At 70.4% G+C, this 55876-nt stretch carries 54 protein-coding genes (2 of these 54 only partly in view); 30 read left to right on the top strand and 24 right to left on the bottom strand.

Annotated features, from left to right (window positions below):
- Nucleotides 1–514 carry the 3' portion of an ABC transporter ATP-binding protein gene (locus AB1285_RS12165; protein WP_370428398.1) on the top strand. Its footprint begins 269 nt before the window's first position, so the window shows 514 of its 783 coding nt (coding positions 270–783); its start codon lies beyond the left edge, outside the window; the stop codon is at nucleotides 512–514.
- Complete coding sequence (locus AB1285_RS12160; RefSeq protein ID WP_292794557.1) at nucleotides 511–1245, top strand: ABC transporter permease; 735 nt, start codon at nucleotides 511–513, stop codon at nucleotides 1243–1245. The genes AB1285_RS12165 and AB1285_RS12160 overlap by 4 nt, the downstream gene beginning before the upstream one ends.
- Before the next feature lie 19 nt (nucleotides 1246–1264).
- Here AB1285_RS12160 and hrpB read toward each other — a convergent pair whose 3' ends face one another.
- From hrpB to AB1285_RS12125, 7 genes are all read right to left on the bottom strand, one after another.
- Entirely contained in the window at nucleotides 1265–3820 is a 2556-nt protein-coding gene (hrpB, locus tag AB1285_RS12155) for an ATP-dependent helicase HrpB (RefSeq protein WP_292794560.1), read from the bottom strand.
- 198 nt (nucleotides 3821–4018) lie between these two features.
- Nucleotides 4019–5620: an SPFH domain-containing protein gene (locus AB1285_RS12150; RefSeq protein ID WP_370428367.1), complete on the bottom strand. Its 1602-nt coding sequence runs from the start codon at nucleotides 5618–5620 to the stop codon at nucleotides 4019–4021.
- 171 nt (nucleotides 5621–5791) lie between these two features.
- Nucleotides 5792–6220, bottom strand: coding sequence for a MarR family winged helix-turn-helix transcriptional regulator (locus AB1285_RS12145; RefSeq protein ID WP_025104537.1), 429 nt, complete (start codon nucleotides 6218–6220; stop codon nucleotides 5792–5794).
- Nucleotides 6221–6427: 207 nt separating this feature from the next.
- Nucleotides 6428–7228 carry an ABC transporter permease subunit gene (locus AB1285_RS12140; protein WP_259953498.1) on the bottom strand — a complete coding sequence of 267 codons (801 nt, stop codon included), beginning with the start codon at nucleotides 7226–7228 and terminating at the stop codon, nucleotides 6428–6430.
- Entirely contained in the window at nucleotides 7221–8159 is a 939-nt protein-coding gene (locus tag AB1285_RS12135) for an ABC transporter ATP-binding protein (RefSeq protein ID WP_370428366.1), read from the bottom strand. The genes AB1285_RS12140 and AB1285_RS12135 overlap by 8 nt, the downstream gene beginning before the upstream one ends.
- 48 nt (nucleotides 8160–8207) lie before the next feature.
- Nucleotides 8208–8897: a TetR family transcriptional regulator gene (locus tag AB1285_RS12130; protein ID WP_370428365.1), complete on the bottom strand. Its 690-nt coding sequence runs from the start codon at nucleotides 8895–8897 to the stop codon at nucleotides 8208–8210.
- A 100-nt stretch (nucleotides 8898–8997) separates the two neighbouring features.
- Complete coding sequence (locus AB1285_RS12125) at nucleotides 8998–10464, bottom strand: alanine/glycine:cation symporter family protein (protein ID WP_370428364.1); 1467 nt, start codon at nucleotides 10462–10464, stop codon at nucleotides 8998–9000.
- A 203-nt stretch (nucleotides 10465–10667) separates the two neighbouring features.
- On the opposite strand from AB1285_RS12125, the gene AB1285_RS12120 reads away from it, so the two are divergent.
- Nucleotides 10668–11714 carry an NAD(P)-dependent alcohol dehydrogenase gene (locus tag AB1285_RS12120; protein WP_370428363.1) on the top strand — a complete coding sequence of 349 codons (1047 nt, stop codon included), beginning with the start codon at nucleotides 10668–10670 and terminating at the stop codon, nucleotides 11712–11714.
- Between the two features lie 61 nt (nucleotides 11715–11775).
- Here the strand turns inward: AB1285_RS12120 and AB1285_RS12115 are convergent, their stop codons facing one another.
- Nucleotides 11776–12369, bottom strand: a complete 594-nt coding sequence (locus AB1285_RS12115) for a TetR/AcrR family transcriptional regulator (RefSeq protein ID WP_370428362.1) — start codon at nucleotides 12367–12369, stop codon at nucleotides 11776–11778.
- Between the two features lie 99 nt (nucleotides 12370–12468).
- Between AB1285_RS12115 and AB1285_RS12110 the strand changes: the two genes are divergently transcribed.
- From AB1285_RS12110 to AB1285_RS12100, 3 genes are all read left to right on the top strand, one after another.
- Entirely contained in the window at nucleotides 12469–12858 is a 390-nt protein-coding gene (locus AB1285_RS12110) for a DUF1304 domain-containing protein (RefSeq protein WP_370428361.1), read from the top strand.
- A gap of 40 nt (nucleotides 12859–12898) precedes the next feature.
- On the top strand, nucleotides 12899–13921 hold the full coding sequence (locus tag AB1285_RS12105; protein WP_187663271.1) for an NADP-dependent oxidoreductase: 1023 nt from the start codon (nucleotides 12899–12901) through the stop codon (nucleotides 13919–13921).
- 120 nt (nucleotides 13922–14041) lie between these two features.
- The gene (locus tag AB1285_RS12100) at nucleotides 14042–14689 is read left to right on the top strand and encodes a GntR family transcriptional regulator (RefSeq protein ID WP_187663272.1); all 648 of its coding nucleotides are present in this window, start codon (nucleotides 14042–14044) and stop codon (nucleotides 14687–14689) included.
- A 59-nt stretch (nucleotides 14690–14748) separates the two neighbouring features.
- On the opposite strand, the gene aspS is transcribed toward AB1285_RS12100, so the two are convergent.
- A complete protein-coding gene (gene aspS / locus AB1285_RS12095; RefSeq protein WP_370428360.1) occupies nucleotides 14749–16050 on the bottom strand; it encodes an aspartate--tRNA(Asn) ligase in 1302 nt (433 codons plus the stop codon).
- 357 nt (nucleotides 16051–16407) lie between these two features.
- Here aspS and AB1285_RS12090 point away from each other — a divergent pair, with 357 nt between their 5' ends.
- Both AB1285_RS12090 and AB1285_RS12085 read left to right on the top strand, forming a co-directional pair.
- Nucleotides 16408–17427, top strand: coding sequence for a TerC family protein (locus AB1285_RS12090; RefSeq protein ID WP_187663274.1), 1020 nt, complete (start codon nucleotides 16408–16410; stop codon nucleotides 17425–17427).
- 94 nt (nucleotides 17428–17521) lie between these two features.
- On the top strand, nucleotides 17522–18814 hold the full coding sequence (locus tag AB1285_RS12085; protein ID WP_268777266.1) for a hemolysin family protein: 1293 nt from the start codon (nucleotides 17522–17524) through the stop codon (nucleotides 18812–18814).
- Nucleotides 18815–18838: 24 nt separating this feature from the next.
- On the opposite strand, the gene AB1285_RS12080 is transcribed toward AB1285_RS12085, so the two are convergent.
- Together AB1285_RS12080 and AB1285_RS12075 are read right to left on the bottom strand one after the other, a co-directional pair.
- Nucleotides 18839–19741 (bottom strand): arginase family protein, encoded by a 903-nt coding sequence (locus AB1285_RS12080; RefSeq protein WP_370428359.1) that lies wholly within the window; start codon nucleotides 19739–19741, stop codon nucleotides 18839–18841.
- A gap of 37 nt (nucleotides 19742–19778) precedes the next feature.
- Entirely contained in the window at nucleotides 19779–20318 is a 540-nt protein-coding gene (locus tag AB1285_RS12075) for a small multidrug efflux protein (protein ID WP_187663277.1), read from the bottom strand.
- Between the two features lie 156 nt (nucleotides 20319–20474).
- On the opposite strand from AB1285_RS12075, the gene AB1285_RS12070 reads away from it, so the two are divergent.
- From AB1285_RS12070 to AB1285_RS12030, 9 genes are all read left to right on the top strand, one after another.
- Complete coding sequence (locus AB1285_RS12070; RefSeq protein WP_268777263.1) at nucleotides 20475–21668, top strand: sensor histidine kinase; 1194 nt, start codon at nucleotides 20475–20477, stop codon at nucleotides 21666–21668.
- The gene (locus AB1285_RS12065; RefSeq protein WP_187663279.1) at nucleotides 21665–22267 is read left to right on the top strand and encodes a response regulator transcription factor; all 603 of its coding nucleotides are present in this window, start codon (nucleotides 21665–21667) and stop codon (nucleotides 22265–22267) included. Before AB1285_RS12070 ends, AB1285_RS12065 begins: the two co-directional genes overlap by 4 nt.
- Before the next feature lie 75 nt (nucleotides 22268–22342).
- Complete coding sequence (gene thrC, locus AB1285_RS12060; protein ID WP_187663280.1) at nucleotides 22343–23746, top strand: threonine synthase; 1404 nt, start codon at nucleotides 22343–22345, stop codon at nucleotides 23744–23746.
- Nucleotides 23747–23954: 208 nt separating this feature from the next.
- Nucleotides 23955–25295, top strand: a complete 1341-nt coding sequence (locus tag AB1285_RS12055) for a purine-cytosine permease family protein (RefSeq protein ID WP_370428358.1) — start codon at nucleotides 23955–23957, stop codon at nucleotides 25293–25295.
- Nucleotides 25296–25338: 43 nt separating this feature from the next.
- Complete coding sequence (locus AB1285_RS12050) at nucleotides 25339–26886, top strand: hydantoinase/oxoprolinase family protein (protein ID WP_268777259.1); 1548 nt, start codon at nucleotides 25339–25341, stop codon at nucleotides 26884–26886.
- A 1-nt stretch (nucleotide 26887) separates the two neighbouring features.
- On the top strand, nucleotides 26888–27988 hold the full coding sequence (locus tag AB1285_RS12045; RefSeq protein WP_370428357.1) for a DUF917 domain-containing protein: 1101 nt from the start codon (nucleotides 26888–26890) through the stop codon (nucleotides 27986–27988).
- Nucleotides 27985–29088: a DUF917 domain-containing protein gene (locus AB1285_RS12040; RefSeq protein ID WP_370428356.1), complete on the top strand. Its 1104-nt coding sequence runs from the start codon at nucleotides 27985–27987 to the stop codon at nucleotides 29086–29088. Before AB1285_RS12045 ends, AB1285_RS12040 begins: the two co-directional genes overlap by 4 nt.
- Nucleotides 29089–29098: 10 nt before the next feature.
- Nucleotides 29099–30127, top strand: a complete 1029-nt coding sequence (locus tag AB1285_RS12035; RefSeq protein WP_280567535.1) for a DUF917 family protein — start codon at nucleotides 29099–29101, stop codon at nucleotides 30125–30127.
- Nucleotides 30124–31638 carry a PucR family transcriptional regulator gene (locus AB1285_RS12030; RefSeq protein ID WP_370428355.1) on the top strand — a complete coding sequence of 505 codons (1515 nt, stop codon included), beginning with the start codon at nucleotides 30124–30126 and terminating at the stop codon, nucleotides 31636–31638. The genes AB1285_RS12035 and AB1285_RS12030 overlap by 4 nt, the downstream gene beginning before the upstream one ends.
- Nucleotides 31639–31647: 9 nt before the next feature.
- Here the strand turns inward: AB1285_RS12030 and AB1285_RS12025 are convergent, their stop codons facing one another.
- The 6 genes from AB1285_RS12025 to AB1285_RS12000 form a co-directional block, all read right to left on the bottom strand.
- Nucleotides 31648–32058, bottom strand: coding sequence for a VOC family protein (locus AB1285_RS12025; RefSeq protein ID WP_268777254.1), 411 nt, complete (start codon nucleotides 32056–32058; stop codon nucleotides 31648–31650).
- Between the two features lie 48 nt (nucleotides 32059–32106).
- Nucleotides 32107–32865, bottom strand: coding sequence for an SDR family oxidoreductase (locus AB1285_RS12020; RefSeq protein WP_370428354.1), 759 nt, complete (start codon nucleotides 32863–32865; stop codon nucleotides 32107–32109).
- Between the two features lie 10 nt (nucleotides 32866–32875).
- Nucleotides 32876–33151: a hypothetical protein gene (locus AB1285_RS12015; RefSeq protein ID WP_370428353.1), complete on the bottom strand. Its 276-nt coding sequence runs from the start codon at nucleotides 33149–33151 to the stop codon at nucleotides 32876–32878.
- Nucleotides 33152–33295: 144 nt separating this feature from the next.
- Nucleotides 33296–34465: an RtcB family protein gene (locus tag AB1285_RS12010; protein WP_187663290.1), complete on the bottom strand. Its 1170-nt coding sequence runs from the start codon at nucleotides 34463–34465 to the stop codon at nucleotides 33296–33298.
- A gap of 276 nt (nucleotides 34466–34741) precedes the next feature.
- Nucleotides 34742–35143, bottom strand: a complete 402-nt coding sequence (locus tag AB1285_RS12005) for a VOC family protein (RefSeq protein WP_259953464.1) — start codon at nucleotides 35141–35143, stop codon at nucleotides 34742–34744.
- A gap of 31 nt (nucleotides 35144–35174) precedes the next feature.
- Complete coding sequence (locus AB1285_RS12000) at nucleotides 35175–35942, bottom strand: siderophore-interacting protein (RefSeq protein WP_259953463.1); 768 nt, start codon at nucleotides 35940–35942, stop codon at nucleotides 35175–35177.
- Nucleotides 35943–36042: 100 nt separating this feature from the next.
- On the opposite strand from AB1285_RS12000, the gene AB1285_RS11995 reads away from it, so the two are divergent.
- From AB1285_RS11995 to AB1285_RS11980, 4 genes are read left to right on the top strand one after another with little or no spacing between them, the layout of a single operon-like run.
- Nucleotides 36043–37038 (top strand): siderophore ABC transporter substrate-binding protein, encoded by a 996-nt coding sequence (locus tag AB1285_RS11995; RefSeq protein ID WP_259953461.1) that lies wholly within the window; start codon nucleotides 36043–36045, stop codon nucleotides 37036–37038.
- 49 nt (nucleotides 37039–37087) lie between these two features.
- A complete protein-coding gene (locus AB1285_RS11990) occupies nucleotides 37088–38074 on the top strand; it encodes an ABC transporter permease (RefSeq protein WP_259953459.1) in 987 nt (328 codons plus the stop codon).
- 7 nt (nucleotides 38075–38081) lie between these two features.
- Complete coding sequence (locus AB1285_RS11985; protein WP_187664095.1) at nucleotides 38082–39110, top strand: iron chelate uptake ABC transporter family permease subunit; 1029 nt, start codon at nucleotides 38082–38084, stop codon at nucleotides 39108–39110.
- Nucleotides 39107–39862 carry an ABC transporter ATP-binding protein gene (locus AB1285_RS11980; RefSeq protein WP_187663295.1) on the top strand — a complete coding sequence of 252 codons (756 nt, stop codon included), beginning with the start codon at nucleotides 39107–39109 and terminating at the stop codon, nucleotides 39860–39862. Before AB1285_RS11985 ends, AB1285_RS11980 begins: the two co-directional genes overlap by 4 nt.
- Here AB1285_RS11980 and AB1285_RS11975 read toward each other — a convergent pair.
- The 4 genes from AB1285_RS11975 to AB1285_RS11960 are packed head-to-tail and all read right to left on the bottom strand — an operon-like array spanning nucleotide 39856 to nucleotide 42145.
- The gene (locus AB1285_RS11975) at nucleotides 39856–40176 is read right to left on the bottom strand and encodes a hypothetical protein (RefSeq protein WP_370428352.1); all 321 of its coding nucleotides are present in this window, start codon (nucleotides 40174–40176) and stop codon (nucleotides 39856–39858) included. The two genes, AB1285_RS11980 and AB1285_RS11975, sit on opposite strands and share 7 nt — an antisense overlap.
- A gap of 4 nt (nucleotides 40177–40180) precedes the next feature.
- Nucleotides 40181–40378, bottom strand: coding sequence for a hypothetical protein (locus AB1285_RS11970; RefSeq protein ID WP_025104487.1), 198 nt, complete (start codon nucleotides 40376–40378; stop codon nucleotides 40181–40183).
- Between the two features lie 38 nt (nucleotides 40379–40416).
- Entirely contained in the window at nucleotides 40417–41376 is a 960-nt protein-coding gene (locus AB1285_RS11965; protein WP_370428351.1) for a DNA-3-methyladenine glycosylase family protein, read from the bottom strand.
- Between the two features lie 55 nt (nucleotides 41377–41431).
- Nucleotides 41432–42145 carry a winged helix-turn-helix domain-containing protein gene (locus AB1285_RS11960; protein ID WP_370428350.1) on the bottom strand — a complete coding sequence of 238 codons (714 nt, stop codon included), beginning with the start codon at nucleotides 42143–42145 and terminating at the stop codon, nucleotides 41432–41434.
- Nucleotides 42146–42475: 330 nt separating this feature from the next.
- Here AB1285_RS11960 and AB1285_RS11955 point away from each other — a divergent pair, with 330 nt between their 5' ends.
- From AB1285_RS11955 to AB1285_RS11940, 4 genes are all read left to right on the top strand, one after another.
- A complete protein-coding gene (locus tag AB1285_RS11955) occupies nucleotides 42476–42784 on the top strand; it encodes a GNAT family N-acetyltransferase (RefSeq protein ID WP_187663299.1) in 309 nt (102 codons plus the stop codon).
- A 52-nt stretch (nucleotides 42785–42836) separates the two neighbouring features.
- Nucleotides 42837–43319 (top strand): DIP1984 family protein, encoded by a 483-nt coding sequence (locus AB1285_RS11950; protein ID WP_187663300.1) that lies wholly within the window; start codon nucleotides 42837–42839, stop codon nucleotides 43317–43319.
- A gap of 254 nt (nucleotides 43320–43573) precedes the next feature.
- Nucleotides 43574–44743: an exonuclease SbcCD subunit D gene (locus AB1285_RS11945; RefSeq protein ID WP_259953451.1), complete on the top strand. Its 1170-nt coding sequence runs from the start codon at nucleotides 43574–43576 to the stop codon at nucleotides 44741–44743.
- Nucleotides 44743–47736, top strand: coding sequence for an AAA family ATPase (locus AB1285_RS11940; protein ID WP_370428349.1), 2994 nt, complete (start codon nucleotides 44743–44745; stop codon nucleotides 47734–47736). Before AB1285_RS11945 ends, AB1285_RS11940 begins: the two co-directional genes overlap by 1 nt.
- Nucleotides 47737–47738: 2 nt before the next feature.
- Here AB1285_RS11940 and AB1285_RS11935 read toward each other — a convergent pair whose 3' ends face one another.
- Nucleotides 47739–48296, bottom strand: coding sequence for a nucleoside phosphorylase (locus tag AB1285_RS11935; RefSeq protein ID WP_187663303.1), 558 nt, complete (start codon nucleotides 48294–48296; stop codon nucleotides 47739–47741).
- A 109-nt stretch (nucleotides 48297–48405) separates the two neighbouring features.
- On the opposite strand from AB1285_RS11935, the gene nadE reads away from it, so the two are divergent.
- From nadE to AB1285_RS11920, 3 genes are all read left to right on the top strand, one after another.
- A complete protein-coding gene (nadE, locus tag AB1285_RS11930; RefSeq protein WP_062635667.1) occupies nucleotides 48406–49224 on the top strand; it encodes an ammonia-dependent NAD(+) synthetase in 819 nt (272 codons plus the stop codon).
- 87 nt (nucleotides 49225–49311) lie between these two features.
- Nucleotides 49312–52794 (top strand): TM0106 family RecB-like putative nuclease, encoded by a 3483-nt coding sequence (locus tag AB1285_RS11925; protein ID WP_370428348.1) that lies wholly within the window; start codon nucleotides 49312–49314, stop codon nucleotides 52792–52794.
- Entirely contained in the window at nucleotides 52791–53594 is an 804-nt protein-coding gene (locus AB1285_RS11920; protein ID WP_370428347.1) for a GNAT family N-acetyltransferase, read from the top strand. Before AB1285_RS11925 ends, AB1285_RS11920 begins: the two co-directional genes overlap by 4 nt.
- A 22-nt stretch (nucleotides 53595–53616) precedes the next feature.
- Here the strand turns inward: AB1285_RS11920 and upp are convergent, their stop codons facing one another.
- Nucleotides 53617–54249: a uracil phosphoribosyltransferase gene (gene upp, locus AB1285_RS11915; protein ID WP_025104476.1), complete on the bottom strand. Its 633-nt coding sequence runs from the start codon at nucleotides 54247–54249 to the stop codon at nucleotides 53617–53619.
- A gap of 81 nt (nucleotides 54250–54330) precedes the next feature.
- On the opposite strand from upp, the gene AB1285_RS11910 reads away from it, so the two are divergent.
- A complete protein-coding gene (locus AB1285_RS11910; protein ID WP_259953440.1) occupies nucleotides 54331–54786 on the top strand; it encodes a nucleoside deaminase in 456 nt (151 codons plus the stop codon).
- Nucleotides 54787–54790: 4 nt separating this feature from the next.
- Here AB1285_RS11910 and AB1285_RS11905 read toward each other — a convergent pair whose 3' ends face one another.
- Entirely contained in the window at nucleotides 54791–55762 is a 972-nt protein-coding gene (locus AB1285_RS11905; protein ID WP_187663308.1) for a cation diffusion facilitator family transporter, read from the bottom strand.
- A 59-nt stretch (nucleotides 55763–55821) separates the two neighbouring features.
- Between AB1285_RS11905 and proC the strand changes: the two genes are divergently transcribed.
- A protein-coding gene (gene proC, locus AB1285_RS11900) for a pyrroline-5-carboxylate reductase (RefSeq protein ID WP_370428346.1) crosses the window boundary here: on the top strand, nucleotides 55822–55876 show its 5' portion. 785 nt of this gene lie beyond the right edge of the window; only the first 55 of its 840 coding nucleotides appear in the window; it begins with the start codon at nucleotides 55822–55824; its stop codon lies beyond the right edge, outside the window.

The raw sequence follows: 55876 nt of genomic DNA, 5'->3' as shown, positions 1-55876 counted from the left end.
CCTCAGCGTGCGGCAGAACCTCTCGTACTTCGCGTCGCTCCTGAAGGCGCCGAAGGGTGATGTCGACCGGGTCATCCAGGAGGTCGGCCTCGGCGCACAGGCCACGCAGCTCGTCGATGCGCTGAGCGGCGGCCAGGGGACGCGGGTGTCGCTCGCGGTGGCTTTGATCGGCTCGCCGGAACTGATCGTGCTGGACGAGCCGACCGTCGGACTCGACCCCGTGTTGCGGGCGGAGCTCTGGACCCTGTTCCGCCGGCTGGCCGACCGGGGCGTCACGCTCATCGTGTCCAGTCACGTGATGGACGAGGCGGTGCGCTGCGACCGGCTGCTGCTGATGCGGGAGGGGAGGATCATCGCCGACACCACGCCGTCGTCCCTGCTCGCCGACACCGGCACGACCGACGCCGAGGCCGCGTTCCTGGCGCTGATCGAACGTGACAGGGCCGCCGGCGCCGCGACCACCCGGCGGGCGCGGCGAGAAGCGCACGAGCGCCAGGAGGAGGACGCGACATGAACGGCCGCCGGCTGTTCGCGACCGCCGGCCGTGTGCTCACGCAGCTCCGACACGACCCGCGGTCCATCGCCCTGATGCTCATCGCCCCGAGCCTGCTCGTCGGTCTCTTCGCCTGGCTGTTCAGCGAGCAGGACGGTGTGTTCGATCAGTTCGGGGGTGCCATCCTGGCGCTGTTCCCGTTCATCGTGATGTTCCTCATCACGTCGATCACCACCTTGCGCGAACGCCGTTCCGGCACGCTCGAACGGCTGATGACCACGCCGCTCGAGAAGGCCGACTTCATCCTCGGGTACGCGCTCGCCTTCGGGCTGATGGCCGTGCTGCAGGCGGTGATCACGGTGTCGTTCGCGGTCGGGGTGTGCGGGCTCGACGTCGACGGACCGCTGTGGCAGCTGGGCCTCGTCGCGGTGGTCGACGCACTGCTCGGCACAGCCCTCGGCCTGCTGGCGAGCGCGTTCGCCCAGACCGAGTTCCAGGCCGTGCAGTTCATGCCGTTGCTGGTGTTCCCGCAGATCATCCTCGGCGGGTTGTTCATGCCGCGCGACCAGATGCCCGACGTGCTGTACGCCATCTCCGACTGGCTGCCGCTCAGCTACGCGATCGACACGATCAACGCCGTCACGGCGGGGGACGAAGAGTGGGACGTGTTCGGTCCGCTGCTCATCGTCGTGGCCTTCGCGGTCGGCGCTCTGGTGCTCGCCGCCCTCACACTGCGGCGGCGTACACGCTGAGCCGGAGTCCTGGCCTGGGTCAGCGCGCGGCGCGGTTCTTGGTGTGCTTCGTCGGCACGGCGGCCCAGGGGTCCTCGGGCCAGGGGTGCCGGGGGTAGCGGCCGCGCATCTCGGCGCGCACCTGGGCATAGGGGCCGGACCAGAACGAGGCGAGGTCGTCGGTGACGGCGAGCGGGCGGCCTGCGGGCGACAGCAGATGGAAGAGGACGGGAACACGACCGTCGACCAGCCGGGGAGTCGCCGCCCACCCGAAGCACTCCTGCAGCTTCACCGCGACGACGGGGCGTGCGGTCGGATCCCCGTCGGGTTCCGGGTAGGTGATGCGGACGCGGGAGCCGCTGGGGACCTCGAGCCGCTCCGGTACGAGGGCCTCGAGGTGCACGGCCTCGGGCCAGGGCAGCAGACGGCGCAGCGCCGAGGACAGATCCAGCCGACTCGCGGGGGTGCCGGATGCGAGAGCCTCGAGCTCCGGCGCCATCCAGGCATCGAGGGCGTCGATCAACCCCGCGTCCGACACATCGGGCCATGGCTCTCCGAGCTCACGTCGGAGCAGCGCGAGTCTGCGGCGGAGGGCCTCCGCCCCGTCGGACCAGGTGAACATACCGAGGCGCTCGCGTCGGACCGCCCGGGCCACGGCATCCCGCCCTGTCGATGCCGCCGCTCGCACCGGCACCGAGGAACGCAGGATCGCACCGATCCGGCGCTCGCGGCGGGCCTGCACACGACCTCCGACGAACTCGGCCTCCACGCGGTCGCTCATCAGGGGGCCCGCCGCGCGCTCCGCCTGCTCCTCGGTGAGGGTCGCCGCCGTGCGGATGACCGCACCGGAACCGGCGGCCGCCCGGGACGAAGCGCGGGCGACATCGGCCACGGCGAGCCATTCCGAGGACGCGAGGGAACCGCTCACTCCGGCCCGCGTGCCGGAGGCCAGCAGGAACGTGGCTCCCGATCCCGTGTGCTCGACGCGGTGGGCGACACGTTCGGGGAAGGCCAGCGCGATCACGAGACCGACGCCGTCGAGACCCGCGCGGGTGTCCGGCGTCGGATCGGCGAGGCGTTCCAGACGACGCGCGTCCTCGCGCCAGCGACGGGCCTCCGCAGTCCCGCCGCCCCGCAACGCGACAAGAGCGTGGGCGACGTCGGCATCCGGGACGCGCTGATCACCGCCCAGAAGCGCGACGACCTCGGCGGCGAGCCGGCTCCCCACCACGGGGCTGCCGTCCCGCAGCGCCCTGGCCAGCCGGGGGTCGGTCGGGATGCGGGCCAGCACGCGGCCCTCGGCCGTGGCGCGCCCGTCGTCGTCGATCGCTCCGAGACCGCGAAGCACCGCGACGGCGTCGGCGAGACTGTCGGCTCGCAGCGGTTCGATCAACCGCAGGCCTGCTCCGCCCGGGGCACCCCAGCACGCGAGGAGGAGGGCGGCGCCGGTGAGGTCGGCCGTCGCGATCTCCGGGGACGGACGCGCGGGAGCCGCCGCGTAGGCGCGCTCGTCCACACACCGGACGACGATGCCGGGGCCCTGACGCGTCGCGCGTCCGGCACGCTGCACGCACGAGGAACGGGAGGCGGCGGTGGTGACCAGACCCGTCATGCCGCGGGCGGCGTCGCGCTGCGGCTGCCGGAACAGACAGCTGTCCACGACCATCCGCACACCCGGCACCGTGATCGACGACTCGGCGAGCGAGGTGGCGACGATGATGCGGGGCACGCCCCCCGGTGCACGACCGCGGATCACGGCATCCTGTTCCGCCGGCGGGGTCTGGCCGTGCAGCTCCCGCACGTCGAAGGCGCCGTTCAGAGTGCGGACGCGTCGGGCGATCTCCGACACCTCGCGAGCGCCCGGGGCGAACACGAGCACGTCGGCTTCGGGGTCTTCGCGGACCAGCTCGGTGGCGGCGGAGGCGGAGACACTCGCGATGTGGTCGAGGAAGCCGCGGGTGACTCCCCGTTCGTCGAGGCGGGGCGTGGGACTCGGAGCCCAGCGCTCGGTGAGGGGGAAGGCTGCGACGTCATGGTCGACGATCGGCGCGGGGGACTCGGCGGTGCCGATGACGGCGGCGAGCCGGGCAGCGTCGAGGGTGGCGGACATCGCGACGACGACGAGGTCATCCCGCAGCTCCCGCACCTCCGAGAGCAGGCCGACGAGGAGGTCGGTCTCGAGGGCACGCTCGTGCACCTCATCGATGATGACCGCACTCACGCCGTCGAGTCCCGGGTCGTCCAGCAACCGTCGCAGGAGCACGCCGGCGGTGACGAACTCGACCCTCGTATCCGGCCCGGCTGTGCGCTCGCCGCGGACGGTGAAGCCCACCCGGGATCCGAGCGGGGAGCCATCGAGGTGTGCGAGTCGGCGGGCGGCGGCACGCGCGGCGACCCGGCGGGGTTGGGTGACGATCACGCGGTCGGTGGTTCGTGAGGCGACGAGCGGCGGTACGAGGGTGGTCTTGCCCGTGCCCGGCGGCGCGGTCACCACCACGGAGCCGCTCGTGTCGAGGGCAGCGGAGAGCTCCTCGAGGGCGCCCGCGAACGACAGGCCTGCACCGATGGCGGCGAGGTCGAAGGCAGCGCGGGTCACCCGTCCAGTCTGCCCGGTTGATCGACGCCCGGAGCCGTTCGCAACTCAGGAGATCCGGGGGGATTCGGAGCAGCGGGACGGATCGCCGCGTCCGTGCCTGCCGATCTCCTGAGTTGTGAACCGGCGGAAGCGGTGCTCCGACGACAGACAGCGGATGCCGCGACCGAGTCGGTCGCGGCATCCGCTGTCCTGTGCTGCTTACTCCGCGTCGCGAGCCGGAGGAGCGGGGGGCGGCGGGGTGGTCGGTGCGGGCGTGCGCGGCGCCGGGGTCGGTGCGGACGCTTCGGCGACTCCGGCTCCGAAGCCGCGACCGACGGCCTGCCCCTGGATGATTCCGGCCAGGTCGAGGCCTGTGGCGGAGTGCACGCTGTCGAACACCGAGCGCATGGCCTTCGCGCTGTCGGCGCCGACGACGTTCGACGCGCCGTCCTCGGCGGATCCGCCGACGATCGAGACGCTGCCGATGGCGGCGTAGCCCTTCGCGAACTCCGACATGATCGACGGCAGCACTTCCAGCACGCGCTGCGAGAGGAAGGCATCCTGGTTGGAGGCGATGGCCTTGGCCTCGGCCTCGACAGCGGCTGCACGGGCCTCACCCTCGGCGCGGATCGCCTCGGCCTCGGCGTTGGCGCGGAGGCGACGGGCCTCGGCTTCGGCCTCCGCCTGGGCGCGCAGAGCATCCGCGTCACCGGTCGCCTTCGCGATCGCGGCGGCAGCCTCACCGTCGGCGCGCGCCTTGTCGGCCTGCGCCTGCTGCTCGGCGATGCGGGTGCGCGCCTCGGCCTGCTTGACCTGCTCGATCGCCGCCGCCTCGGCCGCCCGCTCACGCGTGTAGAGCTCGGCCTGCGCGCGGGTCTCCGCCTCGTACCGCTGGGCGTCCGCGACGCGCTTGACGTCGGCGTCGAGCTGCGCCTGCTTGTTCTCGGCCTGCTGCTGCAGCACGGCCTGCTCGGCCTGGGCGCGGGCGAGCTGCTCGGCCTGCTCCGCCTCGGCGCGGGCCCGGCCGATGCCGGCGTTGGCGTTGGCGGTGTTGGTGTCGAGAGCGGTCTGCTCGACGAGGTTCGCCTCCTGGTTGGCGATGTTCTTCTGGTTGATCGCGCGGTCGGCGTTGGTCTGCGAGATCTCCGCGGCCTGACGCTTCGCCTGGATCTCCGGCGCACCGAGGGACTGGATGTAGCCGACCTTGTCGGTGATGCCCTTGATCTGGAAGGAGTCGAGGATGAGGCCCTGTTCGGCGAGCTCCTGGGAGACGTCGGCGGCGATCTGGTCGGAGAACTTCTTGCGCTCCCGCATGAGCTCCACGACGGAGAGCGTCGCGACGATGCCGCGCAGGGCGCCCTCCAGCTGCTCGGTGGTGAACTGCTCGATGGCCTTGTCCTGGGAGGCGAAGCGCTCGGCGGCCCGGCGCACCAGCAGCGGGTCGGAGCCGATCTTGACGATGGCGACGCCGTCGACGTTGAGCGTCACGTTGTCGAGCGACTGGGCCTCGGCGTTGAGCGACACCTGCCGTGAGCGGAGGGAGATGATCTCGTGGCGCTGGGTGATCGGGTTGACGAGCGACTTCCCGTTCACGATGACCGTGACGGGCGATTCCGACATCTCCGAGCTGCTCGTGCCGTCGGCGCCGATCACGGCACGCTGCACCTTCTGCTTGCGTCCGGAGATGACGAGCGCTTCGTCGGCGCGAGCCACCTTGATCCAGCTGCGGGCGAACAGCAGCAGGATCAGCAGGACGACGATCGCGGCGACGACCGCGATCCCGACGATGGTGAGGATGCCGATGATTCCGGCGATCTCCATGGATGACCTCCCTGGTTCCCCCCGAGGGGGCGGTCCGATATGCCCACGGTCGATGTGGGCGTGCGCAACCCACCCTGCCAGAAAAGAGACGCCCGCCACCGCGTCGGGTGCCATCATGCCGGTATCGGTGGACGTTCCTCCCGCCGCCCTGCCTGCGGAGGAGGGGAGCGGTCAGCGGGTGCGGAGTTTCTCCGCGAGGTCGCGCAGCAGGCGCAGCTCCTCGTCGTCGAGGCGTGACATCCGGTCGGCGATCGACCGGCCGTGCACGGTCGCGAGCGCTCGGAAGGCCCGGGCGCCCTCGTCCGTCGCGCGGATCAGGGCGCCGCGGCCGTCGTCCGGGTCGGCGCACTTCGCGACCAGTCCCCGCGTCACCATCCGGTCGACGAGGCGGGAGACGCTCGGCTGGCTGATGAGCATGTTGGCGGTGATGTCGCGCAGGCGGGCGGTCATCTCCGGCGAGCGCGTGACGGTGAGCAGCACGTCGTACTCGGCCTGCGTGATGTCGCCGGTGTCGAAGTCGGCTGCCATCTCGGTGAACAGTTCGTGCTGCGCGCGGAACAGGCTTTCCCAGGCCTCCAGCGCGAGCTTCCGATCGGTCATCCTCACAGAGTACCGGGCGCAGTAAAGGGCCGGTCGGAGAGGCTCCCGACCGGCCCTTGTCCCTTGCACCAAGAGTGTCCTGCAATCACATGCGGTGGATGCCACAGCAAACATTCACCGTGCGATCACTGTATAACGGCGAGGTAACGAATGCAACGGTTTGATCACAAATGGCAGGCCCCCCGCGACGATGGTCCGCGCATCGCCTCAGCCGATCACATCGCGGCGTCGCAGCGCCCAGGCGCTTCCGGCGACGAATGCGACGTTCACCGCCCAGAGCGCCACGGTGCCGCGGGGATCGAACCCCTCCGCGAGCGGAGCCTGGTGGAACGCCCAGGAGTACGGTGAGATCGCCCGGAGCCACTCGGCGTTCTCCACCTGGTTCGCGATCGCGTTGAAGGCGTACCCGGCGACGGCGATTCCCGCGCCCCCTGCGACAGCCCAGGAAGTGCGACCGAAGAGAGCGCCCAGCAGGAGCGCGGCACTCCCCGAGAGCATCGTGAGGCCGACGAAGACGACGGTGGTGTCGATGATGCGGATCGGATCGATGTCGAGCTGTGCCGAGTCGTTGAGCAGGGCGACGACAGCGCCCGCGAACACGCCCAGCCACGCGAGCCGGGCGAGGATGGCGAAGGCGGACGCGATCGCGTATCCGACCCGTCCCACACCGTGAGCCAGGTCGAGTTCGAGGCGCCCTGACGCCTCCGCGCCGGCGATGGCGCCCGCTCCCCAGGACGTGCCTGCGATGGTCAGGAGGAGGAAGCCGATGAGGCCGTAGAAGGTTCCCTGGGCGTAGCCCGCCCCGGTGCCGATCTGGTCGTAGCCGAGTGCTCCGACGAGCTCCGGGGGCAGGCTGTCGATGATCTGCTGCATCTGCCCGTTGCCGCCGATGCTCGGGAACAGGGGCAGGTACAGGAACAGCACCGCCGCGACGCCGATGGTCCAGCCCACCGTTCCGCGCCAGGTTTCGCGGAGAGCGCGCCGGAAGATGGGAAGCGCGTCACGCATCGCCCTCACCCGCCTCGAGACTCGAGGAGTCACCGTAGAGCCGCAGGACCGATTCCTCCAGGTCTGGTTCCTCGATCGCGAGGTCGAGGACGTGGTGCTGCGCCAGCACCTTCACCAGCGGGTCGATGGCACCTTCGACGGTGGCATTCACCTGCACGATGTCCGTCTCGCCGCGGACGTCGAGCTCGGAGATCTGCGGCAGTGCACCGAGTTGCTCCCGGATCAGGGTCGCTGCCGTCGTATCGAGACCGACGCGTACGCGCCGGATCGCGCCGAGTCTGAGTGAGGCCACATCACCCTCCGCCACGACCCTCCCTCGACTGAGGACGGCGACGATGTCGGCCGTCTGCTGGATCTCGCTCAGCACATGGGAGCTCAGCAGCACGGTCTGGCCGCGATCTCTGGCTTCGGTGACGAGGTGGAGGAACTCTCTCTGGACGAGCGGGTCGAGACCGCTGGTCGGCTCGTCCAGCACGAGCAACGGCGGTTCGTGCATGAAGGCTTGGACGATCCCGAGCTTCTGCTTGTTGCCCTTCGAGAGGGCGCGCACCGGCCGGCTCAGGTCGAGGTCGAGTCGGCCCGCGAGGCGGTCGATCGTGCCGGGGTTCACCGGGCCGGACACCTCGGTGTAGAAGTCGAGCATGCGGCGTCCCGTCGTGCGGTCGTCGAGTCGGAGCTCGCCGGGGATGAAGCCGATGCGTCGTCGGAGGGCCGGGCCGCCGCGGCGCGGGTCTTCGCCCAGGACCCGGATAGCGCCCGACGTGGGGCGGATGATGTCGAGGATCATGCGCAGCGTGGTGGTCTTTCCTGCGCCGTTAGGGCCGATGAGCCCGAACACGGTGCCGGGATCGACGCGGAGATCGATGGAGTCGACCGCTGTGTGCCGACCGTACTGTTTGCGAAGGTGAGTGAGTTCGATGGCAGGGGTCATGGCCCTGCTCCTTTCGGAGGGTGAAGGGGACCAGGTTCGGAGATCTCGTCAGCGGGGAGGATCCGGGTCCTGATTCGGGTCGTTCTCGCCCTTGTCCGAGGAGGGCCCGCTGCTTCTGGCGAGCGCTTCCTTCGCGGCGACGAGCAGATGGTCGTCGGCGTAGAGCCCGTGTGTGTAGAGCTCCAGCACGGGAACGGTCGACCGTTCCAGCAGCGATGTCGTCAGCGTGCTCTCTCCGAAGGCGCGCGCGAGGTGCCGCCGCAGGATGACGGGACCGAGGCCGTAGAGGGTCATATACACGGCAGTGGCTTCCAGGTCGGACTGCTCGCGCATCGTGCCCGCGGCGATCTGTTCGCGCAGCATGTCTCTGGTGCTGGCGAGGAACATGTCGAAGAGATGGTCGGACGCGGCGGAGTCGTCGAGAAGCATCCGGGCGAGGTAGTCCAGTGCGACATTGCGACCCTCTAACGAGTCCAATGCCTCCCGCATCAGGCGCGCGGCGTCGGCACCCGTCATGCCGTCTCGCTCGGCGAGGAAAGTGCTCACGACGTGCGCGTCGCACACGTCGCGCAGTCCTTCCTTGCTTCCGAAGTGGTGCAGGATCAGCGCCGGGCTCACGCCCGCATCCTGCGCGATCTGCCGCAGACTCGTGCCGTCGAATCCGCGCTCGCTGAACCGGACGATCGCGGCGTCGCGAATGCGCGCCCTGGTGGTGAGGTCGTCGGCTCCTGAACGCATAGTCAGCATGCTAAACGAGCGTTCAGTCCGGGGCAAGAGTCAGGTCATCTCCGTTCCGTCGGTCTCGCAGACCGAGCGTCTGAGGCGGCGATGGATGTGGTCATCGCCGACGCGACGCGGGGAGATCGATCGGCCCCGTGACCGACAACTCGTCCTCCCAGACCTCGATCCCGCTGACCTCGGGAAGACGTGCCCTCGTGAAGACCGGGTCCAGCCCTTCTCGTCGTTGCTGGGTGTAGTCCTTCAACAGCTTGAAGGCGATTCCGGACAGCAGCGCGATCGCGACGAGGTTGACGAGGGCCATGAATCCCATCGCGCCGTCGGCGAAGTTCCACACGACATCGGCGGAGACGAGGGCCCCAGCGAACACTGCGGCGATCGCGAAGAGACGATAGCCGAGCAGGACTCCGGTGCAGGAGGTGATGAACTCCACGTTGGTCTGCCCGTAGTAGTAGTTGCCGAGGATCGAGCTGAACGCGAGCAGGAAGATGATGACGATCAGGAGGATGTTCGACCAGGTGCCCAGCGCGCTGACGACCGCGCCCTGCGTCAGCCCGATGCCGCGTTCGGCGCCGGCCAGGTCTGGAACCGAGACCAGGATGATGAACGCGGTGATCGAGCAGACGAGGAAGGTGTCGAAGTACACGCCCAGCGTCTGCACGAGACCTTGTTTGACCGGGTGTGTCACCGCCGCGCTCGCTCCTGCGTTGGGGGCCGACCCCAGCCCGGCTTCGTTGGAGAACATCCCCCTCTTGACGCCGGTGAGGATGATGTAGCCGAGCGCTGCGCCGACGACCTCGTTCGGGCCGAAGGCTTCGAGGAAGATCGTGGCGAAGACTCCGGGAAGGCGCTCGATGTGCATCGCGACGATCACCACGCCGAGAAGCAGATACAGCAGTGCCATGATCGGGACCAGCGTCTGGGTGACGGAGGCGATGCGGCGCACGCCCCCGAAGATGACGAGCCCCATGAGCAGTGCGAGTGCGCCGCCGGTGACCCACGGCAGCCAGGCAGCAGACTCTCCGCCGAGGCTGCCCGCGATCGTCGCCTGGATGGTGTTCGCCTGCAACGAGCTGAAAGCGATGGGGAAGCAGATGATGAGGATGACGGCGAAAAGCACGCCCATCCATCGCGCTCCGAGCCCGCGTTGCATGTAGTAGGCGGGGCCGCCGATGAACCCGTCCCTATCGCGCCTCTTGTACAGCTGTGCCAGCGAGGACTCGATGAACGCGGACGCTCCACCGATGAATGCCATCAGCCACATCCAGAAGACCGCGCCGGGACCGCCGATCGCGATCGCGGTTCCCACTCCCGCGATGTTGCCGACGCCCACTCGTGAAGCGGCGGAGATGGTGAATGCCTGAAAGGAGGAGACCGATTGAGGCTCGCCGCTCTCCGTGCGGGGCGTTCGATCCTTCAGAGTGCGGAACATCTCCGGAATCAAACGGAACTGCACGACGCCCGAGCGAATCGTGAAGTAGAGCCCGAGGAGGACGACGATCGGAAGGACGATCCATGTCCACAGGTTGTCGCCCCAGGTCAGCAGCCACTCGTTAACAGCATCCATCCGCACAGTATGGCGACGTCGACGCCGGCTCACCAGGCTGAGAAAAATCCAGGAGCTGAGAAGCTGCCGGGGCCGCCGGTGTCTTCCCGCCCTGCGGAAGACGAGGAAGGCCCCGATCGGGCGGATACTGGAAGGGACGGTTTCGAGAGCCCCCGCCTCCGCACCGCGCGGCAGACCTCTCGAACGCCAGGAAGAAGATGCTCATGAAAGCTCTCCGCTACGTCGAGATCGGCAAGCCCCCGGTGGTGGTCGACATCCCGATTCCGAAGCCCGGCCCCGGCCAGGTCCTGCTCAAGATCACCGCGGGTGGTGTCTGTCACTCCGACGACTACGTCATGGGCCTCCCCGAGAAGGACTACCACGAGCAGGGTTACCCGCTGCCGCTGACGCTCGGGCACGAAGGCGCTGGCATCGTGCACGAGATCGGCGAGGGCGTCGACTCGACGCTCAAGGTCGGGGATGCCGTGGCCGTCTACGGTCCGTGGGGCTGTGGTCGCTGCCACAACTGCTCGATGGGCAAGGAGAACTACTGCACGAACGCCGCCGCCGAGGGCATCCGTCCTCCGGGGCTGGGCAGCCAGGGCTCGATGGCCGAGTACATGATCGTCGACGACGCGCGCCACCTCGTGCCGCTCGCTGACCTCGACCCCGTGCAGAACGTCTCGCTGACCGACGCGGGCCTCACCCCGTACCACGCGATCAAGAACTCGCTTCCGAAGCTCGGCGCCGGCACGTTCGCCGTCGTGATCGGCACCGGCGGTCTCGGCCACGTCGGCATCCAGATCCTCAAGGCCATCTCGGGGGCCACGGTCATCGCCCTCGACGTGAACGACGAGAAGCTGAAGCTCGCCACCGAGGTGGGCGCCGATCACGTGCTGATCAGCGATGCATCGGCCGCCGAGAAGATCCGCGAGCTCACCGGCGGTCTCGGCGCGAACGCGGTGTTCGACTTCGTGGGCGCGAACCCGACGATCGCCCTGGCCCAGAGCGTGGCCGCGCTCGAAGCCGACATCACCATCGTGGGCATCGGCGGGGGCAGCATGACGCTCGGGTTCGGCTCGATCGCCTACGACGCCGCCGTGCGCATTCCCTACTGGGGCTCACGCGCCGAACTGATCGAGGTGCTGGACCTCGCCCGCGCCGGGAAGATCCACGTCCAGACCGAGAGCTACACGCTCGACGACGGCCCGAAGGCGTACGAGGACCTCGCGTCGAACAGCATCCGCGGACGCGCCGTCATCGTCCCCTGACGCCGGCCTCGAACGCCTGGGAGGGATCGCCCTCCCAGGCGTTCTCCGTTTCCGTGCGGCCTCAGGCGCGGCGTCGCCGGTCGGCGAGGAGTGCGAGCGCCGCATCGATCGCACTCGCCGCGGCGTCGGGGGCGACGCGGACGAGGGCGAATGCGGAGACCACCAGTCCCGTACAGGCGTCCGCCAGGGTCGCGACTTCCGTTCCCGCGAGCTCGGGGAGGGCGGCCTGGACGCCGCGCGCGAACGCCTCTCGGAGCTCCGCGCGATAGGACGCCACGACCCGGGCGACCGCGTCGTCGGTGCCGATGGGGGCGGCGGCGGTGTTGACCAGCAGGCAGCCGCTCGTCGCCGGGAGGCTGCCGGCTGTCAGCAGTGCCGTACGCAGTCCGCCGAGGTAGGTCTCCAGAGCCTCCGGCGCCACGGTCTCACCCGTCAACGGGGCGAGGCGCGGGCGGATCACCTCGTCCAGATAGCTCTCGACGGCGGCGTCGAAGAGTCCGCGCTTGGAACCGAAGGCGTGATAGATGCTGGAACGACTGAGGCCGGTCGCGCGCTCGAGCTCCGGCAAGGGAGCGCTCTCGAAGCCGCGCTCCCAGAACACGCTGCGCGCCGCGCGGACCGCCTCGGCGGTGTCGAAGGTCTGTGCGCGCCCCATTCGCCGTGCTCCTGCCCCTTTTGTGAATCGCTCGATCCAGTATATATTGGAACGACCGATACAGAATGCGCGGCCTCGCCGCGTCGAAGGGGGACTGTCATGGTCATCGCCGGACTCGTGCTCGCAGGCATCGCGGCACTCGTGCACGTCTACATCTTCTGGCTCGAGTCGTTCGCCTGGATGAGCGCGCGCGCTCGCCGCACGTTCGGCACGGGCACGGCGGAGGAGGCCGCGCGACAGAAGGAGCTCGCGTTCAACCAGGGCTTCTACAACCTGTTCCTCGCGGTCGCCGTCCTCCTCGGCATCGTCCTCTTCGCCACGGGAGCGACCGCCGTCGGCGCGACTCTCGTCTTCACCGGCGCCGGATCGATGGTCGCCGCGAGCCTCGTGCTGCTGCTGTCGAGCCCCGACAAGGCGTCCGCCGCCCTGAAGCAGGGCGTCATCCCGGCGCTCGGCGTCATCGCGCTCGCCATCGGCCTCCTCGTCTGAGTCCGGCCGCAGCACCCCCAGATCCTCACGAAGGAGAGAAATGTCCCACGCCATCAGCACCCAGATCCAGCTCGCCCGCCGCCCCGAGGGGTGGCCGACCCACGACGACTTCCGCACCGTCGAGGTGGAGCTGAGCGATCCGGCGCCGGGGGAGGTGCGCGTGGCGAACGAGTTCGTCTCCGTCGACCCCTATATGCGCGGGCGGATGAACGACGTCCGCAGCTACGTCGCCCCCTACGCCCTCGACGAAGTCATCGCCGGTGGCGCCATCGGCCGGGTCGTCGCCTCTGCGGCGGACGACCTCCCCGTCGGCACCGTTGTGCTGCACCAGCACGGCTGGAGCGATGTCGTGCAGGCGGACGCGTCGACCTTCCGGGCCGTGCCCGAGGTGCCCGGCATGCCGCTGTCGCTGCGCCTGCACATCCTCGGCATGACCGGCCTCACCGCGTACGTCGGGCTCACCGCGATCGCCGGACTCGCCCCGGGCGACACCGTCTTCGTCTCCGGCGCCGCCGGTGCCGTCGGCACGGCTGTCGGTCAGATCGCCAAGCTCCTCGGCGCCGGCCGTGTCATCGGCTCGGCGGGATCGGCCGAGAAGGTCGCCCTGCTGACCGAGAAGTACGGCTACGACGCGGCGTTCAACTACAAGGACGGCCCGGTGCGCAAGCAGCTCGCCGGGCTCGCGCCCGAGGGCGTAGACGTGTTCTTCGACAACGTCGGCGGCGACCACCTCGAAGCCGCGCTCGACGTGATGAACGACGGCGGTCGGATCGCGCTGTGCGGCGCCATCACGAGCTACAACACCACCGAGCCGGTGCCCGGCCCCGACAACATGGCGAACATCATCACGCGCGGTCTCCGTCTCCAGGGCTTCACTCTGGCGAACTACCTGCACCTGTCGCCGGAGTTCAGCGAGAAGATGACCCGCTGGTTCGCAGAAGGGCGGATCGCGTACGACGAGACCATCGTCGACGGCATCGAGAACACGGTCGACGCGTTCCTCGACATGATGCGCGGAGCCAACACGGGGAAGATGCTCGTGCGGGTCGCACCCTCCGCCTGACGTCCGAAGCGGGCCGCCCGCGCATTTGAGATATATTGCTTGAGACGTAGAACTTCACTCTCCATGACCCCCACTGGAGGCAGTGTGACACTCTCTGGCGGCCCCCTCGAACGCCGGTCGATGAGCGACGAGGCTTTCGTGCGCCTGCAGGATGCGATCATCAGCGGCGAACTCCAGCCCGGCGAGCGCTTGCGCGATTACGAGCTCGCCGAACGCCTCGGCACCTCGAAGACGCCGATCCGTCACGCCCTCGACCGCCTGGCCGACAACGGCCTCGTCGAGATGCAGCGGAACCGGTACACCCGCGTGGCCCCGATCGATCTGGAGCGCGTGCGGAACGCGGTCGACCTGTTCGGCGACATCTGGATCGGCTCGGTCCGTCACGTCATGCCGGTCATCCAGGACGACGATGTGGCCTACCTCGTCGAGCTGGCCGACGACATGGCGGCGTCGGTGCAGGAGCGGGACATCATCGCGTTCGGGGCGGCGCTCCGCAGCGCGGCGACGGGCTTCGCCCGGATCGAGGGCAACGCCACGCGCGCCAACTCCATCGAGCGCCTCGGGCCGCAGATCCGTCGTTTCACCCAGCATGCGAAGGACGCCGTGGACTGGTCCGCCGTCGAGGAGTTCGTCGGCGCGATCCGCGAGGCGACGTCCGAACGGGACGCAGTCAAGACCCGGGCCGTGCTGGTGAGCTTCTTCGACGAGACGCTCCCCGCGATCATCGATCGGGCCGAGCAATCGGGGCTGGCCGAGATCACGGAGTGATCCGCCGCTGACGAACGAGGGCGACCGCACACCGCGGTCGCCCTCGTCGCGTCCCGGGGCTACGGCGTGAGGCGATGGACGTCGCGCGGGAACAGCGTCACCTCACGCACGTTGGTCGCCTCGACCAGTCGGCCGACCCAGCGCTCCAGTCCGATCGCGAAGCCGCCGTGCGGAGGCATCCCGTGCGCGAACGCCTCGAGGTAGCCGGCGTACGCCGAGGGCGACTCGCCCCGAGCTTCGATCGCCGCGATGACCTCGCTGTGCCGATGCAGCCGCTGTCCGCCGGTCACGAGCTCCAGACCGCGGAACAGGAGGTCGAAGCTGTTGCTCCCCTCCGTGTCGTCGGGCTGCGGATGCGTGTAGAACGGGCGCTTGCGCATCGGGTATCCCTCGACGGCCAGCACGTCGCTGCCGAACTCCTCCTTCGCCCACGCCCCGAGCGTCCGCTCGTGTGCGGGGGAGAGGTCGGGCTCGTCGGCCGGAGCACCGACCCGGCGCAGCGCATCCCGGAAGTGCACGACGGGGATGTCCTCGGGGATGACGGGGAGCGTCACGTCGAGCAGCGCGAGTTCCTCCGCGGCGTCGGTGCGGATGCCGTCGAGCATGCCGCGCAGCACGTGGCCGAGGAGGCGCAGGACGTCGCGGTGGTCGCGGATGAACCCGAACTCGACGTCCAGCGACACGTACTCCGAGAGGTGCCGCACGGTGTCGTGCGGCTCGGCGCGGAAGACGGGACCCACCTCATAGACGCGCTCGAACACCCCCACCAGCTGCTGCTTGTAGAACTGCGGACTCTGCGCGAGATATCCGGTCCTGCCGAAGTAGTCGACCGGGAACACGTTCGCTCCCGACTCCGTCACGGTGTCGACGACCTTCGGGGTCTGCACCTCGGTGAAGTCCGCGGCGTCGAGCACCCGGCGGAACGCGCGCACGCTCGCCGCGGCGATCTGCCAGGTCGCGCGGCGTGCCGGATGGCGCCAGGTCACCGCGGCGTGGTCGAGCAGCGTCGGCAGACTCGTTTCGAGTGTCGGACGCCACAGTTCCACGACCGGCGGTGCGGCCGGCTCCGACAGGCTCTCGATCTGCGGGTCGACGATCTCGACGCCGCCCGGGGCCTGCGGGTTCGCGGCGACGGTCCCCGTCACGCGGACGACCGTCTCCTCCGGAGGGAGCCCGCCGGCCGGAGCCTGCGCGGGGCGGACGACGACCTGTGCGAGTCCGGAACGGTCGCGGATGATCAGGAACGCGACGGTGGCGAGCTCCCTCCGGCGGTGGACATGGCCGAGCAGCGTGACGCGGTGGTCGGGGGCGGCCTCGGCGAGCTCCGCGGCGAGCGTGCGGGCGGGGTCGGGTGATCTCATTTCTCCTCCAGGTTGTGGGAGCCCTGGAGGTGTGGGCGGGGGCCAGATCGCGGTGCCACCACACCTTCGCCGGTGAGAAGCCGGCCTCTCGTCGGTACGCCGGACGCGCGGGGACCGCCTGCCCGGAGGCCGGAGGTCGTCACGCTCCGGCGGTCGCCGCGTCCAGTCTAGGGGCGCTCTCGGCAGATCCACAGAATCCCGCGGGCACCGTCTCGTACCCTGGATTATCCAAGGGGAGTACTCCGACACGGTCGGGTCGTCATTACGGATGCGTCTGCATCCCGGCCCACCGGTCCCGCTCGGCGGGATGGGGAAGACTTTGGCGCTGTTCCGTCACGCCCGAGTCTGGAGTACCCGTTGGAAATCACCCCCTTGATCTGGGTCATCACGATCGCGGTCACCATCGCGTTCTTCGTGTACGAGTTCTTCGCGCACGTCCGCAAGCCGCACGAGCCGAGCATCGGCGAGTCCGCACGCTGGTCGATCTTCTACATCAGCCTCGCGCTGCTCTTCGGCGTGGGCATCGGCATGGTGTCCGGCTGGACGTACGGCGGCGAGTACTTCGCCGGCTACCTCACCGAGAAGGCGCTGTCGATCGACAACCTCTTCGTGTTCCTCATCGTGATGACGGGCTTCGCAGTGCCGAAGATCTATCAGCAGAAGGTGCTGATGATCGGCATCGTGATCGCGCTGATCCTCCGCGGCATCTTCATCGCGGTCGGCGCGACCCTCATCGAGAACTTCTCCTGGATCTTCTACGTCTTCGGCGCGCTGCTGCTCTTCCTCGCGTACCGCCAGGCCTTCAGCAGCCACGAGAGCAACCCTGCGAACGGTCGCTTCATGACCTTCGTCCGCCGCCACCTCCCCGTCAGCGAGGAGTACAACGGCGACAAGCTCACGGTCGTCCAGAAGGGCAAGCGCTACGTCACGCCGATGCTGCTGACGATCATCGCGATCGGTTTCATCGACCTCGTCTTCGCCGTCGACTCGATCCCCGCCATCTACGGCCTCACCGATGAGGCGTACATCGTGTTCACCGCGAACGCGTTCGCTCTGATGGGTCTGCGTCAGCTGTACTTCCTCATCGGCGGCCTGCTCGAGCGCCTGGTCTACCTGGCTCAGGGTCTCGCCGTCATCCTCGCGTTCATCGGTGTGAAGCTCGTGCTGCACGCCCTGCACGTCAACGAGGTGCCGTTCATCAACGGCGGCGAGCCGATGCTGTGGGCGCCCGAGATCCCGATCTGGTTCTCGCTGCTGTTCATCGCCGCCACGATCGCGGTCGCCACCGTCGCGAGCCTGATGAAGACGCGCCGGCACCACAACACCCTCTCTTCCCCGACCGATTCCACCCCCACCATCGACAAGGAGCACTCTTGAGCGCGCAGCGCTGTTCTGACTCTTCGGACTCTGACAGTACGAGCACCCGGTTCATCCCGGGTGCTCACCCCGCCACCGAGGAGGTCGCCCGCTGATGGGCGATCTGCTCTGGAACATCGCCCTCGTCCTGCTCTTCGTGCTGATCGGTGGTGTCTTCGCTGCGACGGAGATGGCGCTGGTCACGCTCCGTGAGAGCCAGCTCAACGCGATCGCCGCTCGTGGCCGTCGCGGGGCGAAGGTCGCCGCTTTGGCCCGCAACCCCAACACCTTCCTCTCGGCGGTGCAGATCGGCGTGACCGTGGCGGGCTTCGCGTCCGCCGCCTATGGGGCGACCTCGATCGCGCCGTCCGTCGCGCCGCTGCTGGAGGGCTGGGGCGTCGCACCTCCGCTCGCGATGACCCTCGCCACGATCGTGCTGACGCTGATCATCGCGTACCTGTCGCTCGTGCTCGGCGAGCTCGTGCCGAAGCGGCTCGCGATCCAGCGCAACGCGCAGTTCGCGTATGCGGTGGCGCCGGCGCTGAACGGCTTCGCGACCGTCATGCGTCCGGTGATCTGGCTGCTGTCGGTCTCGACGAACGCCCTCGTCCGCGTGCTCGGCGGCGACCCGCACAAGACGAGCGACGAGCTCACCGATGAGGAGGTGCGCGATATCGTGGCGACCCACCAGGGCCTCCCCGACGACGAGCGCCGCATCCTCGACGACGTGCTCTCGCTGCGTGGGCGCCAGGTCAGCGAGGTCATGCGCCCGCGACCGGAGGTCGTGGCGCTGGACGAGGCTGCCACGGTCGGGGCGGCGGTGGAGCAGGTGCGCGAGCTGCCCTACTCCCGGTACCCGGTGTCGCAGACGTCGATCGACGACATCACCGGCTTCGTGCACGTACGTGACCTCTTCGAGGCTGCGGCGGACGACCCGGAGCGCCCGCTGCAGGGGCTCGTCCGCGACATCCCCTACATCCCGTCCACGGCGGGCGTGCTGCCGACTCTGACCCGCATGCGGGCGGAGGGACACCACATCGCGGTCGTCGTGGACGAGTACGGTGGCACCGACGGTCTGGTCACGCTGGAGGACCTCGTGGAGGAGGTCGTCGGTGAGATCTTCGACGAGTACGACGCCGAGGTGTTCCTCTCCGCCGACGACGGGCTGGACGGACGCCTCAACCTGCAGGACTTCGAGGAGGCGACGGGGCTCGCGATGCCCCGTGGCTCCTCCGACACCATCGCCGGATTCGTCACGGAGCAGCTCGGACGGCTCGCCGTGGTCGGCGACACCGTCGAGGTCCCGGGTGCGACGATCCAGGTGGTCGAGATCGATCGCCGCCGCATCGCGCGGGTGCGGGTCTCGATGCAGACCGATCCGGCAGCGGGACGAGGCGCCGAGGACTGATGCGCGACCGGGTGGCGGGGTGCGTCAGTCGCGCGCCCCGCTGCCCAGCTCGCGCAGTCCGTCGTGGAGGACCTCGGTGAGGAGCCGCGCGTAGCGGCCATCCGGATCGAGGTCGGGATCGAACACGGTGATGCTCGCTCCGATCGCCCGCGGGGCGAGGGCGCGCAGGAGAGCGGTGAGCTCCGCCGCGTCGAGACCGCCGGGGTCAGGGCTGTCGACAGCAGGCATCACCGACGGGTCCAGCACATCGACGTCGAGTTGCAGCCAGTAGCGGCCGCCCGCGGACGCCGCGGTCTCGGCGGCGACCGCATCCGCTCCTCGCGCCAGCACATCGGCCGCAGGTGTGACGCCTGCGAGGAGACTGCGGACCTCCTCCTGCTCCTCGTCATCATCACGGTGCCCGATGTGGGCCGTGCCAGCGGGGGAGAAGTACGGCGCGAGCCCCTCGATGTCGGCGATGGCCGGCCAGTGCGCGCCGACGGCGGCCGCCAGCGCTTCGCCCGCCACGCTCGCGCACTCGTCGCTGTTGCCCGGGTGGCGGAAGTCGGTGTGTCCGTCGATGTGCACCAGGCCGGCCCCGCCGCGGCGCTTCACCGCGATCCCGGCGGCGACGAGGATGCCGCAGTCGCCGCCGATCACGAGCGGGGCGCGGCCCTCATCGAGGGCCTCGCCGATACGTGACGCCAGGCGGAGGGAGTGGCCGACGAAAGCGGCCTCGTTGCGCACCCGGTCGGCGGGCCGGGTCGCGTCGTCGTCCACGTAGCGCCCGGCCAGCACGATGCCGCCGTCAGTCGCTCCCCGGTCGGTGAAGCGCCGGAACAGCCCCGCTTCGCGGAACGCTTCCGGCGCCTTCGCGGAGCCGGGCACGCTGCCGGGCTCCGGTGGGCGCAGGCCGAGATTGCTGGGGGCCGACAGCAGTGTGATCATGCGCTCATCCTGCACCGGGCGTCCGACATCTCGACGCTCAGCGGATGGCGTAGACGGCGCTGCCGACGATCACCGCGATGACGGTCGTCCAGCCGATGATCGCGACGGCCTGCCACACGAGGATGCGCCCCTTGCCGATGCCGGACGCGGCCAACATGGTGGCGGTGAAGTGGGTCGGCAGCAGCAGCGGTCCCAGCAGGCTCACCCCGGGGACGCCGTAGCGCTCGAAAGCGCGCTGGAACTTCTCGCGGCGGGCGGACCCGCGTCCGGTCTCCGCCGGGACGCCGTCGGCCTCCAGGCTCGTGCCGCCCACCGTCACCGGCTGCTTCGCCCGCGAGCGGTCCACGATGGCCCGGCGGGCGCCCGCGCTGGCGAGCACCAGGATCGCGACGCAGAGGAAGTTGCCGACCATCGCGGCGATGGCGGCGACCACGGGCGGGATGCCTCCGAGGATTCCGATGCTCGCGGCGCCCTCGCCCTCGACGAAGGGGACCGCCCCGGCGAGGGCGACGATGAGCGGCTGGACGAGGTCGGGGACCTGGGCGACGAGGTTCTGGAAGGTCTCGATGAGGTTCATGGGGGAAGCTCCGGGTGTCGGTGCGGACGGTCTCTCCGTCGCGATGACCCCAGTCCAGTCGAAGCGGCCCCGGCGCGGCAGTGCCGCCGCGTCACCGCTCTCCATGCGGTTCGCACCGGATCCCGTGACATGTGTCACGCCTCTATCGTGGGGAGCGTGAGCAGTCCTTCCCCCGCCCTCTCCGATCCCGGCCCCGGTGCCCGCCAGCTCGCGCGGGGAATCACCGCCACCTGGTGGTACACGGTGGGCGGGGTGATCTTCATCGAGCTCATGCTGGTGGCCGCCTGGCTCGGCATCGCCGTGGCGCTGGATCGCTCGGGCGTCGCGCTGCTCGTCGTGGGAGTCGGGGGCGTGCTCTGGGCGGCGTCGACCGTCCTGTTGCTGGTCGACTACCGCCATCGCGTCGAATCCGGCCCCGGGGTGGGCTGGGTTCGCCTGGCCGTGCCGACCCTCGTCGCCCTGATCTACGGCGGCGCGGCGGGGGCTCTCGTCGGCAGTTGGCAGCTCGCCGCGATGCCGGTGGTGCAGGTCTTCGTGCTGGTGAGCTGGCCCCGCGGGATCCGGGTGCGGGTGGCCGTGGCGGCGACGGTCGTGCTCGTCGCTCTCGCGCTGCTCGACTCGACCACGACCTTCGGCTCCGGCGTCCCGGTGTGGGTGCCGGTGCTCTACGGAGTCATGCTCCCCGGGATGACCGTGAGCTCGCTGTGGTGGTGGGACGTGCTCATGGCCCTCGATCGGGCGCGGGCCTCGGAGGCGCGACTGGCGGCGACGCAGGAGCGCCTGCGCGTGGCGACCGACGTGCACGACCTCCAGGGGCATCATCTCCAGGTGATCGCCCTGCAGCTCGAACTGGCGGAGCGTCTGCTGCCCACCGATCCGCAGGCGGGGATGGAGCAGCTCCGTGCGGCCCGGGCGAGCGTGGACGACGCGCGGCAGGGCACCAGAGACCTCGCCACGCGGTTCCGCTCGGTACCGCTCGGCGATGAGCTGGCGAACGCCAGGGACCTGCTCACGGCCGCTGGGCTCATCGTGGATGCGCGGATCCACCCGGATGCGGACGCGGCGCCCGCGGCCGACCTCGGCCCCGTGATCCGGGAGACGACCACGAACGTCCTGCGGCACGGAGGCGGTGGTCACGCGCGCCTGATCCTCGAACGGACGAGGGATGCCTGGCGGTACGAGGTCGCCAACGACGCGGACCCCGCGTCCGAGGACGGGGCGGGCGGCTCCGGGCTCGACGGTGTCCGCCGGCGGATCGGCGAGGCGGGCGGCACGTACGAGCAGCGGAGGGACGCCGACGAGTTCGTCGTGACGGTCACCGTGCCAGCGCAGGCGGAGATCGTCCGATGATCCGGGTGCTGCTCGCCGACGACGAGGGGATGATCCGCTCCGCGCTCGCCGCTCTGCTGCGCCTCGAGGATGACATCGACGTCGTCGCGGAGTGCGCGGACGGCGAGGAGGCCGTCGCCGCCGCCACCCGGCTCGAACCTGACGTGTGCCTGCTCGATCTGGAGATGCCGGGGCTCGACGGCGTGCAGGTCGCCGAGAGACTCAACCGCACGATCCCCACCCGCTGCATCGTCGTCACCCGGCACGCGCGTCCAGGGGTGCTCCGGCGGGCGCTCGCCTCCGGCGTCTCGGGTTTCGTGCCCAAGTCGCGGGGCGCGGACGAGCTCGCCGCGATCATCCGCCGCGTCGCGGCCGGCGCCCGGTACGTCGATCCGGAGATCGCCGCGGATGCGCTGAGCGACGAGCGCTCGCCGCTCACGGACCGCGAACTGGACGTGCTCCGCGCCGGGCGCCGAGGGGAGACCACGGGACAGATCGCGCGGGCGCTGGCGCTGGCGCCGGGGACGGTGCGCAACCACATCTCCGTCATCCTCGGGAAGCTCTCGGTGAGCACCCGTCAGCAGGCCGTGCTCGTCGCCGAGGAGCGCGGCTGGATCTGACCGTCGTCACGCGTCCGTTTCGGTGGCCACGGCCTGCGAGAATGGAGGCGCCGAGTCCCGAGCCGAGGAGCACACGTGCCGTTCATCTCCACCCGCGGCGGCATGCAGCCGCAGTCGTTCAGCGAGACGCTGCTGGAGGGCCTGGCGCCCGACGGCGGTCTGGCCGTTCCCGATGTCATGCCGGAGGTCGACGGCGAGACGCTCGAGCGCTGGCGGGCGCTGACCTATCCGCAGCTCGCGACCGAGGTCCTCGGCCTCTTCGCGACCGACATCCCGCGAGAGGACCTCGCGCGGATGACGGCGGCGGCGTACGCGGACTTCCCGGACGGCGTGGTCCCGCTTCGTCGCGTGGACGACGACCTCACGCTGGTCGGCCTCTCCGAAGGCCCGACGCTGGCGTTCAAGGACATGGCCATGCAGTTCCTCGGGCAGGTGCTGGAGTACACGCTCGAGCGCCAGGGCGCAGTCCTCAACATCCTCGGCGCGACCTCGGGCGACACCGGCTCGGCTGCGGAGCACGCGCTGCGCGGCAAGGAGCGCGTCGCGGTGTTCATGCTCTCGCCGCAGGGCCGGATGAGCGCGTTCCAGCGGGCGCAGATGTTCTCGCTCGACGACGCGAACGTGCACAACATCGCGGTGGAGGGCGTCTTCGACGACTGCCAGAACCTCGTGAAGAAGCTCGCCGGCGACCTCGACTTCAAGCGCGCCCAGCACCTGGGGGCCGTGAACTCGATCAACCTCGCCCGCATCACCGCGCAGACCGTCTACTACTTCTGGGCATGGCTGCGCGCGACCGACGCCGGCGGCTGGACCGAGGTGTCGTTCACCGTCCCCTCGGGGAACTTCGGCAACATCCTCTCCGGGTTCTTCGCGAAGCAGATGGGACTGCCGATCCGGCGGCTCGTCCTGGCCGCGAACGAGAACAACGTGCTCGACGAGTTCTTCCGCACGGGGGTGTACCGCCCGCGTAGCGCCGCGCAGACACTGGCGACCTCGAGCCCGTCGATGGACATCTCGAAGGCGTCGAACCTCGAGCGGTTCATCTTCGAGCTCGTGGACCGCGACCCCGCGCGCGTCGTCGGCGCCTGGGACGACCTGGAGGCGCAGGGCTTCTTCGACTTCTCGGCCGAGCAGGCGCGCTTCACCGAGGAGTTCGGCATCGTGAGCGGCACCTCGACGCACGAGGACCGGCTCGCGACGATCCGGGACGTCTACGAGACCTCCGGCGAGGTGATCGACCCGCACACCGCCGACGGGGTGAAGGTCGCGCGGGAGTATGTGGAGCCCGGAGTGCCGATGCTCGTGCTGGAGACGGCCAAGCCGGAGAAGTTCGCCGAGACCATCCACGAGGCCATCGGGGTCGAGCTGGCGTACGCCCCCGAGCTCCGCGCCATGCTCGACGCCGCTCAGCACGTGACCGAGATGCCCGACGACGAGGACTCTCTCCGCGCCTTCATCGAGGCGAACGCTCTGCACTGATCCGCAAGACCCCGCTTTCGCGCCGAAACCCCCTGTCCCCGACGCCGGAGACAGGGGGTTTCGACGTGAAGCCGGGGTCTCGGCGAAAGGAGCGGGGGTGGGCAGTATGCACAGGAGGAAGGGAGATCAGGGCGGAGTGCACATGTCGGGAAGGTGGCGGCGTGAGTACCGTGGCGGACAACCCGTTCCCTCCTCCCGAAGGACTCCCATGGCACGCACGGCGCACGCAGACGACTTCGCGCTCTCCCGAGTGACTCCCGAGGCCCGCAAACCCTGGTTCGGAATCGCCGTTCAGCGATTCGGGCAGGTCTCGGCCCTCTCGCAGTTCCTCCTCGGCGCGACCCTCGGTTACAGCATGACCTTCGGCGAGGCCGTCCTCGCCTTCCTCTTCGGCTCGCTCATCCTCGAAGTGATCATGTGCGTCGTCGGCTTCATCGGCCAGCGCGAGGGTTTGAACACGGCGCTCCTCGCCCGCTGGACCGGCTTCGGCGAGATCGGCGCCTCGCTCGTCGGCCTCGCGATCGGCATCAGCCTCATCGGCTGGTTCGGCATCCAGTCCGCGATCTCCGCGCAGTCGCTCGACGCGCTGATGCCCGGCGCGCTGCCCGTCTGGGCCTGGAGCCTCATCTTCGGCCTCGCCGTCACCGCGATCGTCGCCTTCGGCTTCGTCGGCATGCAGTGGCTCGCCAACATCACGGTGCCGCTGTTCCTCATCCTCGTGGGCTGGTCCGTCATCTCCGAGCTCACGCGGCACGACATCGGCGAACTGCTCACCGGCCCGGCGCCCGGCCCGACCATGAGCGTCTGGGCGGGAACCGGCATCGTCGCCGGGGGCCTCATCGTCGGCGCCATCATCACCGGCGACATGACCCGGTTCAACCGCTCGCGGGCCGACGTCGTCAAGCAGACGGTGCTCGGCGTCTCCCTGGGCGAATTCGTGATCGGACTCGCGGGCGTCCTCCTCGCCCACGCGGCGGCGACCGGCGACATCGTCGCGATCGTGACCTCGTCCGTCGGCTTCATCGGTCTGTTCATCGTCCTCACCGGCACGCTGAAGATCAACGACTGGAACCTGTACTCCTCCACTCTCGGCCTGGTGAACTTCATCTCCACCGCCTTCGGCAAGAACCTCCACCGTGTCACCACCACGATCGTCCTCGGAGTGGTCGGCTCGGTGCTGGCCGCCGTCGGCATCCTCGGTCAGTTCACCGAGTTCCTCGTCGTGCTCAGCGTCGCGTTCCCGCCGATCGCCGGGATCATGGTCGCCGAGTACTACGTGGTGCGCCGCTGGCGTCCCGAGCTCGACGCGACCCGTGCCGCGGGGACCCTGCCCGCCACCGCCCCGAGGATCGTCCCGGCCACGATCGTCGTCTGGCTGGTCTCCTCGCTGGTCGGCTACTTCGTGACCTGGGGCATCCCGTCGCTGCTCAGCCTCTTCCTGTCGATGGTGCTCTACACCGTCGCCGGCAAGCTCGGCTGGGTGCGCGGCGTCGGCGTCGCCACGACCCGGCAGGCCAGCCCCGTCGACAGCACCCCCGCCGCGGTCTGAGCAGACGCGCCGGAAAAGAACCACCTCCACGAAAGCGAGCACCATGCACATCGGCATCGACGTCGGCGGCACCAACACCGACGCCGTCCTCATGGACGGCACCCGCACCCTGGCCGGGGTGAAGCACTCCACGACCCCGGATGTGACGAGCGGGATCGTCCAGGCCATCGAAGACCTCCGTGCGGGGCACTCCTTCGAGGGGGCCGACATCGACGCGGTGATGATCGGCACGACGCACTTCATCAATGCGCTCGTGCAGGCGAGCCGACTCGCTCCGGTCGCGGCCCTTCGACTCGGCCTGCCCGCGACGCGGGCCCTGCCGCCGCTGATCGACTGGCCGGAGGTTCTCGTCGCGGCCACCCGGGCGCGCAGCTACCTGGCGCACGGCGGCTACGAGTTCGACGGCCGCCCGATCTCGCCGCTCGACCCCGACGAGATCCGCGCGCACGCCGAGGACATGAAGGCGCACGGCATCCGGTCCGTCGCCATCTCGTCGGTCTTCAGCCCGGTCAACCACGACCTCGAAGTGCAGGCGGCCGAGATCGTCGCCTCGGTGCTGGGGGAGGACGCCGCCATCTCGCTCTCGCACGAGATCGGCCGCATCGGGCTGCTGGAGCGCGAGAACGCGACGATCATCAACGCCGCCCTCCGGGAGCTCGCGTCGGAGATCGTCGACGGGCTCACCTCGGCGGTCCGCGCGCAGGGCATCGAGGCGCCGATCTTCCTCAGCCAGAACGACGGCACGCTGATGGACGAGGACTACGTGCGCCGGTACCCGGTCGCCACGTTCGCGTCCGGACCGACGAACTCGATGCGTGGAGCCGCGGCCACGAGCGGACTCGTCGACTGCGCCGTCATCGACGTGGGCGGCACCACCGCCGACATCGGCCTGCTCATCAACGGCTTCCCGCGGGAGACGGCGAACGAGGTGAAGGTCGCCGGCATCCGCACGAACTTCCGGATGCCGGACGTGCTCTCCCTCGGCATCGGTGGCGGCAGCATCGTCGACGAGGAGACCGCCGAAGTCGGCCCGGCCTCGGTCGGCTACACGCTGACGACGGAGGCGCTGGTCTTCGGCGGCTCGACCCTCACGGCCACCGACATCGCGGTCGCCGCCGGTCGCGCGCAGGTGGGAGACCCCGCCAAGGTCGCGCACCTGGACCCCGCTTTCGTGGAGCGGGTGCTCGCCCGGATCGCGGAGCGGGTGGCGGAGGCGGTGGACCGCATGCGCACGTCGCCCGAACCCATCGCGGTCGTGGCGGTCGGTGGCGGGTCCATCCTGCTGCCCGACGAGCTGCCCCTGTTCGGCACCGTGCATCGGCCGGAGAACTATGCGGTCGCCAACGCCATCGGCGCCTCGATCGCGCAGGTCGGTGGCGAGATCGACAAGGTCTACGCGATCGAGCCCGGCCGTCGCGATGAGACCATCGCCGAGGTGCGCGCGGAGGCCGTCGACAAGGCCATCGCGGCCGGTGCCAAGCCCGCGACCGTGACGATCATCGACTTCGACGAGGTCCCCATCCCGTATCTTCCCGGCAACGCCACGCGCATCCGTGTGAAGGCGGTCGGCGACCTCGACATGGGGGCCTGACATGAGCACCACGATCACCGCGGCCGACATCGACGGCCTCGCCCGCGGCGCGGCCGTGCTCGGCACCGGCGGGGGTGGCGACCCGTACATCGGCGCCCTCCTCGCCCGCCAGGCCCTCGCCTCCGGAGACGTCACGGTCGTGGCGCTCGACGAGGTGCCGGACGACGCCCTGGTGCTGTTCGTCGCGATGATGGGCGCGCCCACCGTCATGGTCGAGAAGCTGCCGAGCCTCGCGGAGGTCATCGAGCCGGTCAAGGCGCTCGGCATCCACCTCGGCCGCCCGGTCACGCACATCGCCTGTGCCGAGGTGGGCGGGGTGAACTCGACGATCCCGATCGCCGCCGCCGCCGCGCTCGGGCTTCCGCTCGTCGATGCGGACGGCATGGGGCGCGCGTTCCCCGAACTGCAGATGGTGCTCCCGACGCTCTACGGCGTGACGGCCTCGCCGCTCGCCTTCAGCGACGAGAAGGGGAACACGGGCGTGCTGCAGACCGCCGACAACTCCTGGACCGAGCGCATCGCCCGTGTCGCGTGCGTCGAGATGGGCTGCTCCGTCATGATCTCCGGCTTCTCGATGTCGGGTGCCGCCGCACGTCAGTCGCTGGTGGCGGGATCGCTGTCCCGGTGCATCGACATCGGTCAGCGGATCGAGGAGGCCCGCGAGGCGAAGACCGACCCGGTTGCCGCTGTCGTCCAGCTCCTCCGCGGCCGGGAGCTGTACGGCGGCAAGGTCGCCGACGTGAACCGGGCCACGACCACCGGCTTCGCGCGCGGCAGGGCACGGATAGATGGAGACGGCGGCACCTCGCTGACGCTGCAGTTCCAGAACGAGCACCTCGTCGCCGAAGCGGACGGACGGGTGCTGGCGACCACTCCGGACCTCATCATGGTCCTCGACGGCGAGTCGGGGGAGCCCGTCACGACCGAGGGGCTGCGCTACGGACAGCGCGTCCGCGTGATCGCCGCTCCGGCCGACGAGCGCTGGCACTCGGATGCGGCTCTCGCGATGGTCGGCCCGGGGTACTTCGGCTACGACATCCCGGCGCATCGCTTCGACGGCACGGTCTCCGCCGGAGACGCCGCGGCAGGGGCCGCCGCATGAGCTGGAAGCTGACGGCGGCGGACCTGCCCGACCTCGCCCGCGGTGCGACGCTGCTCGGCACCGGCGGCGGGGGCGACCCCTACATCGGCAAGATGCTGGTGGAGCGGGTGCTCGGCGACGGGACCATCACGATCCTCGATCCGGACGACCTCGCCAATGACCTCTTCGTGATCCCGACCGCGCAGATGGGGGCGCCGACCGTGATGGTCGAGAAGATCCCCGCCGGCACCGAGCCCACCCTCGCGCTGCGCACCCTGGAGGACCACCTCGGACGTCGGGCCGATGCGACCATGCCCATCGAATGCGGCGGGATCAACTCGATGATCCCGCTCATCGTCGCCGCGGAGACCGGACTGCCGGTCGTCGACGCGGACGGCATGGGACGCGCCTTCCCCGAGCTGTCCATGGAGACCTTCGCGGTGTACGGCGTCCACGGCTCGCCGCTCGCCCTCGCCGGAGAGCGCGGGGAGCGGGTCGTCATCGACACCGGGGACGACGACCGCCAGATGGAGTGGCTCGCCCGGGGCATCACCATCCGGCTGGGTGGCGTCGGTCACATCGCCGAGTACGCCATGAGCGGCGCCGACGTGCGACGCACAGCGGTGCCGCGGACCATCTCGATGGCCCTCGCGCTGGGTCGGGCGATCCGCCTCGCCCGGGAGGAGCACCGCTCGCCGTTCGAGGCCATCGCCGCGACGCTCGCGACCACGCTCTACCCGCATGTGCGCGAGCTCTGCGTCGGGAAGGTGATGGACGTCGAACGACGGACCACCGAGGGTTTCGCGAAGGGGCGGGCGGTCATCGCTCCGCTCGGTGCCGCGGAGGACGACACGTTCGAGATCGCGTTCCAGAACGAGAACCTCACCGCGCGGCGGGCCGGACGGCTCGTCGCGATCGTCCCCGATCTCATCTGCGTCGTCGACCACGAGACGGCCGAGCCCATCACCACGGAGGGCCTCCGGTACGGTCAGCGCGTCCGGGTGCTCGGCATCTCGACGCCGGCGATGATGCGCACCCCCGAGGCGCTGGCCGCCTTCGGGCCGTCGGCCTTCGGCCTGACCGAGGAGTTCGCTCCCGTCGAGGGGATGGCCGCGTCCTAGGCTGGATCCCATGAGGCTGGAGCGGGACGACCTGGAGGCGCTCGCCCGCGGGTACGCCCTGCTCGGCTCCGGCGGCGGCGGTTCCACGACGATGCTCGAACTCATCCTCGACACCACCGCGGGATGGCCCCTCGAGGTCTCGCCCGTGGATGCGCTCGATCCCGGCACGCCCTGTCTCGGCGTGGCCTTCGTCGGGTCGACGATGCTGCTCGGCGAGCGGATGCCCGGCGCCGCGCCCTTCGCCCCTCTGCTGCGGGCGGTGGAGCGGTGGCTCGGGCATCCCGTCCCGGCCGTGTGCTCCCTCGAGGGCGGCGGCATGAACGGCCTCGCGCCGCTCACCCTGGCCGGATCGCACACCGTGGTGGACGCCGACTGCACGGGGCGTGCGGTGCCGGGACTCGATCAGATGTCCCTGTTCGTCGACCGCGTGCCGGGACTGGTCTTCGCGTGCGAGACCGGCGCCGACGGGGTGGCGCTGGTGGAGGCGACGAGGGCCATCGATGCGGAGCGTGTCGTCCGTTCGGCCATCATCCAGGCCGGAGGCGTCGGCTGCGCTGTGCTCGCCGGCTTCACCGTCGGCGACCTGCGGGAGCACGCCATCGCCGACCACCTCGCCCGCGCGCTCGCCCTCGGTCGCAGCTTCCTGGCGCACCGTTCGGCGCCGCTGCCGGTCCTGGCCGACGTGCTCGGCGGGACGCTGCTCGCCGAGGGTCGCATCGTGGCCGGTGCGTCCTCCGGCACCGATCCGCACGTGAACGCGGTCGAGATCGCCGGACTCGGCGGAGCGGTGCACCGGATCGTCACCCGTTCCGAGACGCTGGCGGTGCTCACCGACGGCCTGCTCGTCGCCGCGGCCCCCGAGATCATCGTGCTCCTGGATGCCGTGTCCCGGGAGATCCTCGAGGTCACCGAACTCGCCCCCGGGCGCACGGTGGCGGCCGTCGCCCTTCCCGCGCCGGAGTGGTGGAACGCCCGCCCTGAGCGGCGGGCCCGGGTCGTGCCTTCCGCCTACGGGCTCGTCGATCTGGACGCCGCGTGAACGGCGCGCTCGCCCTGGGGGCCCTTCTGGCGCAGGAGGAGAACGGCGTCCTCCGCCATGTCGCCGGCCCCCGCCACGTCGGGTGGGACGCGGTCGTGGTGGAGGCTGCGGAGTCCGACCTGCCGGACGAAGGGACCGCCCGGCTCGCCATCCTCACGGCGGGGGCACCGCTCGCCACCTGGCAGCAGGACGCGATGCTGCGCCGGGTCCGTGACCGCGGGTTCACCGGACTCGCGCTCCCCGGCGCCGCCGGTGTCGATCCCGGGGCGCTCCGCCTCGCGGACCGGATCGGTCTCGCTCTGCTCGACGTCGAGAGGCCGGTCCAGCTCGCCCGCGCCTGCTGGATGCTCATCGAGGCGAGAGACGCCCTCACGCTCACGAGGGTGCGCAAGGTCGCGCAGTCCTTCGAATACGCGGCCGACGACCTCGGCGACCTGCTCGGACACCTCGCGGCGAACCTCGGTCTCGGCGTCGCCCTCGTCGACGCCGCGGGAGTGCTGCGTCAGGCCGGAGGACATCTGGGTGCCGACCTGCACGCGGCGATCCGCTTCGACTCGTGGAGCGATGGCGCCAGGGCGGGGGAGGGCGCGGCCGCATCGGTGCGCGTGGACAGCCCCGGCCGGTCCGGTCTGCGCCTGGTCCTGTTCGGCGACGGCTTCGGAGAGGCGCAGCTGCAGTCGCTCCTGGTGGCCGCGGAGGTCGCAATGCCCGCGGTGGCCGCCCGCATCCTCATCGACGAGATCGCGGCCGTCAACGACGTCGCCGCGTCGTCCGGGCTGCTGCGGGACTTCGTCGAGCTCCGCGGAGCCGCCGATGCCGATGTCGAACGGCGCATGGCGGAGCGGGGGTGGCGCACCGGTGGGCATCACCTCGGGTTCCGCATGGTGGCGCGCAGCCGGGTGGAGCCGCTCGCGCTCCTTCGTGCGATCAGGCCTGGGCTCAGCGCGATCGACGCCGAGGCGCACGCGACCACCGCCGGTCGAGGCCTCAGCGGTTGGCTCTCCTTCGCCGAAGCCCCCGGTCCCGACCGCATCGAGCGGGCCGTGGCGGCGCTGCGCGACCTCCACCTCGCGGCCCTGCGCGACTTCGCGGTGGCGACCGGGGTGGGCTCGGCGCAGACCGGGCCGGAAGGACTGGCGGCGACCCTCGACGAGGCCGGCGACGCCGCACGGATCGCCGCGGCCCGGTCGGCGACCGGATGGTTCGTCCGCGTCGACAGCCTCGGGCTCGAACAGCTCCTGCTCGCCTGGACCGGGAACGACACCTTCGTTCCGGCCGCGCAGTCGCTGCTGGCACCCCTGGGGGAGGGGAACGGCGAGTTGCTCACGACGCTGTCGGCGTACCTCGACCATGAGTCAGGCATCGCGGCCACGGCGGCCGCTCTCGGGCTGCATCGCAACACGGTCGCCGTGCGGATCCGGCGGGTGCAGGAGCTCCTCGGGATCGACATGAGCGACCCCGAGGCGCGGCTGGCGTTGCACCTCGCGTGTCGCGCCGTGCTGCCGCGCTGAGCCCGGCGGTCACTCCGGGTCGCCGTGCAGCATCCAGGCGATCCCAAAGCGGTCGACGAGCATGCCGAACGTCCCACCCCACGGCGGCACGTCGAGCGGCATCGTGATCGTGGCGCCCTCGGAGAGCCGGCCCCACACCTGTCGGGTGACCTCCTGTGTATTGCCGCTCAGCGAGACGGAGATGCCCTGCGGTCTCTCGTAGGTCATGCCCTCCGGAGTATCCGAGGCCATGAGCACGAGACCGTCGGGGGTCGTGAGCTGCGCATGCATCACGAGATCCTTCTGGCTCGGATCCTGCACCATGTCAGGGAAGTCGCCGAAGACCGTGATGTCGAGGTCTCCGCCGAGGACTCCCCGGTAGAACTCCATGGCCTCGCGGGCCTCGGTGCGGAAGGACAGGTAGGGATTGAGGTTCGCCATGCGTGCTGCTCCTGGTCGCTCGACTGCTGGAAAGACCCCCGCCCCTCCTCAGTCTGCGCGCGCCGGCACCGCTTCGGCAAGCCATTCCGCGAACGTCTGCGTCCCGCGAATCGCGTCTGGTCCCGGCAGCGCCTTCCCCGCGCGCATCCCCGCCATCTGCGGACCTGGCACGTTCAGCGCCGGGATCCAGCCGCGGTACCCGATACGTCGCGCGTACGCCCGCACCATGTCGGCGAGCTGCTCTTCGCGGGGGCCGGCGAGGTCGGGCACTCGGCCCCGCGCGTTCCCGGTCGCGAGCGCGACGAGCCGTTCCGCGACCTCGCGGGCCGCCACCGGCTGCGTGCGCGCACGCGGGGCGAGATGCAGCGGACCCGCCTTCGCGCGCGCGAACATCTGCGCGGCGAACTCGTGGAACTGCGTGGCTCGGAGGATCGTCGAGGGGACGGCGGACGCGGAGACCAGCTTCTCCTGGGCCACCTTGCCCGCGTAGTAGTCGTAGGGGATCCGGTCGATGCCGACGATGGAGAGCAGGACGACGTGTCCCACGCCGGCGTCCGCGGCGGCGGCGAGGAGGTTCCCGGTGGCGGCCGTGAAGAACTCGATCGCCGTGCTCGCCTTCAGCGTCTCGACGCTCACGACGTCGATCACGGCGTCGGCCCCGGTCAGCGCCGCCTCCAGCCCGCGCCCGCTGACCAGGTCGACGCCGTGCGAACGACTGAGCACGACGGCCTCATGACCCGCGCTCCGGACGGCCTCCACCGTGGGCGTGCCGACGACGCCGGTTCCTCCTGCGACGACGATCCTCATGCGTCGATCCTCACTCCCGATCCAGTCCGAAGGTGCGCTTCACGAGCGCCTGCACATCACGATCGAGTCCGTCGATACGGGCGTTGACGCCGTCGATGCGGGTGCCGACCGCGTCGAACCGGGTGTTGACCGCATCGAAGCGCGCGGTCATCTCGTTGCGCAGGCTGCCGATCTCGCTGCGCAGGACGCGGATGAACAGCGTCGAGACGACCGTGAGCATGCCCATCATCAGCGCCGTGAACGCGCCGATCATGGTCCAGACCTGTGCACCGTCCATGGTTTCCATCCCCTCATCGTGGCACCGGACCCTTCAGCCTGCCAGCATCCTGGCGGACGCCACGCTGGGCGACCCGCGCTCTGTGGAGACACCAGGAATCGCGCGGATTGGGGAGGAAGGGCCGGGCGAGGATCCCTCTCACCCGGCCCTCGGTCAGTCGCCCTTCACGTTGACGAGCTGCCGCAGCGTGTGCCGGATCCGCACCAGGCTCGCCGCATCCGCCATCACGCGATCGATGGGCTTGTACGCCTGCGGGATCTCGTCGATGAAGGCGTCGGTGTCGCGGAACTCGATGCCGGCCATCGCCTCGCGCAGCTGCGCATGCGTGAACGTCTTCCGGGCCGCGGACCGCGAGTACTCGCGCCCGGCGCCGTGCGGTGACGAGTTCAGCGACAGCGGGTCGCCGAGCCCTTCCACCACGTAGGACGCCGTGCCCATCGACCCGGGGATGAGTCCGGGCCGACCCGCATCCGCCTGGATCGCGCCCTTCCGGGACACCCAGACGCGCTTCCCGAAGTGCATCTCCGACTCCGTGAAGTTGTGGTGGCAGTTGATCCGCTCCTCCTCCTCGACCGGGGTGCCGAGGAACTCGGAGAGCTGCCGGATGACGCGGTCCATCATCTCCTCGCGGTTCAGCAGCGCGAAGTGCTGCGCCCACCTGAGCTCCCGGATGTAGCGGGTGAACTCCGGCGTGCCCTCGACGAGGTAGGCCAGGTCGGGGTCGGGGAGGTCGATCCACCATTGCTTCGCCAGACGCTGTGCGACGGCGATGTGGTGCCCGGCGATCCTGTTGCCCACGCCGCGGGAACCGGAATGCAGGAACAGCCAGACCCGGTCGAGTTCATCCGCCGACACCTCGATGAAGTGGTTTCCCGACCCGAGGGTGCCGAGCTGGAGCCGCCAGTTCTTCGCGTAGCCCTCGGGGTCGAACTCGGCCGCGGTGGCCCGCTCCTCCAGCTCGACCACGCGAGGAGCGGCCGTCCCCACGACCTTGTTGTTGTAGCGCCCGGCGGACAGCGGGACCGCGCGCTCGATCTGCTCCCGGAGCGCGGCGAGGTCGCGCCCGTCGAGGTCGTCCTTCGTGAACGGCGTGCGGACGGCGATCATGCCGCAGCCGATGTCGACGCCGACGGCGGCGGGGATGATCGCGCCGAGCGTCGGGATGACCGACCCGACGGTCGCCCCCTTGCCGAGGTGCGCATCCGGCATCAGCGCCAGGTGCGGGTGGATGAACGGCATGCGTGAGGTGGTGCGCGCCTGATCGAGGGTCTTCTCATCGATCAGGGACGCCCACGACAGCAGCCGTGCGGAGAGCCTCTCCATGATTCCTTTCCTTGTGGTGATGTCCAGCCCACAGGTCAGGGGAGTCTTCCGACGGAAAACGCCCCGGACCTGACGGTGCGGGGCGTTGCGAGAGCGGATGCTGTCACACGGCGCGCGCCGGAGGGTACGACTCGTCGCGGTCATTGCGCTTCTGCGGAAGCGGCAATGCCGTGATCGGGTGGAGATTCCGCGGGGCGGTCATCCGTCGTCTCCTCGGCTGGTGTGCGGCGCCGGTCGGCACAGCCTTGCCACCCTAGGCGGCGACACGCCCGGGCGTCAAGCGTCCCTCGGCGGGTTGTACATGAACTCGAGCCGGATGCCGTCGGCGTCCTCGACGAAGGAGGCGTAGTACCGCTCGCTGTACCGCGGATATTCCTTCGGGTCCCGCACGGCGGTCCAGCCGGATTCGAGCGCGAGATCGTGGAGCCTGTCGACCTCGGCGCGCGACGGCACCGCGAAAGCCATGTGCTGCCAGCCCACGCGGCCGTGCCGGTGGGGCGTGGAGTCGTCGTCCCAGGTGTAGAGGATGATCTCGGTCTCGTCGCCGGTGTGCCAGGAGATCGAGTGATCGTCCTCGCCGCCGAGTTCGTAGCCGAGCGCGGTGAGCACGGGATGGAACTGCGCCCGTCCGCGTTCGAGGTCGGCGACGGTGATGCCCAGGTGATCGAGGAGAGCCATGCGCCCAGTCTGTCAGCGCATCGACCCGGTGTCAGTGGGGAGCGTGGTATTCGGCCTCGCCGCGCTTCCAGTAGCCCTTCACGACGGCGTTCGCGTTGTCCACGCCCCAGCGTGCCAGCAGGGCCCGACCGGGCTTCACGATGGACTGCTCGGCGGCGATGAAGACGAACGGGTCGGGTCCGACGACCTCGTCCTCGGTGAGCGCGTCGAGGAAGGAGATCAGCGCAGAGCCGGCGGGAGCGGCGCCGCGGTGCAGCCACTCGACAGCCACCGGAGCTTCGAGAGCGACCTCGCCGGCTGCCGACGTGGTCTCGATGACGATGCGTGCCGGCGTGCCGTCGGGGATGAGGGCGGCGAAACGGCGGATCGCGGGGATGGCCGTCTCGTCACCGACGAGGAGCCACGATCCCGGCTCTCCGGTGAGGACGGCGGCGCCGCGCGGCCCGCCGACGCCGATGGTCGACCCCAGCGGGGCGTTCGCGGCCCACGGTGCGGCCACGCCCTGATCGCCGTGCACGGCGAACTCGACATCGAGCCAGTCGTCACCCCACGCGAGGGGCGTGTACTCGCGGCTCGGGGCGGCGCGCAGCTCCTCCACCGAGCCCACGGGGCCGCTCGGGAAGAAGAGCCGCATGTGGTCGTCTGAGCCCGGGGAGTCGAAGCCGGCGAGGTCGGGGCCGGACAGCCGGACGCGCACGAAATCCGGAGCGAGCCATTCGCGGGCGCTCAGCGTGACGTTGCGGAAGCGCAGCTCGAGGCCGCGACGCTCGATCGAGAAACCGGATTTCGTATCGCTCATAAAGTAAGGCTAACCTAAAAACCGACGCGGTCGGCTCGCCCGCCCGTCGGACCGGCGCCCCACGAGGGTGCACACATCCCCGCAGAACAGGAGTCTCTCCATGTCCGTGCCCAGAACCCTCACCGCCACGAGCGTCGCTCTCGTCGGCCTGCTCGCCCTCTCCGGCTGCGCGTCCGGCGGCGAAGCCGAACCCGAAGCGACGACCGCGGGATCGGGGACCGTGACCATCGAGGACAACACCGGCACGCATGAGATCACCACGCCGCCGACCTCGGTCGTCGCTCTGGACAACCGGACCTTCCAGACCCTGTCCGACTGGGGTGTCGAGCTCTCCGCCGGTGCGGTCTCCCTGATGCCGGAGACCGTCTCGTACGCGAAGGACGAGGACATCGTCGACATCGGCCTGCATACCGAGCCCGACCTCGAGGCCATCGTCGCCGCCGACCCCGACCTCATCATCAGCGGTCAGCGCTTCACTCAGCACAACGAGGCCATCGCGGAGCTGGTCCCGGACGCGACGATCATCGACCTGGAGCCCCGAGACGGCGAGCCCTTCGATGAGGAGCTCAAGCGGCAGACGACCGTCCTGGGCGAGATCTTCGGCACGCAGGACGAGGCCCAGAAGCTCGTCGAGGAGTTCGACGCCGCGGTGGACCGCGCGAAGGCGGCCTACGACGACGCCGACACCGTCATGGCCGTGAACACCTCGGGTGGCCAGATCGGCTACCTCGCTCCGACGGTCGGCCGCTCGCTCGGCCCGATCTACGACATGCTCGGCCTCACTCCGGCGCTGCAGGTCGACGATGCGAGCGACGACCACCAGGGCGACGAGATCTCGGTCGAGGCCATCGCCGCCTCGAACCCCGACTGGATCCTGGTGCTCGACCGCGACGCCGTGTTCGCCGCGGAGACGCCGGACTACGTGCAGGCGGCGGAGATCATCGAGAACTCCGAAGCGCTCGCCGGCGTCACCGCGGTGAAGGACGATCAGATCGTCTACATGCCCACGGACACCTACCTCAACGAGAGCATCCAGACGTACACGACGTTCCTCAACGACCTCGCCGACGCGCTCGAGAAGAGCGCCGACAAGTAAGGGCTGGGCGGCGGCGTCCCGACCGGGGCGCCGCCGCCGGCATCCCCCCATGACCTCTCCTCTCCTCACCTCGACACCGCGATCGTCCGCACGGCTTTTCGATCCGAAGCTGCTCATCGGCGTCCTCGTCGTGGCGGCGCTTCTGGTGATCTCGCTCTTCACCGGTGTGTACGACATCGCCGGCGCGGACGACGGCGCGCAGATGTTCCAGATCACCCGCGTCCCCCGGACGATCGCGCTCGTGCTCGCGGGCGCGGCGATGGCGATGGCCGGTCTCGTGATGCAGCTGCTCACGCAGAACCGCTTCGTCGAGCCGACCACCACCGGGACCACGGAGTGGGCGGGACTCGGGCTCCTCACCGTGATGGTGCTCGTGCCGCAGCCCTCCCTTCCGCTGCGCATGGCCGGGGCCGTGCTCGCCGCGTTCGTCGGCACGATGGTGTTCTTCGCGTTCCTCCGCCGGGTGGCGTTGAAGTCGTCGCTCATCGTGCCCATCGTCGGCATCATGCTGGGCGCGGTGGTCGGCGCGATCACGACCTACTTCGCCCTCGTCACGAACTCCCTGCAGATCATCGGTGTCTGGTTCGCGGGCAGCTTCACCTCGGTCATGCGCGGACAGTACGAGATGCTGTGGATCGTCGCCATTATCGGCGTCATCGTCTTCCTCGTGGCCGACCGACTGACCATCGCCGGGCTGGGGGAGGAGATCGCCACCAACGTCGGGGTGAACTACAACCGGATGATCCTGCTCGGCACCGCGCTGATCGCGGTGACGACCGGTGTGGTCACCGTGGTCGTCGGCAACCTGCCCTTCCTGGGGCTGATCGTTCCGAACATCGTCTCGATGGTCCGTGGCGACGACCTGCGCAGCAACCTGCCGTGGGTGTGCCTGCTCGGCATCGCGATCGTCACCGTCTGCGACATCATCGGCCGGACGATCATCATGCCGTTCGAGGTGCCGGTGTCGCTGATCCTCGGTGTCGTCGGCGCCGTCGTGTTCGTGCTTCTCCTCCTGCGGCAGCGTCGTCGTGGCTGAGGCGACGATGACGGCGACGACGGCCCCGCGGACGACGCGGTCGGCCGGGGCGTTCACGACCGTGCGGGCGCGTCGCCGCTACATCGTCGTGCTCGTGGTGCTCGGTGTGCTCGCCCTCGGTTCCGCGTTCGGTCTCCTCGCCTGGGACAACCCGCTGCCCGTCGGCACGCCCGGGTTCTGGCGCATCGCCCAGCACCGTGCGACCGCCGTGGTCGTGATGGCGCTCGTCGCCGTCGCCCAGGCCGTCGCCACGGTCAGCTTCCAGACGGTCACGAACAACCGGATCATCACTCCCTCGATCATGGGCTTCGAGTCGCTGTACCGTGTCGTCCAGACCACGACCGTGTACCTCTTCGGCGTCGCCGGGCTGGTGGCGATCCAGGGCGTCGGCCAGTTCGCCCTCCAGGTGCTCATCATGGTCGCGCTCGCCGTCCTCCTCTACGGGTGGCTCCTGTCCGGGCGCTACGGCAACCTCCAGATCATGCTGCTCGTGGGCATCGTGATCGGGGGCGGCCTCGGGGCGATCGCCACATTCATGCAGCGGCTGCTCACCCCCAGCGAGTTCGATGTGCTCGCCGCCCGGCTGTTCGGCAACGTCTCCAACGCCGATCCCTCGTATCTCCCGCTCGCGATCCCGCTCGTGATCGCGGCCTCGACCCTCCTGTGGCTGCGGTCCCGGCGTCTGAACGTGCTCGCGCTCGGCCCCGATGCCGCACGATCGCTCGGCCTCGACCACCGGCGGGAGCAGTTCCTCGTCCTGACCCTCGTCGCCGTGCTGATGGCCACCTCCACAGCCCTCGTGGGTCCGATGACCTTCCTCGGCTTCCTCGTGGCGACGCTCGCGTACCAGTTCGCCGACACGCACGACCATCGGCTGATCTTCCCGGTCGCCGTCCTCACCGCGTTCTCGATCCTGGCGGGGGCGTACTTCGTCATGAAGAACGTCTTCTACGCGCAGGGCATGGTCTCGATCCTCATCGAGATCGTGGGCGGCACCGTGTTCCTCATCGTCATCCTCCGAAAGGGCAGACTGTGATCGCACTCGACGGCGTCCGCCGTGACTACAGCAGCGAGGTCGCGATCGGCCCCGTCGACCTCCGCATCCCCACCGGCGGGATCACCGCCCTCATCGGGCCGAACGGTGCGGGCAAGTCGACGCTCCTGACCATGATCGGCCGGCTGAACGGGATGGACGCCGGGGCCATCGAGATCGCGGGCCTCGACGTCGCCTCCACGAAGTCGAAGGACCTGGCCAAGGTGGTCTCGATCCTCCGCCAGGAGAACCACTTCGTGACCAGGCTCACCGTGCGGCAGCTCGTGGGTTTCGGCCGCTTCCCGCACTCCCAGGGCCGGTTGACGAGAGCCGACGAGGAGGTCATCAGCCAGGCGATCGACTTCCTCGATCTGGGGGCGCTCGAGGGGCGCTACCTCGACGAGCTCTCCGGCGGGCAGCGGCAGCGGGCTTACGTGGCCATGGTGCTCGCGCAGGACACGGAGTTCGTGCTGCTCGACGAGCCCCTCAACAACCTCGACATGCGGCACGCCGTGCAGATGATGAAGCACCTGCGGCGCGCGGCGGAGGAGCTCGGGCGGACGATCGTCATCGTGTTGCACGACATCAACTTCGCCGGACACTACGCCGACCACATCTGCGCCATGAAGGACGGTCGGGTGGTGGAGTTCGGCCCGCCGGCGGCGATCATGACGGACGACGTGCTGAGCCGCGTGTTCGACACCCCCGTGCAGGTCGTGGACGGACCCTCCGGCCCCCTCGCCGTCTACTACTGACGCGAGCCGACGATCCGAGGGGCCCGGAGGTCGTCGTTCTCCACGATCACCGCGGCGTGCCGCTCCGGGTCGTCCTCTCGCAGGTACATCCGCTGACCCTCGACGTAGCGTCGGTTGCTCGCCGCCTCCGGGGCCACCGTGGGGTGCCGCGGCGCGAGGAGTTCGGCGATCTCGTCGGCGAACACCGTCTTCCCCGAGCCGTCCACGCCGTCGATGCCGACGAACACGTTGCGGCGGAGATCCTCCGGCCGCGGAATCACCGACACCACGGCCGTGAGCACGGCCCGACGGCCGGCGCTGGACTGCCGCTCCATGGCGTCAGAGCTCGACGCCGTGGTCCTCGTCGTTCACGCCCGCGTTGTGACCGCGGCGGGACTCGTAGCCGAGGAACCAGCCGAACCACACGATCGCGGCGAGCAGCACGCCCAGCCACACGTTCTGGAAGATGAGGCCGAGGACGACACCGGCGATCAGCAGGCCGACCGTGACGAAGATGCGCAGGGCGGTACGGGACATGCGCTCAGCATACGTCGGCCGCTCCGGGAACGGGCCGGTCAGCGTCGGCGGTGGTCTTCCGGGGCGAGCCGGGGTCCGCGCCGCGCCTCGGCGACGCCGCTCGCGAAGATGAGCCGGATGACGCGCTGCCGGTGACCGGCCCAGGGAGCGAGCAGCTCGACCATGCCGGCGTCATCCGTGCGGTGCCCCGTCAGGGCATGTCCGACCTCGTGCGCCAGATGGTAGTCGCCCACGCTGACGGCATCGGGGTCGCCCAGCGCACGGATGCGCGTCTCCGCAGCGGTCCAGACGCCGACTCCGGGCAGGCTCGTGAGGACGCGGTCACGGTCAGGGCCGGTCGTGGCCGCTCGGACGGCATCGGCGATGCGGTCGCCGCGCTCCGCCGCCCGCACGATGGTCTTCGACTGCGGCGGCTCCACTCCGGCGCGGTGCCACGCCCAGGAGGGGATGCGTCGCCACTGCGCCGCCGTGGGAGCGACGGCCATCGGTCGCGGCGTCGGCCCCGGCGCCGGGTCGCCGAAGCGCGACACGAGGTATCGCCAGGCGCCGAAGGCCTGCATGGAGGTGACCTTCTGCTCCAGGATGCCGCAGGCGAGAGCATCGAAGACCTCATCCGTGCGCGCGAGCCGGATGCCGGGGTGTCGCCGGGCCGCCTCGGCGATGAGGGGGTGCAGGGAGGGATCGAAGCCGGTCGGGTCGTCGCCGGCACCGCACAGTGCCGGCACGAGGGCGAGTGCGTGCTCGGCGCCCGGACCCCAGGCGGTCGCCGTGACGTCGTTCCCCGACATCCGCAGGGCCAACGTCGACGGACCCTGTGGCGTGCGGACCGCGCGCCAGATGACGGGGCCGTCGAAGACCGTCGTCGGATCGGTGCCGCCGCGGCGCAGCATGCCGACGGTTCGCCGGAGATCGAGCGGGTGCGGCGGGCGGTACGTCGTCTCCCGCGGAGCATCCGCGCGGACGGCGCCCGCCGTCGCGGGGGCGGCGGCGAGGGTCATGCGCCCACCCTACGCGCGGCTCCTGACACCGGCCTCCGGGCTGAGCAGGAGCGGGTCAGAAGCGGTCGGGCGACGGGGTTCCGTGGCCGTAACGGATGACGACGTCGGCGTGACGGTCGAAGCGGTAGCCGATGCCGCGCACGGTACGGACGATGTCCTCGTAGCGCCCGAGCTTCGCCCGCAGCCGGCGCACATGCACGTCGATCGTGCGCTCGCCAGGGGTCTCGTCGTCCTGGGCCTGCCAGAGGCCGGCGACGAGCTCGCTGCGCTCGATCGTGCGGCCCTCGCGGAGGACGAGGTACTGCAGCAGCTCGAACTCCTTGTAGGTGAAGGCGGCCGACTCGCCGTCGATGAGCACGCGCTTGCGGGAGATGTCGACGGTGACGCCGGACTCCTCCGGCGTGGTCTCCTCCTCGGCGGCGGCCTTGGTGCGGGCGATCGCGCCGGGCTCCTGCAGGGCGAGACGCACGACGTCGAGGTCGCGGCCGCCGGAGCCGTGCGGGGCGAGGGCGACGGTGGCGTGGGTCTCGGCGCCGGGCGCGAGCTCGGCCAGCGTGCGGCGGAGGGCGTCGACGAGCAGCGGAAGGCTCACACCGGCTTCGGCGGCCTTGATCTCGTCCAGGCCGACGTAGAGGGCGAAGCCGCGGGGCGAGCGGACGGCGGGGAGGTCGGCGCCGGTCGGGGCCAGCGGAGCCGACGACTCGGCGGGTCGGACGGTGCGGTTCGGGGCGGTGACGGCGGGACGCTCGAGAAGGGCGGAGTTCGACATGATGATGGGTCCTCAGGACGTGAGCCCGACGGGAGGGGGCTCGGATGCGTTGCACGAATGACCGGCGGAGCCGGGGAAGCGAGCACGGGTGTGTGCTCGGGACACTGCTCTCGCAGATGGCGAGGAGTCAGGCCAGACGAGGTGGCTGTTCGTTCAGCGACACATTCGGCAACACATGTCAACGCGACCGGGCATCATCATCCCGGCAGTCCCGTTCGCCTCCTGGGCGGACAAAGGGCGTGCGTTGATGGTCATGGGGGGATTATGTCCGATCGTGACGGGACATGTCAAAACGCCCGGGCGCGTCGCAAGAGGCGTAACGTGACACGGATGACGATCTCGCACACCGTCGGCGGCTTCATCCTGACCGACGAGAAGGACGCATCGCGGTACACCCTCACGCGCGACGGGAAGCTCGTCAGCGTGCTCGACTACCGGGACGACGGCCACACCGTCGCGCTCACCCGGGCCTACACGGTCCCGGCATTCCGCGGAAACGGATACGCCGGAAAGGTGGTCGAGGGGGCCGTGGCCGACATCGCGGAGCGCGGCGACCGCAAGGTCGACGCGGTCTGCTGGTACGTGGCGGAGTGGTTCACCGCCCACCCCGAGCAGTCCGGACTCCTCCGCTCACGCTGACGCTCCGGCTGTATGACGAACTGTTACGGCCGCCGCCTGCGAGGATGAGGGCATGAGACTCGCCGAAGCCCTGGCCGCCCGCGCCGACCTGCAGCGCCGCATCGAGCAGCTGCGGGCGCGCATCGTCGCGAACGCCCGGTACCAGGAGGGTGAGGAGCCTGCGGAGGACGCGGCGGCGTTGATCGAGGAGGCCGATGACGCACTGACTCGGCTGCAGAGCCTCATCCGCCGCATCAACGTCACGAACTCCCGCCTCGACCTCGGCGCGGACGGCACGATGACCGACGCGCTCGCCGCGCGGGACGTGCTGCGCCTGCGCCACTCGGTGCTCGCCGACGCGGCGGCCGCCGCGTCCGGGGCGAGCGAGCAGTACCTGCGTCAGATGCGCTCGGAGCTGAGGCAGGTGTCGGCGCTGCCGGTCGCCGCGCTCCGGGCCCGGGCGGACGCCGTCGCCCAGGAGCTCCGTGCGCTCGACAACCGGATCCAGCAGGCGAACTGGTCGCACGACCTCGAGGAGGAGAGCGGAAGTCGGTAGTCGCGACGGAGCGGGCACAACCCTCAGCCGGCGGGGCAAGCCGGCACCTGTGGGCGGAGGGCAGCCCTGATCTCGCATCGCGCAGCCCCGCACGTCGCACAGGTGAAGATGCACGGTGCATCTCGCATCACCACGTGCCGGTCGTCGCGACGAGGGTGGGTCAGGGGACCTTCCGCCTTCTCCTCGGCCGTCGGGAGACGGCGGTCCCGGCACGCCTCGGACGGAATGTCCGAGGGGCTTCGTACCGTGGGGGTATGCGGATCCTGCACACCTCGGACTGGCACATCGGCCGGACGTTCCATGGCAACTCGACCATGGACGCGCTGGCCGAGGTGCTCACCGCCCTGACCGCGCAGGTCAGGGAGCACGAGGTCGACGTCGTGATCGTCGCGGGCGACGTGTTCGACTCCGCCACGCCCTCGGCCGCCGCCTATACGCTGCTCGGAGACGCCCTCGTCGATCTGCATGAGACGGGTGCACGGGTGGTCGTCACCAGCGGGAACCACGATTCCGCCGCGCGGCTGGGGTTCCAGGCCCGGCTGCTGCGCGACGGCATCCACGTGCTCACCGACCCCCTCGCGGTCGGTACCCCCGTCACGATCGACGACGCTCACGGTCCGGTGCATTTCTTCGGGATCCCGTATCTGGAGCCCGCGATCGTCCGCCAGCACTGGCCGGAGGGCGACGCCGAGGGACGGCAGCTGCGCACGCAGGCGCAGACCATGACGCACGCGATGACCCTCGTCCGCGCGGGCATGCAGGAGCACGCGGGTCGGTCGATCGCGATCGCCCACTGCTTCGCCGCGGGGGTGGAGCCGACGGAGGGTCTGGAGCGCGAGGTGCGACAGGGCGGCCTCGACGTCGTGCCGCTCCGGGCGTTCGACGGCCCCGACTACGTCGCACTGGGTCATATCCACGGTCGTCAGCAGGTCAGCGAGCGGGTGCGATACGCCGGCGCTCCGCTGCACTACAGCTTCGGCGAGCAGCACAAGCCGCGCGGCTCCTGGCTCGTCGACCTCGATGCCGACGGGCTCGCGGGCGTCGAGTGGCTGGAGCTGCCGGTTCCGCGGCGCCTGGTCACCCTGACCGGCGCCTTCGAGGAGATCCTCTCCGCAGAGAACATCGCCGCGCACGCCGACGCCTGGGTGTGCGCCGTCTACACCGACGCCGTACCGCAGACCGAACCCATGCGACGGCTGCGCGAGGCGTACCCGCACTGCGCCATGGTGCAGCATCAGCCCGCGACGGTCGGGGAGGAGCGTGAGCGGTCGTACGGCGAGCGGCTGCGCTCCGCGGTGACCGACGCCGACCGGATCGAGGCGTTCCTCGAGCATGTGCGGGCGGGCCAGGGAGCGACCGAGGTCGAACGCGAGCTGATCCGCGAGGTGCTCGACGACCGGGTCCGCGCGGAAGCCCTCGTCTAGTGCGGCTGCATCGGCTGGAGGTCGAGGGTTTCGGGCCGTTCCGCGCGCGTCAGACCGTGGACTTCGACGCCTTCGCCGACGACGGGATCTTCCTCATCGCCGGCCGCACCGGAGCGGGGAAGTCGAGCATCCTGGACGCGGTCTGCTTCGGGCTGTACGGCGGGGTGCCGCGGTACGACGGCGGGGAGAAGAGGCTCCGCAGCGATCACAGCGAACCGGACGATCCCTCCGAGGTGGTCGTCGAGTTCAGCACGCCGTCCGGTCGCTACCGGGTCACGCGTTCGCCCGAGTACCTCCGGCCGGCTCGGCGCGGCGGAGGCCTGACCAAGCAGGCGGCTGCGGTCTCCCTGGAGGAGCTCACGGACGACGGCTGGGTGGGTCGCGCGGCGCGGGCGGTCGACGTGGCGCACGAGCTCGATGACATCCTCCAGCTCAGCCGGGAGCAGTTCCTGCAGGTGATCCTTCTGGCGCAGAACCGCTTCTCGGAGTTCCTCCTCGCGGGTAGCAGGGATCGGCAGGCGCTGCTGCGCCGGCTCTTCGGCACCGAGCGTTTCGAAGACGTGCAGGCGCGGTTCGACGAGCGGCGGCGCCACGCTGAGCAGGGGCTCGGCGCGCGCCTGGCCACCGTCTCCGCGCGGCTGGACGAAGCGGAGCGCCTGGTGGCGGATGCCGACCTCGGGCGCGACGGCGGTGACGACGAGGGCGGCATCGCGTCGGAGGTGCAGGGCGCTGGCGCCACGACCGCCGATCGCCTGGCGGAGCTCGAACGGGCGCAGGCGCGCGCTGCGTATCGGGCGGAACGGCGCGCCGCCGATCGCCTGGAGGCGGAGAAGCGGTTCGAGGTCGCCGATGCTGCTCTGGCTGCGGCGCGCGAGGATCAGCGCGCGCAGAAGGAGCGAGACCGTGCCCGCGCGGCGATGGCCCGTCTGGATGCCGAGGAAGCGGCGGTCGCCGCGGCGAAGGCGGAGCTCGCCAGGGCGCGGGCAGCCGAGGTGCTCCGTTCCTCGATCGCCGCGGCCACACGCGCGGCGGCGGCAGCGGACGAGGCGGCCGCCACGGAGGAACGGGCACGCGCGGCCTGGGCCCGGCTCGGCGTCGAGACCGACGACCTCGACGCGTGGATCGCGGAACGGACGCGTGAGTCCGGGATCTGGGAGCGCGCCGTCACGCTGGAGGCACAGGCGCCGTCCCGCGCCACCGAGCGCGGGACGGCGGAAGCGGCTGTCGTCGCCGCCGAGCGCCGGTGCGAGGACGGGCAGGCGGAGCGCGCTGCCCTCCCCGGGCGGATCGCGGCCGCAACCCTGGAACGGGACGACGCCCGTCGACTCGCCGACCGCATCGCGGAATGGGAGAGCGTGCGCATCGCCGCGGCCGTTCGCCGCGAAGCCGCGGTAGAGGCGGAGACCCTGCAACAGGAGTGCACCTCCGCCGAGCGGGTCCTCGCCGAGGCGACGTCTGCACAGGCCGCCGCACAGTCGGCTCTCGCTGACCTGCGGCAGCGCCGGATCGACGGCATGGCGGGGGAGCTGGCCTCCGCCCTCGTCGACGATCACCCCTGCCCGGTGTGCGGTGCGCGAGAGCACCCGGCCCCGGCAGACCACGGCGCGACGGTCTCCGCGGAGGACATCGCGGCTGCGGAGGTCCGGAGGGACGAGGCGGCGCGGCGCGAGCAGCAGGCGGCGTCGACCTGCACGACGTTGCAGGTCCGACTCGCCGCGGCCACGGCGCGCGCGGACGGACGGGACGTCGAGACGGCGGGAGCCGAGCTCGATGCCGCCCTTGCCGCGGAGAAGGAAGCCCTTGCCGCCGCCGAGACCGCGCGGCGACGCGATGTCGTCCTCGCCGAGCTCCGCGAGCAGCAGGACGCCCTGGAGCTCCGCCGTGTCCAGGACGAGGCGGCCCTCGCCGCAGCCCGCGAGCAGCTGGCTCTGGTGGTCCAGCGAGACGATGACGCCCGCAGGGCGATCGACGAGGCGCGAGGGAGCTACGCGTCGGTCGCCGAGCGGACGGCGGAGACGACCGCCCACCTCGCCGTGGCCCGACGCCTCCGGGACGCCGAGGCCGAACGTGCGCGGAGACAGCAGGCGGCGACGGAGGCGGCCGCCGAGAGAGACGTTGCACTCGATGCCTCCGAGTTCCCCGACGTCACGGCCGTCGTGGAGGCGTTGCGCCCGCCGGCGGTGCAGGCGGAGCTCGATGAGCGGGTGACGACGCACGCGGTGCAGCGGGAGAAGGAGCGTGCACTTCTCTTCGACCTCGAACTGCGGACCCTGCCGGAGGAGCCGATCGACCTCGCGCCCATCGAGCAGGCAGCGCTCGATGCGAGGGCGGCGTGGACCGCCGCCGTCGACGAGGCCACGAGGACGGCGGGCGACGCTGCGCGGCTGGCCGGCCTCATCGACGCCGCGAAGGACGAGCACGCCCGCACGGCAGAGGACGCGGCGGCGTTCGAGGTGCTCCAGGCCCTCGCCGACACCATCGCCGGACGCGGTGCGAACACACGCAAGATGACGCTGGAGACCTTCGTGCTGGCGGCAGAGCTCGAAGAGATCGTCGACGCCGCGAACCGCCGCCTCCACGACATGTCGGAAGGACGCTACCGGCTGCAGCACTCCGATGCCCTGGCGGCACGCGGTGCCGCGTCCGGACTCGGCATCGTGGTCGCCGACGCGTTCACCGGGCAGACCCGCCCGCCACAGTCGCTGTCCGGCGGCGAGACGTTCCTCACGTCCCTGGCGCTCGCCCTCGGGCTGGCCGAGGTCGTGACGGCCCGCGCCGGCGGCATCCGCCTGGACACGCTCTTCATCGATGAGGGATTCGGCTCGCTCGACGGCGACACACTCGACGTCGCGATGCGCACGCTCGACGAACTCCGGCAGGGCGGGCGCACGGTCGGGGTCATCAGCCACGTCGAGGCCATGCAGGAACAGATCCCGGCTCAGCTCACCGTCCGCGCGCTGCCGAACGGGCCGAGCGTCATCGAGATGCGCTGAGCTCAGACCCCGTATTCGGCGCGGATGACTTCGCGCAGCTCGATGCTGCATCGGGCGATGGCCTCGCGGAAGTCGGCCAGGGCGCCGTCCTCGGCTTGGTCGGAGACGGCGCGGAAGGCGCGGATGGGCACGCCGAACTGCCCCGCGACCCAGATGTACGCGTAGGTCTCCATGTCCACCAGTGCGGCGCCCATCGGCCGGATCACCGCCGTGACCTCGGCGTCGTTCACGAAGTGGTCACCCGTGGCGATCACGACGCCCTCGCGGCCCGTGGTCACCTGCGGCGGAAGCGAGACGTGCCGTCCGACGACGCCGTCGAGATCGATCACGTCGTGCTGCACCGCCGTCGCGATCTCGTGCACCGCGTACGGACGCCCCTTCTCGATGGAGCCCGCGGTGCCGACGACGACGACCTCGTCGTAGGTCTTCGCGTCGAGGGCCCGGGTCAGCGCGTACGTCGCCGGCAGCTTGCCCGGGCCGGTGACCAGACGGTCGAAGCCGTCGAGCTCCTCGGGGAAGGCGGACAGTTCGGACTCGAGGGCGGCGACGAGGAGCTTCACCGCTTCAGTCTCTCAGGTCGCGGCTGGATACCGCGTCCTGGCGCAGTGGCGTGACCCGCAGGAAACACGGAAGGGCGATACTGGAGTGAACCGATGAGCGGAGGACAACGTGTCGTTGCAGAAGCAGATCGCGGAAGACCTGGGCGCCCGGCCCGACATCGACCCCGAAGCGGAGGTGGAGCGTCGCGTCGGCTTCCTCGCGGACTACCTGCGCACGACGGGCGCGAAGGGCTTCGTCCTCGGCATCTCCGGCGGACAGGACTCGACGCTCGCGGGGCGCCTCGCCCAGCTCGCGGTGGAGCGCGTGCGTGCCGAGGGCGGGGAGGCGACCTTCCTCGCGGTGCGCCTGCCCTATCGCGTGCAGCACGACGCCGACGACGCGCAGGCCGCGCTGGACTTCATCGCGCCGGACTCGTCGATCGAGGTGAACATCCAGAACGGGGTCGAGGGTGTCGAGAAGGACATCGAGTCCGCCGTTTCCAGCGACATCTCCGACTTCAACCGCGGGAACATCAAGGCCCGCCTCCGCATGGTCACCCAGTACGCGCTCGCCGGGCACGAGGGTCTGATCGTGATCGGCACCGACCATGCCGCCGAAGCCATCACGGGCTTCTACACGAAGTTCGGCGACGGCGCGGCCGACGTCCTCCCGCTCGCCGGGCTCACGAAGCGACAGGGTCGCGCCCTGCTCCAGTTCCTCGACGCCCCGGAGCGCCTGGCCTTCAAGGTGCCGACGGCCGACCTCCTCGACGACCAGCCGGGGCGCACCGACGAGGACGAGCTCGGGCTGACGTACGAGCAGATCGACGACTTCCTCGAGGGCCGGGAGGTCGACCCCGAGGTCGCCGGGCGCATCGAGGCGCGGTATCTCGCGACGCAGCACAAGCGTCATCTGCCCGTGACGCCCGACGACACCTGGTGGCGTTGACCCGGGGCGCCTCACGCGGGACCGCCCGCTTTTCGCCGTGTCGGATGCCGCGGATAGTGTCGAAGCAGCCGACAGAACGGGAGAATCGTGCGGATCGACACAGAGGCGCAGCGGGTCATCTGGAGCGCGAGCGACCTCAAGGCGGCCGCCGAGTGCGAGTTCGCCTGGTCCCGCGCGATCGATGCGAAGCTCGGTCGGGTCCCCGCGGTGGAGGAGCCGGAGGACGCGACGCTCCTCCGCGCGGCCCAGCTCGGAGACGTGCACGAGCAGAACGTGCTCGAGCGCTACATCCGGGAGCTCGGCGACGAGCGGGTGCATCGGGTCGCCAAGGTCTCGTCGAGCGATCCTGACGCGCTGGCTGCCGCCGTCGACGAGACGTTGAGCGCTCTGCGCTCGGACGCGCTGGTCGTCTTCCAGGCGGCCTTCGCCACCGACGAGTTCGTCGGGTTCGCCGACTTCCTCCGCCGCGATGCGGACGGGCGTTGGCGCGTGCAGGACTCGAAGCTCGCCCGCAAGGCCAGGGTGACCGCACTCATGCAGCTCGCAGCATATGTCGACCAGCTCGACCGGCTCGGCATCCCGCGTGCGGACGAGGTCGACCTCATCCACGGCGACAACAGCGTCAGCACGCATGCGGTCGACGACCTCCTCCCACTGTTCCGCGTGCGCCGGGCGCGGCTGCGCGCTCTGATCGCGGACCGCGCCGTGGCCGACGGCGCGGCCGGGGCGCCGCTCGCGTGGGGCGACGACCGCGGCGATCTGCGCGTGGTCGCCTGCGGGCGCTGCGCCACGTGCGAGGAGCAGGTGCTGGCCCATCGCGACCTCCTCATGGTGGCCCGCATGCGGCCGGTGCAGCGGGCCCGTCTGCGCGCCGCCGGGATCCTCACCATCGACGACCTGGCCGCGGCGACCCAGGCACCGGAGGGCATGAACGTCGACACGTTCGAGAACCTCCGCGCCCAGGCCCGCGTGCAGCTGCGGGCGGATGCCGAGGGCGCGGGGACGTACGACGTGCACTATGCCGCGGCGATCCACACCCTCCCTGTGCCCAGCCACGGGGACATCTTCTTCGACTTCGAGGGCGATCCGCTCTACACCGAGCCCGCTCCCGACGGCGAGGCCGAGTGGGGCATCGACTATCTGTTCGGCTGGGTCGACAACGCCGACCAGTACACCGCGCTCTGGGCGCACTCGTTCGCGGAGGAGCGTCGGGCGCTGGAGACCTTCCTCGATTTCGTGAAGGTGCGTCGCGCCGCCCACCCCGGCATGCACATCTATCACTACGCCCCCTACGAGACCTCCCACCTGGTCGCGATGGCCGCCCGCCATGGGGTGCGCGAGGGTGAGGTGGACCGCCTGCTCCGCGAGGGCGTCTTCGTCGACCTGTACCCACTGGTGCTGCGCACCGTCCGCGTGGGTTCGCGGTCCTACTCGATCAAGAAGCTCGAGCCTCTCTACATGGGGGAGGACGTGCGCACGAGCGACGTCCAGAAGGGCGACGACTCCATCGTGCAGTACGTCGCGGCGCGGGAGCTCGCGGCAGCGGGGGCGCAGGCCGAGGCCGACGCGGTGCTCGCCGACCTCGCCGACTACAACCGCTACGACTGCGTCTCCACCCGGCGGCTGCGCAACTGGCTCATCGACATCGCCCGCGCGGAGGGGGTCACGCCGGCCCCGCCGGACGACGCGGACGAGGTCATCTACGAGCCGTCGCCGCGTTCGCTCGCGCTGCTCGGCGACGCGGAGCGTGCGGTGGAGGTCGGTGGCGATGGGCTCGTGCACCGGCTCGCGGCGGCCGCCATCGACTACTTCCCACGCGAGGCGAAGAGCTTCTGGGTCGCGCACTTCCAGCGGCTGCGGGAGCCGGTCACGATGTGGGACGGCACCCGCGATGTGGTGAAGGTCGATGCGACCCGCTCGCGGGTCCGCCGGGACTGGAGCATCGGCGAGGGCCGCAGAGTCCTGTCGCGCGAGCTGGAGATCCGCGGCGAGGTGTCCCCTGGCACGACGCTCGGTCCGGGCGCCCAGCCGTTCGCGCTCTACGACGTCCCGGCGCCGTTCGACACCGATGTCCCGTCGCGCGCGGTGCACGTGCCGCACGGGGTCACGGTCGTCGAGGTGCTGGACGACGGCTATCTCGTGGCGGAGTCCGCGGTCCAGGGGCAGACCTGGGATGACCTCCCCGTCGCCCTCACCCCCGCCGCGCCGCCACGGGTGGTGTCGCTGCAGCAGGCGATCGACGAATGGGCCGATGCGGTGCACGCGGCCGCTCCGGACTTCCCCCAGGACGCGGCGACCGACATCCTCCGCCGCCTCCCTCCGCGCACCGTGTCGGGGAACGCGCTCCCGGCCGCCGGCGACGACCCGATCGACGCGATCGTCCGCGGAGTCCTCGACCTCGACCGCAGCTATCTCGCCGTACAGGGGCCTCCAGGCACGGGGAAGACCTACACGGGCTCCCAGGTGATCGCCCGGCTCGTCAACGAGCACGGCTTCCGGATCGGCGTCGTCGCGCAGTCCCACGCGATCATCGAGACGCTGCTGGAGCGCGTCGTCGCCGACGGTGTCGCCCCGGGTCAGGTGGCGAAGTGCCCCAAGGACGCGAACGCCGATCCCGGGTACACGGTGATCCCGAAGACCGGCATGGCCGCCTTCCTCGCGGAGCACGCAGACGGGGGCGCCGTCGTGGGCGGTACCGCCTGGGACTTCAGCAACACGCAGCGGGTGGCCAGGGGAGAGCTCGACCTGCTCGTGATCGACGAGGCGGGACAGTTCTCGCTCGCCTCGACGATCGCGGTCGCCACGGGCGCGCAGAGGCTCCTCCTCCTCGGCGACCCGCAGCAGCTGCCTCAGGTCAGCCAGGGCGCCCACCCGGAGCCGGTGGACACGTCCGCGCTCGGCTGGGTGATGGACGGCGACCCCGTCGTGCGCCCGGAGTACGGCTACTTCCTCGCGCGCTCCTGGCGGATGCACCCGCACGTCGCGGCTCCGGTGTCGAAGCTCGCCTATGCCGGGAAGCTCGCCTCCGCCCCCGGTACCGAGCGGCGCGCGGTCGAGGGCATCGACCCGGGCCTCCACGTGGTGCCGCTGCGCCACCGCGGCAACGCGACCCAGTCGCCGGAGGAAGCAGAGGAGGTCGTGCGCATCGTCCGCGACCTCGTGGGCCGCGCCTTCCACGACAACGATGCGGCGGGCACCGTGCGGCCACTGACGCCGGAGGACATCATCGTCGTGGCGCCGTACAACGCGCAGCGGCAGCTCGTGCACGACGCGCTCGCCGCGGCGGGTTTCGGCGGCGTCCCGGTGGGCACGGTCGACAACTTCCAGGGCAAGGAGGCCGTCGTCTCGATCACGACGCTCGCGGCGTCGAGTGGCCGAGACGCTCCCCGGGGCCCGGAGTTCCTGCTGCTGCAGAACCGGCTCAACGTGGCGATCTCCCGGGCGCAGGTCGTGGCCTACCTCATCCACTCGCCGGCGCTGCTCGACGACCTGCCGTACACGCCCGAGGGCGTCGCCCGGCTCAGTGCCTTCGCCCGCCTGGTGGGGGCCGCGGAGGAGGAGGGTTCATGACGACGACGGTTCCTGCACCGGCCGCCGACGGCACGCCGACCGAGGCGGACATCCTCCGTGCCGCCGCCGCGTGGGCCTGGTTTCCGCGCGGCAGCGAGCATGTCCGCGGCGACCTGCTCCTCGTGCGGTACCCGGAGCGGTTCGGGGGCGGCGTCAGCGGCTCGCAGGTGACGTCCGCGCGCCCCGCCGCCGAGGTGCTGGACGGGGCGCTGGAGCGCACCAGAGCCTGGGGCGAGAGCGTGTTCACGTTCTGGACGAATCCCGCCGACGACCCCGACCTCGAAGAGGAGCTCCGACGCCGCGGTGCCGTGCACTTCGACACCGTCACCGTGTTCGCGCGTCCGACCAGTGGAGCCGCGGTCGACGTGACGCCCGGGGTCTCCGCCGAGGTCGTGCGGGCCGTGGATCAGCTCCGCGAGGTCGATGCGATCAACGTTCCGGTCTGGGAGCAGCAGCCCCTCGACGACGACGGTCTGCGTGCCGAGTTCGCCGAGCTGACCGAGGCTCTCGATGCCGGTACCGGTTTCCGGGTGCTCGGGCGCATCGACGGACGCGCGGTGAGCACGGGCGGATGCACCATCGTCGACGGGTTCACTCGACTCTGGGGAGCGGCGACGCTCGAGGCCGATCGTGGTCGCGGCGTCTATCGAGCGGTCCTCGCGGAACGCCTGCGGCAGAGCGCCGCGCGCGGTGCGAGGACTGCGCTCGTCAAGGGCCGTGTCTCGACATCGGCGCCGATCCTCGCGAGAGCCGGCTTCACGCGCTACGGCGACGAACGCGGCTACCGCCTGGCCCTCTGACGTGGGAGCGGCGGCGACGGCCTCAGACGGTGCCGTACAGCCGGTCTCCCGCGTCGCCAAGACCGGGCACGATGTACCCCTTCTCGTCGAGGCGCTCGTCGAGCGCTCCGAGGACGAGGGTCACGTCACGGTCGCCGGCCATCGCCTCGATCGCCGCCACACCCTCCGGAGTGCCGAGCAGGCAGATCGCGGTGACGTCCTTCGCACCGCGATCGAACAGGAACTGGATCGCGGCGGCGAGCGAGCCGCCCGTCGCCAGCATCGGGTCGATCGCGAAGCACTGGCGGTCGGAGAGATCGTCCGGAAGCCGCTCGGCGTACGTGGTCGGCTCGAAGGTCTCCTCGTCGCGGACCATGCCGAGGAAACCGACCTCCGCGGTGGGGAGGAGCTTGACGAGGCCTTCGAGCATGCCGAGACCGGCGCGCAGGATGGGGACGACGATGGGTCGCGGCTCGGAGATCTTCACGCCCGTGGTCGTGGTGACCGGTGTCGTGATCTCGATCGGAGTGACCTTCACATTCCGGGTCGCCTCGTACGCGAGGAGCGTCACGAGCTCTTCGGTCAGCTGGCGGAAGACCGGCGACGGGGTGCGCGCGTCGCGCAGCACCGAGAGCTTGTGGGTGATGAGAGGGTGGTCGGCGACGTGAACACGCATGGATACAGGCTAATGCGCCCCGCGTCCGCGCACGACATCGGGTGCCGTGGCGGACACCGCGCGCTGACGTAGGCTCGGGGCATGACCGCCGCCGACCGCCGTGCGATGCAGCGTGCCCTCGAGCTCGCCGCCGAGGCCGCGGACGCCGCGGAGATCCCGGTCGGCGCCGTCGTCCTCGATGCCGACGGGAATTTCCTGGCGGAAGGACGGAACACCCGCGAGACCACGCACGATCCGACCGGGCACGCCGAGATCGAAGCCATCCGCGCTGCGGCGGCGCACCGGGGATCGTGGAATCTCGACGGCTGCACGCTCGTCGTCACGCTCGAGCCCTGCGTGATGTGCGCCGGCGCGATCCTGCAGGCACGCATCGGCCGCGTGGTCTTCGGCGCGTGGGATGACAAGGCGGGAGCGGCCGGATCGATGTACGACGTGCTGCGCGACCGGCGCCTGCCCTACCGCGCCGAGGTGATCGGCGGCGTGGACGAGCACGCGTCCATCGCGCTGCTCCGGGCCTTCTTCGAGGACCGTCGCTGAACGCTCAGTCCGAGGACTTGAGGACGAAGACGTCCGTCGAGGGCTCCGGATCGATCGCGGGACGGTAGACGTCCGGCTCGATGTAGACGACCCGGGCGACCGGCACGGCGGCGCGGATGCGAGCCTCGATCTCGTCGATGTCGTCGGCGACCTCGCGCAGCGGCTTGTCGGCGCTGAGCGCGATCTTCGCGGCGACCATCAGCTCGTCGGGCCCCAGGTAGAGGGTCTTCATGTGGATGATCTTCTCGATCTCCGGGCCGTCGTTGATCGCGTCCACGATCCGGTCGTAGTCGGCGGGGGTCGCTCCCTCGCCGACGAGCAGGCTCTTGGTCTCCACACCCAGCACGATCGCGATGAGCACGAGCAGGACGCCGATCATCACCGTGCCGAGGGCGTCGAAGACGGGGTTGCCGGTGAGCAGCGTGAGACCGACGCCGAGCAGGGCGAAGGTGAGTCCGGTGAGGGCACCCACGTCCTCGAGGAGGACGACGGGGAGCTCCGGCGCCTTGGACCGTCGCACGAAGGAGAACCACGACTGCCCCTTCTCGCGCACGACGTTGCTCTCGCGCACGGCGGTGCGCAGCGAGAACGACTCCAGGCCGATCGCGATGAACAGCACGACGAGGGGGAGCCACCACCAGGTCTGATCGATCTCATGCGGATGGGTCAGCTTGTCCACACCCTCGTAGATCGCGAACAGCCCGCCGACGGAGAAGAGGATGATCGACACGACGAAGGCGTAGACGTAGCGCTCGCGGCCGTAGCCGAACGGGTGCGAGCGGTCCGCATGGCGCTTCGCCTTGCGCCCGCCGAGCATCAGCAGCAGCTGGTTGCCGGAGTCGGCGACGGAGTGGATCGCCTCCGCGAGCATCGATGCCGAGCCGGAGAGAGCCCACGCGAGGAACTTCGCGAGGGCGATGCCCAGGTTCGCCAGGAACGCCGCGACGATGGCCTTGCTGCCTCCGGATGCACTCATGCGACGAGTCTAGGACGGCAACCCGGCCGCCACAGGAGCGCCCGCCGTAGGATGACGACATGGCTGATGCGCTCCCGTCCCTCGCGTTCCTCGGTGCCGGATCGATGGGGGGAG

It is taken from the genome of Microbacterium sp. NRRL B-14842 (genome assembly GCF_050470785.1).
This window is presented reverse-complemented; position numbering and strand designations above follow the sequence as displayed.

Bases quoted from the DNA above. Each gene is read 5' to 3' on its own strand.
- AB1285_RS12160 (WP_292794557.1), top strand. From the start codon at position 511: ATGAACGGCCGCCGGCTGTTCGCGACCGCCGGCCGTGTGCTCACGCAG.
- AB1285_RS12150 (WP_370428367.1), bottom strand. From the start codon at position 5,620: ATGGAGATCGCCGGAATCATCGGCATCCTCACCATCGTCGGGATCGCG.
- AB1285_RS12145 (WP_025104537.1), bottom strand. From the start codon at position 6,220: ATGACCGATCGGAAGCTCGCGCTGGAGGCCTGGGAAAGCCTGTTCCGC.
- AB1285_RS12140 (WP_259953498.1), bottom strand. From the start codon at position 7,228: ATGCGTGACGCGCTTCCCATCTTCCGGCGCGCTCTCCGCGAAACCTGG.
- AB1285_RS12135 (WP_370428366.1), bottom strand. From the start codon at position 8,159: ATGACCCCTGCCATCGAACTCACTCACCTTCGCAAACAGTACGGTCGG.
- AB1285_RS12130 (WP_370428365.1), bottom strand. From the start codon at position 8,897: ATGCGTTCAGGAGCCGACGACCTCACCACCAGGGCGCGCATTCGCGAC.
- AB1285_RS12125 (WP_370428364.1), bottom strand. From the start codon at position 10,464: ATGGATGCTGTTAACGAGTGGCTGCTGACCTGGGGCGACAACCTGTGG.
- AB1285_RS12120 (WP_370428363.1), top strand. From the start codon at position 10,668: ATGAAAGCTCTCCGCTACGTCGAGATCGGCAAGCCCCCGGTGGTGGTC.
- AB1285_RS12115 (WP_370428362.1), bottom strand. From the start codon at position 12,369: ATGGGGCGCGCACAGACCTTCGACACCGCCGAGGCGGTCCGCGCGGCG.
- AB1285_RS12110 (WP_370428361.1), top strand. From the start codon at position 12,469: ATGGTCATCGCCGGACTCGTGCTCGCAGGCATCGCGGCACTCGTGCAC.
- AB1285_RS12105 (WP_187663271.1), top strand. From the start codon at position 12,899: ATGTCCCACGCCATCAGCACCCAGATCCAGCTCGCCCGCCGCCCCGAG.
- AB1285_RS12100 (WP_187663272.1), top strand. From the start codon at position 14,042: ATGAGCGACGAGGCTTTCGTGCGCCTGCAGGATGCGATCATCAGCGGC.
- aspS (WP_370428360.1), bottom strand. From the start codon at position 16,050: ATGAGATCACCCGACCCCGCCCGCACGCTCGCCGCGGAGCTCGCCGAG.
- AB1285_RS12085 (WP_268777266.1), top strand. From the start codon at position 17,522: ATGGGCGATCTGCTCTGGAACATCGCCCTCGTCCTGCTCTTCGTGCTG.
- AB1285_RS12080 (WP_370428359.1), bottom strand. From the start codon at position 19,741: ATGATCACACTGCTGTCGGCCCCCAGCAATCTCGGCCTGCGCCCACCG.
- AB1285_RS12075 (WP_187663277.1), bottom strand. From the start codon at position 20,318: ATGAACCTCATCGAGACCTTCCAGAACCTCGTCGCCCAGGTCCCCGAC.
- AB1285_RS12065 (WP_187663279.1), top strand. From the start codon at position 21,665: ATGATCCGGGTGCTGCTCGCCGACGACGAGGGGATGATCCGCTCCGCG.
- AB1285_RS12055 (WP_370428358.1), top strand. From the start codon at position 23,955: ATGGCACGCACGGCGCACGCAGACGACTTCGCGCTCTCCCGAGTGACT.
- AB1285_RS12050 (WP_268777259.1), top strand. From the start codon at position 25,339: ATGCACATCGGCATCGACGTCGGCGGCACCAACACCGACGCCGTCCTC.
- AB1285_RS12045 (WP_370428357.1), top strand. From the start codon at position 26,888: ATGAGCACCACGATCACCGCGGCCGACATCGACGGCCTCGCCCGCGGC.
- AB1285_RS12040 (WP_370428356.1), top strand. From the start codon at position 27,985: ATGAGCTGGAAGCTGACGGCGGCGGACCTGCCCGACCTCGCCCGCGGT.
- AB1285_RS12035 (WP_280567535.1), top strand. From the start codon at position 29,099: ATGAGGCTGGAGCGGGACGACCTGGAGGCGCTCGCCCGCGGGTACGCC.
- AB1285_RS12025 (WP_268777254.1), bottom strand. From the start codon at position 32,058: ATGGCGAACCTCAATCCCTACCTGTCCTTCCGCACCGAGGCCCGCGAG.
- AB1285_RS12020 (WP_370428354.1), bottom strand. From the start codon at position 32,865: ATGAGGATCGTCGTCGCAGGAGGAACCGGCGTCGTCGGCACGCCCACG.
- AB1285_RS12015 (WP_370428353.1), bottom strand. From the start codon at position 33,151: ATGGAAACCATGGACGGTGCACAGGTCTGGACCATGATCGGCGCGTTC.
- AB1285_RS12010 (WP_187663290.1), bottom strand. From the start codon at position 34,465: ATGGAGAGGCTCTCCGCACGGCTGCTGTCGTGGGCGTCCCTGATCGAT.
- AB1285_RS12005 (WP_259953464.1), bottom strand. From the start codon at position 35,143: ATGGCTCTCCTCGATCACCTGGGCATCACCGTCGCCGACCTCGAACGC.
- AB1285_RS12000 (WP_259953463.1), bottom strand. From the start codon at position 35,942: ATGAGCGATACGAAATCCGGTTTCTCGATCGAGCGTCGCGGCCTCGAG.
- AB1285_RS11995 (WP_259953461.1), top strand. From the start codon at position 36,043: ATGTCCGTGCCCAGAACCCTCACCGCCACGAGCGTCGCTCTCGTCGGC.
- AB1285_RS11990 (WP_259953459.1), top strand. From the start codon at position 37,088: ATGACCTCTCCTCTCCTCACCTCGACACCGCGATCGTCCGCACGGCTT.
- AB1285_RS11985 (WP_187664095.1), top strand. From the start codon at position 38,082: ATGACGGCGACGACGGCCCCGCGGACGACGCGGTCGGCCGGGGCGTTC.
- AB1285_RS11975 (WP_370428352.1), bottom strand. From the start codon at position 40,176: ATGGAGCGGCAGTCCAGCGCCGGCCGTCGGGCCGTGCTCACGGCCGTG.
- AB1285_RS11970 (WP_025104487.1), bottom strand. From the start codon at position 40,378: ATGTCCCGTACCGCCCTGCGCATCTTCGTCACGGTCGGCCTGCTGATC.
- AB1285_RS11965 (WP_370428351.1), bottom strand. From the start codon at position 41,376: ATGACCCTCGCCGCCGCCCCCGCGACGGCGGGCGCCGTCCGCGCGGAT.
- AB1285_RS11960 (WP_370428350.1), bottom strand. From the start codon at position 42,145: ATGTCGAACTCCGCCCTTCTCGAGCGTCCCGCCGTCACCGCCCCGAAC.
- AB1285_RS11955 (WP_187663299.1), top strand. From the start codon at position 42,476: ATGACGATCTCGCACACCGTCGGCGGCTTCATCCTGACCGACGAGAAG.
- AB1285_RS11950 (WP_187663300.1), top strand. From the start codon at position 42,837: ATGAGACTCGCCGAAGCCCTGGCCGCCCGCGCCGACCTGCAGCGCCGC.
- AB1285_RS11945 (WP_259953451.1), top strand. From the start codon at position 43,574: ATGCGGATCCTGCACACCTCGGACTGGCACATCGGCCGGACGTTCCAT.
- AB1285_RS11920 (WP_370428347.1), top strand. From the start codon at position 52,791: ATGACGACGACGGTTCCTGCACCGGCCGCCGACGGCACGCCGACCGAG.
- upp (WP_025104476.1), bottom strand. From the start codon at position 54,249: ATGCGTGTTCACGTCGCCGACCACCCTCTCATCACCCACAAGCTCTCG.
- AB1285_RS11910 (WP_259953440.1), top strand. From the start codon at position 54,331: ATGACCGCCGCCGACCGCCGTGCGATGCAGCGTGCCCTCGAGCTCGCC.
- AB1285_RS11905 (WP_187663308.1), bottom strand. From the start codon at position 55,762: ATGAGTGCATCCGGAGGCAGCAAGGCCATCGTCGCGGCGTTCCTGGCG.